This is a genomic window from Marinobacter arenosus (assembly GCF_019264345.1).
Classification (GTDB): Bacteria; Pseudomonadota; Gammaproteobacteria; order Pseudomonadales; family Oleiphilaceae; genus Marinobacter; species Marinobacter arenosus.
In genome coordinates, this window is the sequence record NZ_JAHVAO010000003.1 from 270,287 (window position 1) to 313,345 (window position 43,059).

The window sequence follows — 43,059 nt, forward strand, 5'->3', positions numbered from 1 at the left end:
CGTAGCCCAGGGTGGTCGGACCGCTAATCGAACCGTGCCCCGGCAAGGATCGATAGTCACTGTTGTAGTTGCCACCCCGGCCGCCGTGGCTGCCCCCTGCATAACGTGGCTGACCTTCGGCCAGGCCATAGCCCGCACCCGACGCGCTCAACACCCCGCCTTCGGCCACCACCAATTCGTTGACATCCAATGCCAAACGGCCACCTTGCTCGGTAGTAGCATCGTAGGGCGACACATTGATCTGACCATTCGCGCCAATTTCTACTCGGTCGTATTGGTGCGTACCTGAGGGCAAAGTCAGCGTATAGTCGTTTACGATCAAAGCCGCAGGATCGCCCGGGCGCACCCAGGTACCACTGTAATCAAAGCGACTGTTAGTGAATGTGTAACTGTCACTGATCGTCAGGTCATAACCTGCCTGCTTCCAGGTACTGGCGTTCTCAAGCGTCAACGTACTCAACGTCATGGCTTTCGACTGACTGACAGTACTACTGTCCATCGACAGGTTTGTGACGGCATTAGCACCTAACGTGGCGGTGCTGTTGGTCAGCTTTAGCGTCGTGATCACACCGGTGTTCAGGATCATCGTACTGTTATTGGCTACCAGCTCAGGCACTTCCGGCACTGTCAATTCAACGGTCGAATTATCCACGACCAACGGGGGCACCGCGGCCACGTCCAGCTTCACCCGCGCGTTGCGGATCTGTAGTTCGTCCAGATCCAGCGGTAGCGAAGCGATCTCCGTAACGTTGCCATCGCGGCGACCCTCGTTGTCGATCACCAAGGTCCGGGTACCTGCCGAACGGTCTTCCAGCAAGACGGTGCCCGAACCACCGGTATTTGTGGAGTTGTAGCGACCGGACCCAGGCGCCCGAACCGAGTCCTCCAGAGCTCCGTCCACACTGTCGTATGCCACGTGGACGCGGCCACCACCACCGCCACCGTAATGCTCACTGTATCCACCAGCCGCGTCGATTCGACCCGATGCGCCGATCGTCAGCGTGCCCACGTCCAACCAGATGGAGCCACCGGCACCGCTGCCATGATATTGGCTCTTGCCCGCGCTGGTGATCGTGCCGGACAGGTCGACTGAAGCCGCCTGAATCTTCAACGCACCACCGCCGCGGACAACATTGCTATAACGACCGCCGTAGCCCAGGGTGGTCGGACCGCTAATCGAACCGTGCCCCGGCAAGGATCGATAGTCACTGTTGTAGTTGCCACCCCGGCCGCCGTGGCTGCCCCCTGCATAACGTGGCTGACCTTCGGCCAAGCCATAGCCACGACCCGATACGGTGATTTCTGCCCCTTCTTCAATGGTCAAATTCGTCGCAATGCTAAGTTCAATTCTAGCCAGCTCGCCAACAACACCTTCTGCCAGCTCAATGCGCGCATTGTTCTGTAGTCGGAGACTTTCAAAACGGTGCAGCCCTTGCAGATAAAGCGTTGTGCCATCGACTACGATGTCCTGGTCTATATAGCCAGCATCTCCCTCAGTGATCGTTGTCGGTTCGGTAATAACCTGAGCAGCCGATGCAGTTGCCGGAATGGCAAGCAAAACCAATGTGATCAGAACCCAGATTTTTTGATTTACAACGTTCACTCAATTCATCCCTTTACAAGGTCGTATGTAAAACCCTGCCGATCATCCATGAGATCGACTGCTAAGCAGGCATGCAGCCTGCTCCTGTTGGTTCAATTCATCTCCACCACGACCCTCGGGTCGTAGGAAAAAAAGCGCTGGGAGTTCGTGATGTCACTACTGCCCGTTTTGAGAATGCGAAATGCCACGTACTGGCGTTCGTCTTTGTTAAAGACATCGCCGTGGGGGTCAGAGAGATGCCACCGAGCAGAATTGCCCTCATCAGTGAAGATGGTCCAGTTGTGGTAATCGGCGGCGCTTAAAATGCTGCCCTTGCCATTCACCCGGAATCCGGCAATGCCAAGAGCCGGGAGGCCGCTTGCGCGAAAAAGGCCAAGTGCAGCGTGCATGAACTCGGTACAGTCTCCTTTTCGCTCGCTCAATGCGTAGCTCGCCCCGCGATCGCGGGACACATAGCCCACGTCTCGAAGGTTCTGATGGACCCATTGATGGACGGCCAGGGCACGCTCCAGGCTTTCTTGCCGGGTGCCTGAATCCTCCAACTCACCCAGTATCCGTTCCACGTAATCTGCACCCTGCGCTACCAACGGCTCCGATGCCTCCGATTCGGGCGCCACAAACAGAACACCTGGCCGGCCCAACATACTTAATCTCGCGGTAACGGTGACGACGCGCTGACCGAATGGCGGCAACTCAGGGATTTCAAAATTCAACGTCTGGTTACCCAGTTCGTCCAAACGTTTGGTGAATGGCCGCGAGGCTTCGATGCTCTCAAGTGTCTGAAAGGCGGTTTTCGGCACAGGGGCGAAGGTTGAGAAAGAAACATTCTGGAGGGTTTGGTTCGTCGTGTTTTGCAGAGTAAACCCATACCTCACCAGAACATCACTTGCCTTCGGCGTTGCTGGCGCCAACCCTGGACGATCATTCCAGGCTATCAATGCCCAACCCCCTGCCACACATCCCAGCAAGATAACCACTGCAACACTGAGGCCCCTTTTACTACCGAGGCGACCGGTTTGAGATCGACTCAAAACTACCCCCTGCACCGGTAACGTTCGGGCACTTTCAGCCGTGAACGCGCAAGGGTCTGGGACTTCTGGTAAGCGCGGGCAATTTGATGGGCCGATTGATTGAGAAGGAATACGGATCGGTGCTGACTGGCGACATCGATGGGAGGCGGGTCAAACCCGATAAGTACGACGGGTACAGTGAAACCCTGCTGGTTACTCGAAAGCAGCGATACCAATGCGCGTTCGAGAGACTCCTCCTGGCCGACGCCCTGAACAGCGACGTTCGGAGGCAAAATTTGCTCCAGGCGTTCTTTCTGTGACTGGGGGGCCACGACCGAAACTCTGCTATGGGCAGCTTCGGAAAAAAAGGCATCGGGGCTGATGGAGAAAACCTGATCGCGGTCACCGGGCAAGCCGATCAGCGATTTCCCGGAAGCATACCAACTCGACAAGCCCCCTTTAAGAATACGGAAACTCTGGAATCCAGCATCTCGAGCTGCTGAGCATAGCCTCGCCGATGTCGAGCGGGAAAACCCCTCATCCACCACAATCAGAGGACGATCTTTGAGCGCGGAATTGTTCAGAAGCTTGGAAGGAGGGAGATTAACACTGCCGGGAATACGGACGCGGCTATATTCCACCGCTTGCCTGATATCGACCACGAGAGCGGCTTCCGTATCGGCCCCATCAACATCGACAAAGCAACCGAAATCCTCTCCCGCCCAAACAGATTTCCCATCAACGTTCACCATCTGCATGTAGTCGGCCTCAGCCAAACATTGTGCAGACTCACCCTGAGCACTCAGCAAGGAAGAAAATAACACCAGGGGAAAGGCGAAAATCGGCAAAACTCGGGGATGGCTTTCACGTCCATATGAGTACATCAAGTAACTTCCGTCTCTGGAATACTGCCCTCGTGGAGGACCTCAGAACGCCGAAGTCTAGATTAGGAGAAGATTAAATAAAAGTAACCAGAACTCATGTCACCGAGAAAAGTCGACAGAGTCACATATATTTTGCAACTTTTCACAAACTGAAGGAGCCATACCTAAACATTAAAAATCAGGATCTTACTGCACATTGTAAGGAGAGGCTTTGTTAAACCACCTGATCCTTGCCGAACTGGCGGACACGGATTTCAGAACCGACGCCCTCTCCTTCCGGCGCACAGGCATGATGGCTGAGCCCGCCTGCCTGCCCCAGGTGATGAATCATGTGAGCGGGAAAATCCAGAAGTTCAAGATGCGGGAGATTTCGATTGAGGAGATGGCGCTGAAGAAATAAGCGATGGCCCAACCCTCGTGGAATCCATCAAACCCCGGCACTTTGTCGGGGTTTGTTGTATTCATACTCGACGCATAGCGCGGCTTTTCACGATTCTGATTTGACGACTATTTTATTAGTAAGCGGAACTTAAAAGTGCAATCAGGAAGCGTTCAAAATTGTAGTGCCAACGTGGCGTCTGACTAATCGCGGCAAAGAGTAGCCTGGTCCGTGTTACATGGGCTCTGCTGACAGGACAGGAGGTCTTGTGAAAGCGCTTCTACGGACATGCCAAACAGGCTTGTTGATGATCGGCCTGGGTCTGATCGGGGCGATGACTGCCAGCGGGGAAACGCTGTCTCTTTCTGGCTCGTATTCACCGTCAGAAGTTGTGGGAGGGCGCCTATCCTATCGCCCCGACCCGTTGCCAGTGGTTTTTCCAGCGTGGCTCGGAACGCCTACCCTGTTTCTGGAATTTTCTCTAAACACCTGGGTCGAATACCGGCGGGATGACGAGGCGATCACTTCCCTTGCACTGTCGCCTGTTATGCAGTGGCCGCTCTTTGGCGATCATGACTCCCTCTTTCTGGAAGCCGGAATTGGTCTGGCGCTGATTGATTTTATCCAAATAGCCGGGCATGACCTGTCTTCCCATTTCCAGTTTGAAGACCGGATTGGTTTGAGCTGGGCGTACCGCCGCAATCAGAAGGCGAGCCTGAGCCTGAATATTTTCCATTACTCCAACGCTGGTCTTAAGCAACCGAACCAGGGTCTGAACCTGTTGGTTCTGGGCTGGAGTTATCGGTTATGAGGGAGTATTGGCATTTATTGACCGGGGCGAAGCTGCGCCCGGACACCGATCCGGTCGGTGCCCCGGCACTCCAAAGCGATGGCTCACCTTGCTCATCAGGACAGAATCACCAGGTGATCGGGCAATTCATTGCGCTCGTGGGTGGCGGGCACATGCTCTTTCAACAATTTGCCACAGGCGGCAATGCAGTCAAGAAACCCCTGCCGGGTCTGGCCCTGATGCACCTTTGCGGTGAAGTCCGCGACGATGCTTTCCCATACCGAGTTGTCCAGCACATCGGCAATGCCCTGATCCACCAGAATCTCCACGTAGCGTTCCGCTTCCGAGACGAAGATCAGCATGCCAGTGGAGCCTTCGGTATGGTGCAGGTTCTGCTCCAGGAACTGCCGCCGCGCGAGGTTGGACGCCCGCCAGTAACGCACCTGCCGGGGAATCAGGCGGGTGTTGATGCCGGGCACCCGGAACAGCAGGCTGAGCAGGATGAACGTACCCCACTGCGCCAGCATCAGCATGTCGGCACCGAACCAGTTACCGAAGTAATTGGCAATTCCCGGCACCAGCAACGCCAGGATGCCGGCCCAGAGCAGTGGAATATAGCTGTAGTTATCGGACTGGGCCGTCAGTACGGTGACCAGTTCGGCGTCGGTTTCCCGTTCCACGTCGTTGATGGCGGCGGTAACGGCTTCCTGATCGCTTTTGCTTAATAGGGTCATGATTCTGTGATTCTCATTGTCAGGTGAAGGGATTCAGCGCGCTCGGTTATCGGTGCAGAGCTACCAGCCACCGGAGGCACCGCCGCCGCCGAAGCCGCCTCCACCGCCGCCAAAGCCACCACCGCCGAAGCCGCCGCCCCGGCCGCCCATGGCACCACCCAGCAGAGCCGCGCCTAACAGGGCGGCGCCACCGCGACCACCACGGCCACCGCGACTGCCGATCACGAACACCACGGCCAGCATGATGAAAAAGACCAGCGCCACCATGCTGGGTTTAGGCTTCTCCTGAACGGCACCGGTCTGCTGGCCCTGGGCAACGGCCATGGGCTCGCCACCGAGCACCTGGATCATGGCGGCGGCGCCGTTAACGATACCGGCCTGAAAATCCCCCTGACGGAACGCCGGGGTAATAATGCGATTGATGATCACGGAGGAGTCAGCATCGGTAAGCCGGCCTTCAAGGCCGTAGCCCACCTCAATGCGGATTTTCCGTTCTTCCTTCGCCACGATCAGCAGGGCGCCATTATCCTCGCCTTCCTGACCGATACCCCAGTGCCGGCCCAGCTGGTAGCCAAAATCCTCAATCGGGAAACCCTGAAGGTCCGGCAAGGTCACCACCACCACCTGTTCGGTGCTGGCCTGCTCGTGGGCCTGCAGCATCTGGCTCAGGCGCGTTTCCACCTCAGGAGACAGCATCTCCGCACGGTCCACCACCCGGCCCGTCAGCTCGGGAAATTCGGGGGTGGATTGGGCCCAGGCGGTGGCCGGCAGTAAAACCAGTAACACCAACAGTATGCTTTTGTGGAGCTGAGCAACCATCAGAATTCCACCGCGGGCGCTTCATCCGCATTTTCCGTGGTGGCCTCAAAGTTGGCGCGGGGCTCAAGATCGCTGTAAAGAAGGCTGTGCCAGATCTTGCCCGGGAAGGTGCGGAGTTCGGTGTTGTAGCGCTCCACGGCCTGAATGAAATCCCGGCGCGCGACGGCAATACGGTTTTCCGTGCCTTCAAGCTGAGACTGCAAGGCCAGGAAGTTCTGATTGGACTTCAGATCCGGATACCGTTCCGACACCGCCATCAGACGGCTCAGGGCGCTGCTAAGCTCACCCTGGGCCTGCTGGAACTGCTGTAGCTTCTTGGGGTTGTCGAGAATGCTTTCGTCCACCTGAATGGAGGTGGCCTTGGAGCGCGCCTCAATCACCGCGGTCAGGGTTTCCTGCTCCTGGGCCGCGAAGCCCTTGACGGTTTCCACCAGGTTGGGAATCAGATCGGCCCGGCGCTGGTACTGGTTTTCCACCTGGGACCAGGCAGCGGTGACTTTCTCATCGTAGGTGGGAATGTTGTTAATCCCACAGCCACTCAGTAACAGAACCAGTGCCATCAGCGGTGCGAGCTTCCAGACAGTCCACTGTTGAAAGGGTTTATAAACGATTCCCATAGTGCTTTTCCCGGTGGTGAATGCATGAAAAAGGGTGGATGCCTGACCCGCAGGCCGAGACATCGAACTACACTCTAAGTGGGGACAGGGCCAGTGTTTTCAAGGTGGCCAGGGTATTCGCGCCCCACATCCTTCTGTGGAACAGGGCCGTTCCTGAGCGCTACAAATCCGAAGGCCCGGTGCCGGGCCACACCCGCGCAGCCTGTTGGTACCGCCGGAGTTTTAAGAACGAGTGATATACGAACTCGTTCGCATAAATGGCTGTTAGGCAGTGGATCGGATGCTAGTTTTAATAGTGATCTTTTTGGCTTTTTCGATGATCTCAGATGCGAAAATGTGGTCATCAGTGGAGCCGCTAGATGAGCCTGACAAGTCGCTCAAGTTTATTCCGGCCTTTGGCCTCCACCGGACGGCCTTGTCAGGCCGCCGCTTAGCGTGGCGTTAGACGGCGAGGAGGAATAATCGTATGAACTGGAAATTTTCTTACGCTATCGGCTTTCATCCTTGGGAGGAAACCGACCAAGAGTTCTTTCAATCCCTAGCGTCGCTCCTCGAACGAGATGAGCAGGACCGTGGACCGCCCTACGGGCGTGCCTTGGATATAGGTACGGGTAGTGCCATTTGGGGCATCGAGCTGGCCAAGCGGGGCTGGGAAGTGACCGGCGTAGACTTCGTGGACAAGGCCCTGGAACGGGGACGTGAGCGGGTCAAAGCCGCTGGTGTGGAAATGAAGCTGGTGCAGGCGGACGTTACCCGTCTATCAGAAAGGGACGTAGGTTCCGGCTTCCGGCTTATCCTGGATACTGGCACCTTCCATGACTTCGATGTTGAACAGCAGCAAGGGATGGCCCGCAGCGTGGACGCCCTTGCCACCGAGGACGCCACAGTTATATTGCTGTGTTGGCCTCGGCGCATCCGCCCGTTGATCAGGGGCGTGAGCCGCCAAGAAATCGAGTCCGCCTTTGCGGGTTGGCAGATCACGGACGTGGAGCCGTCCTTCTTTAAACTTCCGTTACCCTTGGAATGGGTGCTGCGCCCAGATGAGCATTGGTATCGCCTGCGCCGTGGAAGAGTTTGACACGCTATCTAACAACCGTCCGCCGCATCCGGGGAATTATGTGTTACTACCAAGGAGTAAGTTCTTTTGCCTGAATTGAAAACCGTTGGCCTTTTCCTCGTTACCGCGTTGGCGGAAATTGTCGGCTGTTATTTGCCTTACCTTTGGCTTCGCGAGGGCAAAACGATCTGGCTTCTGGTGCCAGGTGCGCTGAGTCTCGCGGCGTTTGCGTGGTTGCTGTCACTGCATCCTACCGCTGCCGGCAGGGTCTATGCTGCGTATGGTGGCGTGTATATCTTCATGGCAATACTCTGGCTATGGGCCGTCGACGGTATTCGTCCAACCGCCTGGGACTTGATTGGTTCGGCCGTCGCCTTGGTGGGCATGGCCATCATCATGTTTGCACCACGCACCTCATAACCCGGTTTTTTCTCCGCATGGCTATAAAAATGCTCTACCCGCCTCAGAATCTGGTGATATATTAATCAAATCCAGCCAAATCCCATTCTGGTGGTAGTGAGACCAAGCGTGCCGACAGGATGCGTGTTTCCTGCTGTCAGCCCCGCCTGCCACTTGTGATCTCCTTTGCGTTAGCCCGATGGGCGATGGTTCCCGAACCATGCCGGCCGTCGATGTGTGCGAACGGCAACCGTGATTGAGGAGAGATGCCATGAAACCTGCCCTTATTCCGTTCCGCCCTGCCCGTTCCATCGGCTTGTCGGCACTGCTGGTTCTTTCGGGCTCAGCGATCGCCGCCGAACCCCGGTTTTTTACGGGGGAACCCGTGATGGTCGGAAACGGCTCCGCGCGCGTGGTTTTGGCGCTAAACGCCGAGAACGAGCCGGAATCCGTCTCGGTGCTAATGACCAGGGACGCCCTGGAAGGGCTGCCGGAAGCCAGCGCCGAGCAACAAGTTTGGGAGTTCGCATTACCCATGCCGGCCAGCGCCCCGATGACGGGCTACGACCATGTTGTTCTCGACTGGAGTCCGGCCGGGCACCCTCCCGAAGGCGTTTACGACCTGCCCCATTTTGATGTGCATTTTTACCTGATCGGGACGGACGAGCAGGAGGCGATCACGTTCCACGGCGAGGGCCGTGAACTGGCGATGGCGGCACCGGATCCTCAACTCGTGCCCGAGGGCTATGTGATCCCGCCTGATGCCGCTATTGAGAGAATGGGGATGCACGGCCTGGATCAGGCCGGTGCCGAATTCCAGGGGGAGGTGTTCAGCCACAACTTCATTTACGGTTACTACAAAGGTGAGTTGATGTTTGTGGAACCGATGGTGTCCCTGGCTTACCTCCAGTCACTGCCGGAGATGTCGTCACCGGTTAAAAAGCCACAACGGTACAGTTATCCGGGCTGGTATCCGGGGGCTTACGAGATAGGCTTTGATGCCAGTAAAGACGAGTACCGGATCGCGATCCGGGATCTACAGAGGTATGAGTGAAACAAAGCGCATTAACGACGGTTGAGAGCAAAAACCCCGGTCCAGGCCGGGGTTTTTGTTTTGAGTCGGACGCCAATCAGGCCTTCCGACGCAACCGTCGCCATATGGCCAACGGGGCCAGCAATCCCAGGACAACCCCGAAGGAGCCACCGCCACCGCTGCCACCACCGGAAGAACTTTCCGCTACCGAGAGCCCAAACGTCGTGCTCGCAGAAGCTCCATAGGTGTCCGACGCGGTGATAGTGATCGTGTACTCTCCTGCCAACTGCACGGTACCGGAAATCACACCGCTCGTCGCGTCAACTACGGCTCCGTTCGGCTCACCGTCGATGGCGTAACTCAGCTGATCCCCATCCGGGTCAGTGAAGGCGTCGCTCGCATCCACAGAGAAAGGCACACCCGCGGCTACTTCAACAGCGCCGATAGCGGAGGCGACCGGCGAAAGATTACCCGATTCCACAGCACCGATATCGATTACGCCATTGAGAATACGTGCACTGCCTCGCTGATCCGTTTCTGGCTCACCGATGATATTAGGGTCACCCGCCTCTAGCAGCGGGGAATCGGCCATGGGGAAACGGGTCTTTGTCAGACCACCGTTGTCAGCCAACTCTCCCAGCCCCGGGTCCGCTTCATCCAGGATGTTGGTGGTATCAGCAACCGGAGGGGTGCAGCTGGTGTCGTAATTGGTCGTGTTATCCCAAAAGCTGTACTCCAGAACCGCCTGAACTGCCGTTGAAGATTCCCCGACACATATATTGCCAGTGCCACCTTGGGTATTACCGGCAATGACCGTGTGACTTATTTCAATACTGGCCGCACCGTCCGCGTTCAAAGCACCCGCGCTATAACCGGCTGTTCCCACCGACTGATTGTCTGTAATGGTGCTATGGTTGATGGCAATATCGGGAGAGGAGGTGGACCCAATGACAAAAATGCCGCCGCCAGTGGTCTGAGCCGCATTCCCATGAACTGTAGAGCTTTCAACGACCAAGCCGGGTTGCGGTATACTCGCGTACACCCCGCCGCCGGAGGCACCAGCGCTGTTGTTAGCAAACGTGGTCTTAGTCAGAGACACGGGCGAGCCGAGGCTGCCATTGCTGACGTAGACTGCGCCTCCGTTCACGTCAGCCTGGTTCTGCTCGAACACGCTGTCTTGAATATCCAAATCAACAGAGGAGCTTTGAGAAATGGCTCCGCCTGAGCCGGCGGCCTGGTTACCCCGAAATTCACTTCGCAAGACAGCCAAGGTTCCGGAACTCTCACCCACCTGACTGATCGCTCCGCCTGCGCCCCCCAGTGACTGATTGTCCTCAAAGACAGAATCTTCGATGGTCAAGGTTAGCGTGTTTCCGGCGATCGCCCCACCAGCGGAGTCAGCCGTGTTGTTACGGAACGTGCTGCCGGTAATCGTTACTGCACCCGAAGTGGCGAAGAGAGCGCCACCTGAGCCGGAGGCACCAGAGGCGTAGTTATCCTCGAAAACGCTATCCACAACGCTTACCGTTCCGGTTCCAGAAACGACTGCCCCCGAGGCACTTGCCTTGAAACCTACGAACGCCGTGTCCTCAAGGCTCAGTGAAGCGTCGCTATTCATTAGTTGGATTAACGACGTTTCGCGAACAGTGTCAGAGCCGGGCAGGAAATTCAGGTCCCGAATGGTCAGCGAAGTCCCTGTACTCAAATTCGCTACTACTGTTGGACTAACAGATATCGTCGCGGTGCCGCTGGAGGGGCCCGCTAAGGATGAAACAGTTGATGAGGTCAGGTTATTGGAAGCCCAGTCAAGAGTCTGCCCCGCCAGCGAATCGTCGATACGAATCAATCCACAGAGATCGGTATGTACCAACGCTTCAGCGAATGTGGTCGTTTCATCCGTATCACTCAACGCGTTAGCCGCCGTCACCACCACATCCGCGCACCCAAACGCCATCTGCGCATTCGCCAATGCAATCATTGCGACCAGCGGCTTCAGTACCTGCTTGGCCTTGCTGAGGTCAGTCATTGCTTGTCCCTACGGCTATTGGTTTATCGTCCTGATTCCCGACCGGCCTCTTCGGTAGATGGCCTGTTCCACTGGCAATCGTCAGAAAGGTAGGCTTAGAATCCTTTATTCGCTGGGCAAATATTACCCCGCTTCTTTATTCCTATCTTGTAAATTAATGTGAAATAGTCATGAAAGCTGAGAACCGTCACCATTTCGGCGTCCCCATTCTTGAAGTCCAGCTTCCCGAAGTTCGGGCCCGGCACGAAGAAATTCGAAACTACCTGGAACGATTGAGAAAAGAAGATACCGGTGGCATTCAGCGGTCAAACCAGCGCGGATGGCATTCCGGCGACTCGCTGCATCAATCGAAAGAGCCGGTTATGCAATGGCTGACGGAGCAGATCTTTCAGGTGGGCAGCCGGCTGGCACTGCACGCCGAGCGCAAGCCGCCAGAAACGGAGATCTTCCTGTCGTCACTCTGGGCGAACATCAACGATTTCGGTGCCTGGAACGCGCCCCACGCGCACCTGCCCTGCGAGTGGAGCGGCTGCCTGTACATCGATGTCGATGAGAACCCGACCGAAGAGAATGCGGGCATATGCCCGGGCGATATCATGTTCTTTGACCCGATCCCGGTGGGTGCGCCCTATCGGCCGGCACCCACGGTAAGCTATACCCCGAAGATCGGCACCATGTATGTGTTTCCGGGTTACCTGCTGCACATGGTCGCGCCCCACTACAACGAACGCCCCCGCGTCAGCCTGGCGTTCAACTTTCGGTTTGGAGAGAACCTGACCCAAATTGCCCGCTGACCCGGCGCCAAAGAACAGCCACCAGTGCCCCCATAACGAAGCCAAGATGGTGGGCCTGGTGGACCACCCGGAAGTCATGCATCGGATCGCTGCCCACAACGGGCCACCCCGCCGCATCGCCCTCCAGTTTGATCACCACGAGCGCCAGCCCGGCCAGAGCGAGCCATCGGTGAGTGCTGACCATAAACACCGAGCCCGCCGCAAACAGGCCGTACAAAACGCCGGAAAAGCCTTTGTACCAGAGGATATCGGGGTAAAGGAGAAACAGCCCGCCGGTCACGGCCAGGCCACAGGCCAGCGTCACCACCAGCCACTTGAGTTGAGATAGGGCACTGCCGAACCACCAAGCCATCAGCCACAGCCCGGCCAGATTAAATAGCAGGTGGGAGCCGTCAATGTGAGTCAGGTTGGCAGTCAACAGCCGCCACAATTGCCCCTGCCCGAGAAGCGCTCGGTGGTATTGAAGCCACTGATCAACAGGCAACAGCCAGACCAGCACCATCAAGGCACTGATTGCGATGGGAACGAGAGGCCGGTTTCGAAACATGGACAGCAAGAACAGCACCCGTAAAGTCATTCAGGTGCCATCATATATCGATCACCCGCCGCCGGTCAGGCTTACCGTGAATGCAATTTACGAAGTGTGTACCAGCGCCGCATCAAAACCGTTTTGAGCAAGCCGCTGAGCCTGATCGTCCGTCATGCCCAAATCCTTCCGCAATGCCTCGAAGTTCTCCGTCATGTAGCCCCCGAAGTAGGCAGGGTCGTCGGAATTGACGGTTACCTTCAGGCCACCCTCCAACAGGTCCAGGATCGGGTGCTGCTTGAGACTGTCGTATACCTTCAGGCGTATGTTGGACAACGGACAAACCGTGAGCGGGATCTGGTCCTTGCGCAGGCGTTCGATCAGGGCCGGGTCTTCGGTGGCGCGAACGCCGTGGTCGACCCGCACGACACCGAGTTCGTCCAGCGCCTGCCAGATGTACTCGGGCGGGCCTTCCTCACCGGCGTGGGCCACGGGAAGCAGGCCCAGTCCTCGGGCCCGGGCGAAGACGTGTTTGAACTTGGAAGGCGGATGACCCATTTCACTGCTGTCGAGCCCCACCCCGATAAAGTGATCCCGAAATGGCAGCGCCGCATCCAGGGTTCGCTCGGCCTCATCCTCGCTGAGGTGCCGTAGAAAGCACAGGATCAGTCCGTAACTCAGCCCCCACTCCGCGTTCGCCTCTTTGAGGGCCCGGGTGATTCCGTTGACCACCGTCGCCAACTCAACGCCCCTATCCGTGTGGGTCTGGGGATCGAAGAATGGCTCAACATGGGTCACGTTCTGTGCGCGGCACGTCTCAAGGTAGGCACGGGTCAGGTCGTAGAAGTCCTCTTCCCGCAGTAGCACCTGCGCGCCACGGTAATACAGGTCCAGGAAGTCCTGCAGGTTGCCAAAATCATAAGCCTTACGCAGAGACTCAACGCTGTCGTATGGCAACGCAATGCCATTGCGTTGGGCCAGCTGGAACATCAGCTCCGGTTCCAGGCTGCCTTCGAGATGCATATGCAGTTCGGCTTTTTCCAGGGCGTTCAGATCCAGGGGCATATGAAACCTCGTCGTGAAAAGGTTGGCCGTGGGAACACAGACACCAGGCGCCCATTGAGACCTCCGTCACAAAACGCCGAAGCACATAGGAAGGTGGTTCGCAATATCCGAGGGTTTGCCTATATCTACTAGCAAGAAGCTTCAAGCGGTCCAAGCGCCAATCACTTCGCGGCCGGTTCCCGTAACCGGGTTACCTGCTTTACGGCTATTCTAGCGCAAGATTTTTGACGTCGTGAAGGAATAACCTGGGTCGCACACCCCCCCTTACGCTCTATGTATGGGTATGTATGGGAAAGCAGACAAAGGAAGTCATGATGTCGAAGTTACCCCACCCGCTTTTCTGGACGGGTATTTTTTCAGACCTGATCAATCCCGCGCAGTTAAACCTTCGCCCATTCAAGTCGCGCCATTCCCTGCTGGGAGACCCCGCGCTCGAACTGGAAACACTGACGGAAACGTTGCTCAGACTTCCCCAGAACCAGGTCCGTTATACAACCCGCCGGTTAGACGCTGGCGATAACTTTGAAGACACCTTCAGAAAGAACAACGGGAATAAATCGCTCGAGTCCACGCTGCGAAACATGCTGAGCACAGATGCTCTGATCATGGTGAACTCACCCGAGATTGATCCAATTTTTCAGCCAATCTATGAACAGATCATGGACAGCGTTTCTGAATTGGTGGCCTACCGGGACGCCAAACGAAGAATTCTCATGCCCACGCTGTATCTATTCCTCGCATCTCCGAACAGCGTCACGCCGTTCCACATTGATCGATACTCCACGTTCCTTTTCCAGTTCCGCGGGACGAAAGACGTCTACGTAGGTCATCCATGGGATTCGCGGGTGGTGTCGAACGCAGATTGTGAAGCCTATGTGTCCTACGCCAATACCCAACTACCTTGGTGCGATGAAAGACAACAACAGCTGGAGCATTTTCACTTTCAACCGGGAGAGGCCCTGCACATTCCTTTTGTCTCGGGCCACCTGGTCAAGAACGGTCCGGATGACATTTCCATCTCCCTCTCTGTGATTTTCAACACTGAGCAAACCATGATGTGGCGCCGGGCCCTAAACTTTAACCATCGAGCCCGGCGAGCACTAAAGCCCTTGAGAGTGGCGCCGGCACCTGTCGGACGAAATGCTCTTCGAGATGCCAGCAAAGCCAAGCTCTGGCGTACCTTTCAGTCTGCCCGGGGCATGGAAGGCGCTTAACAGGCTCCCTGCCCCGCTTTGCCCATTCCTATAACGGCGGCCGACTATTCAGAACAACATTTTCTGCCGGATGGCTACGTCCCCTATTGCCCTTGTCGATTTCCGGTAAGGCTGCGCGACTTATCAGTGAAAACACCCAACAATCACTGGAGGACGACGATATGAAATTCATGATGATGCGAAAGGCCGATGCTGACACCGAGAACGGCGTCATGCCCTCCGAGGCGATCCTGCAGGCGATGGCAGACTACAATGAGCGGATGACACAGGCCGGTGTTTTCGTGGGTGGTCAGGGATTGCGACCAACTCGCGAGGGTTGTCGTATCCGCTTCCGGAACGGCGAGCCAACGGTCATACGCGGCCCTTTCGAGCAAACCGAGGAACTGCTGGCCGGCTATAGTGTACTTGAGGTGGATTCCCTGGAAGACGCCATCGCCTGGGCAAAACAGTGGCCGGTGGAAGACGCCGAGGGCAATTCCACCCTGGAGTTACGCCGCTATTTCGAGCTTGAGGATTTTGAGCCCGGCCAGGCCATCGAGAAACATCGCGCCCTGGGCCAACTGCCGAAAGAAATGAACATTCACCTGACCTTTCCCGGAAACTGTCGGGAAGCCATGGAATTCTACGCGGAGGTGACCGCCGGTACCCTGGAGGCGGTAATCACTTACGGTGAAACGCCGGCGGCTGCAGATGTGCCCGCCGACATGCAGGATCGCATCGTCCACGCCTCGCTCAACCTCAAGGGGCGCCGTCTGATGGGCGCGGATATGAATGGCGAGTGTTATCAGCAGCCCCAGGGTGCCCAGGTTCATCTTGAATACGAAGAGACCGAGCAGGCCGAGCGAGTGTTTAACGCGCTGTCCGAGGGTGGCACGGAGATCATGCCGTTTGCCCAAACTTTCTGGGCACACCGGTTTGGAATGATAAGAGACCGCTTCGGCGTCCAGTGGATGATCAGCAGCCAACTTGAACAGTGCCAGTAAACCACCGACCCGGGGAGGAGGCTTTCTGCTGCAATGATCGATGACCAATGGATTGGACGGCTCTATCAGCAGCACTCCCGACGGGTGCTGTCGACGCTGATTCGCCTGCTGGGGGATTTTGCCCTCGGCGAAGACGCCATGCAGGAAGCCTTTGCCAGCGCCGTCCGGCAATGGCCAGTTGATGGCGTACCGGACAACCCGACGGCCTGGCTCATCCGTGCCGGGCATCGCAAGGGCATTGATCAGATTCGCCGCAAGCAGACCGCGCACAAGTATTCCCACTTGGTGGCCCCGCCGGAAGAAACGTTCGAAGAGGCGGACGAGCAGGCCATCGAAGACGATCAGCTCCGCCTGCTGTTCACCTGCTGCCACCCCGCCCTGCCACTGGATGCCCGGGTCGCCCTCACCCTTCGCGAAATGTGCGGGCTGACCACCGAGCAGGTGGCCAGTGGCCTGCTGCAGAAGCCAGCGACCCTGGCGCAGCGCATTGTCCGCGCCAAAAAGAAGATACGCGACGCCGGTATTCCCTACGAGGTACCGGAAGCAAGGGATTTGGCTGAACGGCTGCCCGGCGTCCTGCGGGTGATCTACCTCGTCTTCAACGAAGGCTACTCCCGCAGCGATGGCGATACGGTGGTGGATATCAGCCTGTCGACAGAGGCCATTCGCCTGGCAGAGGTATTGGCCAGGTTAATGCCCGAGGGCGAGGTGTTCGGGCTGCTGGCGCTGATGCTTCTGCACCACTCCCGACGTCATGCCCGCCAGGACGCGTCTGGCGAGCTGATCACCCTGGAGGATCAGGATCGCTGCCAATGGGACGACGCCATGATCCAGGCCGGCCTTAGCTGGCTCGAGGCCGCCCTTTCCCGCACTCCGACCGGGCCTTACACCCTTCAGGCCTCCATTGCCGCAGTTCACGCCCAGGCTTCGGACGCCCGAGAAACGGATTGGGGCCGCATTGTGCGGCTCTACGAGGCACTGTACTGCCAGCAGCCTTCACCGGTGATTGCCCTGAACCGCGCGGTCGCCGTCGCCATGCGGGACGGCCCGACAGAAGGGCTGAGATTGCTGGAGACGCTGCTGAACCAGAGGGAGTTCGTGAATTATTACCTGTTTCATGCCGCCCGGGCCGATCTCCACCGCCGCGCCGGCAACCGGGAGGAAGCCCAACAGTCTTACCGGCGGGCGCTGGCCCTGGTGACCCAGGGGCCGGAACGGCGCTTTCTCGAACGCAGACTGAATTCACTGAACGAATCTGCCTGAATCATTTTCTGGTCTTTTGTCGATTCCTTGCGGGGTTGGCCGACTGACTACTGAAGAAACAAAAAACAACGGAGGAAAACCGATGAAGTATGTCGCCCTGGTCTACTACCAGGAGAGCATCATCAACGCCATGACGGAGCAGGAATGGCATGACCTGAACCAGGAATGCGTCGCAGGTGTCGAGCGTTTGACGGAGCGGGGCAACTTTGTGACTGGCCAACCGCTTCAGTCTGTGGAAACAGCCACCACCGTGAGGGTTCGGGATGATGAGGTGTTGATCACCGACGGACCGTTCGCAGAAACCAAGGAACAGCTGGCCGGGTTCTACCTGCTGGAAGCGCGGGATCTGAACGAGGCCCTGCAACTGGCCAGCCGAATTCCCCCCGCCCGCTTTGGCAGTATCGAAGTTCGCCCGGCGCGGGAACTGCCGCCTAAAGATTAACAGGAGCATTGTCATGAGCTATGTCGATGGATTTGTTGCCGCTGTGCCAACCGCAAACAAGGAAAAGTACATCAAGCACGCGAGTGATGCGGCCGCGGTATTCAAGGAGCACGGTGTACTCAAAATGGTCGAGTGCTGGGGCGATGACGTGCCCGAGGGCAACCTGACGTCATTTCCCATGGCCGTTAAATGCAAGCCGGACGAAACCGTTGTATTCTCCTGGCTGATCTGGCCCTCCCGCGAGGTTCGGAACGAAGCCATGCCCAAAATCATGGAGGACCCCCGCCTTCAGCCTGACGTAAACCCCATGCCGTTTGACGGCAAGCGGCTGATATATGGCGGATTCTCTGTGATCGTTGACGAATAGACCCCAATAACCAGAACGCTGTCGGGGCGCGGCTGTCAACCATGAAGCTGTCCCCGACCGCGGCCCTGCCTGCCCACCCCGTCTCAAACCTGCTGCCTCCGGAACACCGAAAATTGAGTTGACAGACCTTGCCTACCTGATATGTTATCGGTGTTAACAATGTTATCGGCAGTAACTCAATGAGCGCAAAAGCACGGATGACCTATCACCATGGGGACCTGCCCCAGCAAGTTCACCAGCTCGCCCTGGAGACACTTCGTCAACACGGCGACGCGGCCATCAGTTTGCGGGCGCTGGCCAAAGACATCGGGGTCAGCGCCCCGGCGCTGTACCGGCATTTCATTGATCGCGAAAGTCTGCTCGCCGAGCTCGCGGTCACCGGTTTTGAGGCGCTGCGCGAGCGACTGCAGGCGATAGACACATCCAACCCGCGCCAGGCATTGATTGATATTGGCCTGGTGTACGTATCTTTTGCCCAGGACGAACCCAACCTGTATCGGTTGATGTTTGGTGGGCGGGTGTTGCCCCGGGGCATTCATCCGCGCCTGGACGCAGCCGGAAAGGGCGCGTTCCAGGTACTGGAAGACACCATCGCCCGGGCTCAGCAGGTCGGTTACCTGAAGCCTATGCCGCTGGCCCTGATGACGGCTGCGGCCTGGTCGCTGGTGCACGGTCTGTCCCAACTCACGATCGATGGCCATTTACCGGTGGCCGAGGCGGAACCGCAATTGGCTGAGGGGGTCCTCACCCTCCTGCTGGACGGTTCCAGAAACAGCGCCCAACAATAAACACGCAAGGACCCGCACTATGAGCAGCCCCAAACCCAGCACCATCCGAGTCGGTCGCCGTTATCGCGCCAATCGCCTGGATGGCCCCTACGACGCCATTGTCATCGGCTCCGGCATTGGCGGCCTCACCGCCGCAGCCTGCATGAGCAAGCTCGGCAAGAAAGTGGTGGTGTTCGAGCAGCACTACACGGCCGGCGGATTCACCCACAGTTACGATCGCAATGGCTACGAATGGGATGTGGGCGTGCACTACATCGGTGACATGGGCGCGGACCACACCCTGAGCAAGCGGCTGTTCGACCACATCACCGATGGCCAGCTCAAATGGGCGCCGATGGACGATCATTACGACCGGATCTTTCTCGGCGACCGGCACGTCGACCTGGTGGCCGGACCGGACGCCTTCAAGGCGGAACTGAAACAGGCGTTCCCCGGCGAGGAACAGGCCATCGACACCTACCTGGATTACCTGCGCCAGGTTGCCAAGGCCATGCCGGGCCTGGTGGTGGGCAAGGTGTTACCGGACCTGGCCGCCGGCCCCTTGCGAAAACTGGTCGGCAAGACCGCACCGGACTTCCTCAACAAGCCGACCCGGGACGTGCTGGAAAGCCTGACCAGCAACCAGGAACTGATTGCCGTGCTGGCCGGCCAGTGGGGCGACAACGGCCTGCCACCAGCGGAATCCAGCTTTATCATCCACGCCCTGATCGCCCGGCACTACCTGTACGGCGGTTACTACCCCATTGGCGGGGCGTCGGAGATGGCGAAGACCATCATTCCGGTCATCCAGCACGGTGGCGGGGAAGTGTTCACCTACGCGGATGTCACGGAAATCCTGATCGACAAGGGCAAGGCCGTGGGCGTTCGCATGGCGGATGGCGAAGAGGTGCGGGCGCCACTGGTGATCAGCAACGCCGGCGTGTTCAACACCTTCGGCACGCTGCTGCCCGACTCGGCGCCGGAGAAAGCCTACTACCAGCAGAAGCTGCAAACGGTCGAGCGCTCCATGGCCAGCAACTGCCTGTACATCGGCCTGAAGGATACGGCGGAGAACCTGAAACTGCCCAGGACCAACTACTGGATTTACCCCGGCCCAGACTACGAGAAAAACCTCAGCGATTTCATGGCCTCACCCGAGACCGCCGACATTCCGCTGACCTACATCTCCTTCCCCTCGGCCAAGGACCCGAGCTTTGAAGAGCGCTATCCCGGACGCGCGACCATCGAAATCGTCGCTCCCGGACCCTACGCGTGGTACGCGCAGTGGGCCGACAAACCCTGGGGCAAGCGGGGTGAGGATTACGAGGCCGAGAAAGAGGCCTATGCCCAGCGTCTGCTGAAGAAACTGTACGAGAAATTCCCGCACCTGGAAGGCAAGGTGGATTACTACGAGCTGTCGACGCCCCTGTCCACCGACTACTTCTGCCGCTACAGCGCGGGCGAGATCTATGGTCTCAACCACACTCCGGACCGCTTCGAGCAGGACTGGCTGAAGCCGAAGACCCGCATTCCCGGCCTCTATCTGACTGGCCAGGATGTGATGACCTGCGGCGTGGTAGGCGCCATGATCGGCGGCCTGCTGACCACCATTGCGGTCAGTGGCCTGAAAGGGCTGCCACTGGCCAAGAGGATGTTTGTCGGCTAGGCGGCTCGTGACCGCCGGTCCCGCAGCGACTGGATCCATTTGTAGAAAATCGGGACCAGGAGCGTGCCCAGGATGGTCGCCATCACCATGCCGCTCAGCACGGTAATACCGAGGCTGATGCGGCTGGCCGCTCCCGCTCCGCTGGCCAGCACCAGCGGCAGTACGCCCAGCACGAAGGACAACGCCGTCATCAGCACCGCCCGGAATCGCAGGACGGCGGCCTTGTTGGCGGCGTCTTCGGCACTCAGCCCCGACTGCCGGAGCTGCATGGCGAATTCCACGATCAGGATGGCGGTCTTGGTCGACAGCCCCACCAGCAGGACCAGCCCGACCTGGGCGTAGATGTTGTTAGCCAGCCCCACCAGCCAGAGCCCCGCCAAAGCGCCAAAGATGGCCATGGGCACGGCGCCGATGACCGCAAACGGCAGGCTCCAGCTTTCGTACTGGGCCACCAGGAACAGGTACACGAAGACGATGGCCAGCAGGAATATAACGATGGCCAGGTTCCCGGCCTGGATTTCCTGCAGGCTCTGCCCGGCCCAGCTGAACTCGTAGCCCTGTGGCAGGCTCGATGCGAGCGCTTCCATGGTGCTGATGGCGTCGCCACTGGCAAAGCCGGCCGCGGCCTCACCGGATATCGTCACCGAGCGTTTGAGATTGAAATGCTGGATACTGGACGCTCCAAGTACCGGCCGCAACGAGGCCAGGGTGGTCAGGGGCACCATGCTGCCCTCGCTGTTGCGGACATAATAGTAAGACAGATCCTCGGGCCGCTGACGGAACTCCCCTTCCGCCTGCAGCAACACCCGGTAGTTCTTGCCGAAGCGGGTAAAGTCGTTCACGTAGAGCGAACCCAGCTGGGTCTGCAGCGTGGAGAAAATATCGGACAACTGGATGCCCAGCGCCTTGGCCTTGTTGCGGTCCACTTCCAGCAGGTACTGGGGAATATTGGCGCGATAGGTGCTGTACACCCGCGAGAGCGCTTCCTCCTGGTTTGCCTCGAAGATAAGGCCATTCATGACCTGGGCCAGTTCGGAGACGTCCCGTCCGAGGTTGTCCTGCAGCCGGAAATCGAAACCTGATGACGTACCCAGCCCGGGAATCGGGGGCGGATTGAATACCATGATCTGCGCTTCGGAAACGGCCCATAGCCCGGAGTACAATCGTGGCACTATGGCTCGAAGCCCCAGCTCCGGCTCTTCCCGCTCTTCCCAGTCCTTAAGCATGGCAATGCCGAGACCATTGTTGGAACCGCTGCCCCCCAGAAGCGAGAATCCGGAGACCGAGATAAAATCGGTGACGGCGGGATCCTCCAACACCATGTCGGTGACCTTGGCCAACACCGCATCCGTCCGTTCCAGCGATGAGGCATCCGGCAACTGCACATCCACAAACAGGAAGCCCTGATCCTCCGGCGGCACAAACGCCGTTGGAACGGACTTGAACAGGCCCACCATGCCCGCCAGCACCGCAACCAGGGCCACTGCCACCAGGGCACTCTTGCGGAGCAGCCGGCCGACCACCGCCGAATAGCCCCGCGTGCCCACGGTGATGGCCTGCTCGAACGGTTTGAGCCAGCCGATGGACTGGTTACCCTTGCCCAACAGGGAGACACAGAGGGCGGGGCTCAATGTCAGCGCGTTGATGGACGAGATGATCACGGCCACGGAAATGGTCACTGAGAACTGCTGGTACAACGTGCCGGTAATGCCGGGCATGAAGCCGACCGGCACAAACACTGCCAGCAGCACCAACGTGGTCGCAATCACCGGCCCGGTCACTTCTTGCATGGCCTTGGTGACCGCTTCGCGGATCGGCAGTTTTTCTTCCTGAAGAATACGCTCGACGTTCTCGATGACCACGATGGCGTCATCCACCACAATCCCGATCGCCAGCACCAGTCCAAACAGGGTGATGGTGTTGATGGAATACCCGAGCAGGGCCATCACGGCGAAGGTGCCGATCAAGGAAACCGGAATCGCAATGGACGGAATCAGCGTGGCCCGCCAGTTCTGCAGGAACAGGAACACCACCAGGATGACCAGGCCGACCGCCTGGAAAAGCGTGACGATGACCTCGTCGATGGAGCGGGTAATGAACTCGGTGGTGTCGTACAGAATGGCGTGAGAGACGCCGTCCGGGAAGGTGGTGGCCGCCTCGTTCACTACCCGCTTGACCTGCTCGGCGACATCGAGGGCATTGGCGTCCGGCAACTGGTAGATGACCACGAAGGCGGTGTCCTGGTTGTTCAGTTTCGCGGTGGAGGTGTAGGAACGGGACCCCAGCTCTATTCGCCCGACATCCTGCAGCCTCAGGAAACCGCCACCCGGCCTCGCCCGGATAATCATCTGGCCGAATTCCTCGGGGTCCGACAGCCGCTCCTTGCTCTGGATGGTGTAGACGAACTGCTGCCCTTCCGGCACCGGTGCCTGCCCCAGCTTGCCCGCCGCGACGATCTGGTTCTGCTCCTGTATGGCCGCCGCGACCTCGGTCACGGTGACGTCCAGGGACGCCATACGCCGCGGGTCGAGCCAGATGCGCATGCTGTAGTCCTTGGCACCCATAACCTCAGCAGACGCCACGCCCGGGACCCGGCCGAGGGTTTCCACCAGATTGTTCGAGGCGTAGTTGCTGAGGAAGATGCCGTCCAGGTCCGGCCGCTCGGACGTCAGGTTGATCCCCAGCAGCATGTTGCCGGACTGCTTGCTGACCACGACGCCCTGTCGCCGGACCTCATCGGGCAGAAAGGGTTCCGCCAGCGCGACCCGGTTCTGCACGTTTACCTGGGCAATATCCGTGTCGGTGCCGCTCTCGAAGGTCAGCGTGATGGTCACCGTGCCTTCGCTGGAGGCGGTGGACTCGATGTAGATCATGTCCTCCACGCCATTGAGCTGCTGCTCGATGGGGCGGGTCACGGCTTCTTCCACCACCTGGGCGCTCGCCCCCGGTAGCGTCGCCGTCACCTGGACCTGAGGCGGTGCCATGTCCGGGTACATGTTGACGGGTAGGAGCCGTACGGCCAGCAGGCCGGCCATGGTAATCAGAATGGAGATGACAAAGGCGAATTTCGGGCGCTGGATAAAGACGCTGCTGATCATTGTTCAGCCTCTTCCGTCTCCCTGAGCGCGCCGGTTTGCGGATCAATCCATTTCCGGACCGGACTGACGGTGATGCCAGACCGGACTTTTTGCAGGCCCTCAACAATGACCCGGTCGCCGGCTTCCAGGCCACTTTCCAGCACCATCATTGCGCCACGGCGCGGCCCGGTGGTCACGAAGCGCTGTATCACCTCCTGCTGATCGTTGACCAACAGCACGAATTTGCCTTCGATGGTTTCCTGGATCGCCACTTGCGGCACCAGAACCTGCATCTCGCCGGATTGACCTTCGATCAGCAAGGTGACATAGAGCCCGGGCAACAGAATCGAGTTGGGGTTTGGGAACACGGCGCGCATCGGAACGGTACCGGTGCTGCTTTCGGTTCGGACATCGGCAAAATCGAGAACCCCGTTCTGGTCATAGCTCTCCCCATCGGGCAGGGTGAGCGACAGCGACAACTGAGTGGCAATGTCCCGGGTTGAGCCGGTGTTTGCGCGGCGGAACGAGATGTAGTCCCCTTCATTGACTTCAAACTGAACGTAGATGGGATCGGTGACCAGCACTTCGGTGATCGGCCCGCTCGACGGGCTCACCACGGACCCGACATCAAAGTTAAGGCGGCCAACCCAGCCGTCAAAGGGGGCCCGGATCTCCGCGTAGTCGAGGTTGGTTCTGGCCTTGTCTACCGCAGCCTCCGCCGATTGCAGTCGGCTTTCGGCGGCGCTGAACCGATCCTTCAGCTGATCCAGATCCGCATCTGAGAGGAATCCCTTGCCCGCCACTTCCTCGCCACGACGGAGATTCTTGGAGGCGGAGTCAACTTCCGCCCTGGCCGCCGCCAACTCTGCCTCCGCCTGTTTGAGACTGGCACTGGCCGTGGTGTCCTCCAGACGGAACAGCACCTGCCCCTGACTGACCCGGGCACCCTCCTCGAACAGAGCCTCGCGGATTTCGGCTTCAATGCGAGCGGTGATGTCGGCTTTTGCAGAGGCGGCGGTTCTCGCCACGAACTCACGGGAGGGCCTGACCTCCGAGTTCTCAACCACCACCACGGATACCGACGGCGGCGCGGCCTTCGGCGGCTCCGGAGCCTCGGAGCATCCCACGACGAGGCTCAAGGCCAGGGCAACCATCACCGGATGCCGGACGCGTTCCTTTCGTACAACAAAGCTGGACATCGATTCCCTTCCCTCTTTGGCGCCATCACGTGCCGTAATACTTCATGGATTTGCTTTTTAGAGTAGTCCATCGCCCGGGAGACGCGGGGAGATCCCGCCTACAAGACACATGTCGCCATACCCGAAACAGGCTCTCAGTCAGTAACCTGTTGGTACCAACGACCATTTTCATCCCGGCAAATCGTTAGGTCCTGCTGCTTCAACAGGTTTCCCTTCCTGAAGCTTTTAAGCACGACGGTCCGGCACAGTTCGCCTTTTTCGAAGGAATCCGAAATCACTTCAAACCGCATCGTGATCGCGCCATCCGAGGTCACGAATTCCTCGGAATCCCGGATCTCCGCCGTTGCCAGAAAGGTCTGTAACCTGCTCTCGAGACTGGCACGATCCTCGTCCGAAAGCTTGACGTCCGCAGGCAAAAACCACTGGGCGGCATTTCCCAGCAAATTGATTGGTGCTTTGAGGATTCCGGTAATCACGCCGGTAAAGGCGCTTTCACCAGCCTCGGAGGCAATTTCGTTGGCATCCAGAACGATTTTCTCTACGCGATCAAGCGTTGGCGGGATGATCAGCCGGATGTTCTGACTTTCCGCAAGAACGGATGGAACAAGGGCCCGGTAGGCATCAAGCTCAGCAATAACCTGGGGCACCATCGCCCGCACCAGGGCCATTTCGGTGCGCACTTTTTCCGATTCGAGTCGCCATGCGTCGGCTTGCTGCAAAACCGGAGGCAGCGTTTTTCGGATGGCTTCCGATTCATCCAGCACCGACGGGATCAATAATCGAACCGCCTCCGTCTCGGCCAGGGCATCTCGGGCAAGCGCCCTCAACTGCTCTGACTCCTTGAGAAAATCCGGTGCCAACTCAACCGCCGGTTGGATCGACGCGGAAATCTCCGAGACCTTTTCAAGGCTCACGGATAGCTTCTCAACGCTCTGGAGTATGGCGTAACCGAAAAAGAAAATAGAGGCCGCGAGCACCAGTATGCTCAGGGATCGGAAGGTTTCGGAAAATGTCCTCACGGGGCTGCCTCACCTAACCCCGAACCCGGCCTGGGATGGCCTTTGGCCCGGATCTCGTTGCCGAGAATGACAAGAAAAGAGTAGACCAGCTCCTATCGGGCGTCCACGGTGCGAAAACGACCGGAAACTTCGCCTGCCGGATCAGCAAAGGTGGCTATACTCATTGGAATCGGCAGGGAGCGGACAAAAATGAGCTACCAGGTATGGTTGGACTCACTTTCTATCGGGCAGATTTTTATCGTCTTCGTGCTGGGTGGCGCCGTGATTGGAGAGTGCGGCTACCGGGTGGGTCGCTGGTGGCAGTTTCGTACGCCCGGTAACAAAGAGGGCCCCACCCAGATGCTCGTGGGTTCGCTCCTGGGCCTGCTTGCCTTCCTGCTTGCAGTCACCATGGGCATGGCCTCGGACCGTTTTGACACCCGGCGGGGCATGATTGTCACCGAAGCGAACATGATCGGAACCGTCTATCTGCGGGCCGGCTTCCTGCCTGATGCCGAAGCTGCGAAAAGCCGGAGCCTGCTTCGAGAATACGCCCCACTCCGGGTCCTCTCGGACCAGCCGCGGGATGTTCCACAAAGGATTGCGCGGTCACTGGAACTGCATCAGGAACTCTGGACCATTGCCGAAACACTGGCCCATTCAATGCCCGAATCCGTGGTTCTGTCACTCTACATTGATGCCCTGAACGAGATGATAGACATACATGAATCACGGGTGACGGCCGGTATCTACGGGCGACTGCCCGCGACCATCTTCATACTTCTGCTGATCAGTTCGGTACTGACCCTCAGCATGGTCGGTTACAGTGCCGGCCTGACCGGCCGCCGCAGCCCACCCACCGCCATCGTGATGATTGTTGTACTGGGCGCCGTTATTACCCTGCTGGTTGATCTCGATCGCGGTCACGGAGGTTTAATCACCATCAATCAGCAACCACTGATTGATCTGCAGCAGAGCATGGGTGTCGATATCGGGAGCACTCCACGCCAGGGCGACTGACAGGCACCGGAACTCCCATAAAAAAAGCCGCTACGCATAGCGGCTTTCTCGCTGCTCGGAGCCCAGCTCCTAGCCCAGGTTCTTCTTCACAAACTTCTGGATCTCGCCAACGATGCCGCTGCGGAATGCCAACACCGTGAGAATGAAGATTCCGCCGAGGATCGGATCAACCCAATCCCTCAACGCGCCCTGGGACAACTGGTACTCGACGTTCACCACGAAGGTGGCGCCAACCACCGGTCCGAGCAATGTGCCCATACCACCGACCAGGGTCATCAGGATCACTTCACCCGACATATGCCAGTGGGCATCGTTCAGGGAAGCCAACTGGAACACCACCGACTTCATTGACCCGGCCAGGCCCGCCAGGGCGGCAGAGATCACAAAGGCCAGCACCTTGTAACGGTTCACGTTGTAGCCCAGAGAGATGGCACGGGGCTCGTTCTGCTTGATCGACTTGAGTACCTGACCATAAGGACTGCTGACAATGCGTTGAACCAGCAGGTAACACCCGAGGAAAACCGCCAGCACGAAGTAGTACATGTTCAGGTTGTTCTCGAGGTTGATCAGGCCGAACAGGTGGCCACGGGGGATGCCGTGCATGCCATCCTCGCCGCCGGTGAATTCCGACTGCACGAAGAAGAAGAACACCAGTTGGGCCAGCGCCAGGGTGACCATGGCGAAATAGATACCCTGACGACGGATCGACAGCAGGGCAAACGCCAGGCCCAGCAGGGTGGCCAGGGCCGTACCCGCGAGAATCCCCATTTCTGTGGTCAGGCCGGAAAAGTTACTCAGCAGGTACCCGGTGGTGTACCCCCCGGTTGCCAGGAACGCGGCGTGGCCGAAGGACAGCAGGCCGGTGAAGCCGAATAGAAGGTTAAAGGCGACCGCGAACAGCGCGAAGCACAAAATCTTCATCAGGAAGACCGGGTACATGACGAATGGCGCCGCCACCAGAAGCAGGACCAGTACGCCATTGAGCATCATTTTCTTGCGATCTTCGATCTTCTGCTGTTCCAGGATGGCTTTTTGGATGTCGGCCGGATTGAATGACTGGCTCATGGTTACGCCTCCTTACCAAACAGGCCTGCGGGCCGGAACATCAGAACCACCACCATGACCAGGAAGATCACCGCGGACGAAGCAGGCGGATAGAAGGTTTTCGTGAGCCCTTCGATCACCCCCATCAGGATACCGGTAATGATCGCGCCCCCGATGGAGCCCATGCCGCCGATGACAACCACCGCAAACACGGTAATCAGGATGTGGGAGCCCATCACCGGCGTGACCGAGTAGATCGGTGCCGCCAGAACCCCGGCGAACGCCGCCAACATGACACCAAAGCCGTAGGTGAGGCTCACCAGCAGCGGCACGTTGATCCCAAAGCCCTGCATGAGCTGGGCGTCTTCAGTGCCCGCACGCAGGTAGGCACCAAGCTTGGTCTTTTCGATCATGAACCAGGTGCCAAAGCAGACCACCAGGGCGATCACGATGACCCAGGCCCGATAATACGGCAGGAACATGAAGCCGAGGTTCATCCCGCCCTGGAACAGGTCCGGCATGGAGTAGCGCATGCCGGACACACCATAGATGTTGGTCAGCACGCCCTGCATGAGCAAGGCAATACCGAAGGTCAGCAACAGACTGTAGATATGATCCTGGCCCGCGATGCGGCGGAGCAGGAAATACTCGATGATCACCCCGACCACACCAACCAGCAGTGGCGCCAGGAACAGCGCGACCCAGTAGTTGACACCCAGTACGTCGAACAGGATGACGGTGGCCATTGCACCGAGCATGTACATCGCCCCGTGGGCAAAGTTAATAATCTTGAGCAGGCCGAAAATAACCGCCAACCCGAGACTCAACAGCGCGTAGAAAGCGCCGTTAATGACCCCGATCAGAAGCTGACCAGACAGCACCGCAAGGGGGACACCAAAAATCATGGACATGTTGCTAACTCCAAAAGCAGCGCGACGATTTAGCTGACACCGTCGTTGCAGATTCGGGGGGCTAGCCCGGCCAAGACGGCCGGGTAGCTCCCTGGGGTCACGCTCTTACTTGCTGGTTACCAGCGGGCACTTGCTCTCGGAGAGCGGACGGTAGGCTTCATCTGCGGGAATGGTGCGCAGAATCTTGTACAGGTCCCACTCGTTCTCGGACTCGTCCGGAGTTTTCACCTCGGCCAGGTACATGTCGTGCACCATCCGACCGTCTTCGCGGATCTTGCCGTTGGTCGCGAACATGTCGTTGATCGGCGTATCCATCATCTGCTTGCGCACGGTCTGGGCATCGTCAGAGCCGGTTGCTTCAACCGCTTTCAGGTACTGCATGGTGCTGGAGTAGACGCCGGCATGAACCATGGTCGGACGCACGCCGGTCTCTTCCATGAAGCGGTCGGACCACGCACGGGTCTCGTCGTTCATGTCCCAGTACCAGCCCGTGGTGAGCTGGATACCCTGTGCGGCCTCAACACCCAACGCGTTTACGTCGGTCAGGAACAGCAGCAGTGCGGCAAGGGTCTGGCCGGACTGGGTCACACCAAACTCACTGGCGGTGTTGATCGCGTTGGTGGTGTCGGCACCGGCGTTTGCCAGGGCGACCACGTCAGCACCAGACGCCTGGGCCTGCAGGATGAATGAAGAGAAATCCGGTGTCGGGAACGGATGGCGCAGGGTGCCGATCACTTCCCCGCCGTTTTCCTTGACCACGCGGGACACATCGCCCTCCAGGGCATGGCCGAAGGCGTAGTCGGCCGTCAGGATGTACCAGGTCTTGCCACCCTCTTTCACAACTGCGCTGGCCGTACCGTTGGCCAGTGGATAGGTGTCATACACGTAGTGGATGTGGTTCGGGGTGCAGTGTTCGTTGGTGATGCTGGAGGCGGCGGAACCGGAAATAATACCCAGCTTGTCGTTCTCTTCGAGAATGTCGCTCACCGCGATTGAGACTGACGAGGCCACGAGACCGGCCACCAGGTCGACGTCTTCGTTTTCAACCCAGCGACGCACAGTGGAAGAGGCAACGTCGGCACTGTTGCGGTCGTCGGCGCTGACGACCTCGATCTTGGCGCCATTCACCTTGCCGCCGAAGTCGGCGATCGCCATTTCCATCGCTTTCAGGCCGTTTGGACCTGCCAGATCCCGGTAAGTACCAGACATATCCGCCAGATAGCCGATCTTGACGGTATCGTTCGAAATGGCGGCCTGGGCACCGCTGGCCATCATGGCTGAGGCAACGGCTGTGGTCAGAAGCTTTTTCATCATTGTCATTGTTGTATCTCCGCTACTGTGTTGCGTTGGTTCGGGTTTATTGTTGCTTTTGTTGCTTTCGCTCTTACCTATCCGGGATCACACACCCAAATAGCGATCCAGCACCGACTGTTTGGCACTCAACTCATCGGCACCGATTTCTTCCACAATCTGCCCATGCTCAACCACGTAATGGCGATCGGCCAGGGGCGCTGCGAAGTGGAAATTCTGTTCGACCAGTACAATGGTCAACCCCTTTTCCTTGAGCTTCACCAGCACTTCGCCCAACTTCTCGACGATGACCGGCGCAAGACCTTCGGTAATCTCGTCCAGCAGCAGCATGTTGGCGCCGGTGCGCAGGATGCGGGCCATGGCCAGCATCTGCTGCTCGCCACCGGAGAGCTTGGTGCCCTGGCTGAAGCGACGTTCGTAGAGGTTGGGGAACATGGTGTAAATCTCTTCCAGGCCCATGCCGCCGCTGCGCACCACCGGTGGCAGGGTGAGGTTTTCCTGGACGCTGAGCGCGGAAAAAATGCCCCGATGCTCGGGGCAATACCCGACACCCAACCTGGCAATATGGTGCGGGGCGCAGGACATCGTCTCTTCCCCGTTGATCATGATCGAGCCCGTGCGGCGACCGACCATGTTCATGATCGCCTTCAGGGTGGTGCTGCGGCCGGCACCATTGCGGCCCAGCAACGTCACCAGCTCACCGCGGTTAACCACCAGATCAATGCCGTGCAGAATGTGGGACTCGCCGTAAAAGGCGTGCAGCCCCGAAACGCGCAACTGTTCGTATTCCCGGTCCAGACGCTGACTCATTGGGCCGCCTCCGCCTGGTCTTCCGAGTTCGGGGTACCGCGTTCACCGCTATCGCTGCTGCCCATGTACACCTCGCGGACGCGGGGGTCTGCTGACACGGTCTCGTAATCCCCTTCGGTGAGTACCGCGCCCTGGGCCAGTACCGTGATCCGGTCACACAGTTTGCTGACAACACTGAGGTTGTGCTCAACCATCAGTACCGTGCGGCCCTGGGCGGCCTTGCGCACCAGCTCCACCACCCGGTCAACGTCTTCCGCGCCCATGCCCTGGGTGGGTTCGTCCAGCAGCAACAGCTGCGGCTCCATCGCCAGGGTTGTCGCCAGTTCCAGGGCCCGCTTGCGCCCGTAGGCCAGCTCAACGGTGGTGGTGTTGGCGTATTCCGCCAGCCCGACCGAGTCCAGCAGCTCCATGCAACGCTCGTTGAGTTTGTTCAGTGAGGTTCCGGATTTCCAGAAACTGAACGAGGTACCCTCGAAGCTTTGCAGGGCCACCCGGATATTCTCCAGAGCCGTCATGTGGGGGAACACGGCCGAAATCTGGAAAGATCGCACCACCCCTTTGCGGGCGATGGCAGCAGACTTCATCGCGGTAATGTCCTGGCCGTTGAACAGAATCTGGCCACGGGTCGGAATCAGGAACTTGGTCAGCAGGTTGAAGACCGTGGTCTTGCCTGCACCGTTGGGACCGATCAGGGCGTGTATGTGGCCTTTCTGAATCTTCAGATTCACGTCGTCGACCGCGACAAAGCCCTTGAACTCTTTGACAAGGTTGCGGGTCTCCAGAACGTACTGTTCACTCATGAGCCAGTCTACCTTTGTTATTGTTGTACATTTGAACTACTCTACAGAGTAGATTGACGTATACGTAAACGTCAACAGCTATTTTCGGTTTTTCAAGCCGTTTCTCTTAGCAAAAAGTCGCAGATCAGTTCCAGAACCTGGTCCGGCTTTTCAAGGTGGGGCGAATGCCCGACCTCCGGCAAGAACACAGCCTGGGCCGTTGGCCCAATGCCCGCGACGATATCGGTCACCTGCTCCGGCACACCGTATTCATCGTCTTCCCCCTGAATGATCATAGACGGGCATTGGATAGCCGCCAGCCAGCGCTCGAAATTCATGTAGGCCTGAAAGCCTTCATCCAGCCAGACGGATTGCCAGGCGTTAAACAGATCATCGGTCCGATCGCCGTGGTAACGCTGCAGCTTGTCGCGCAGGTCCGTTTCCCGGTATCGCACCGCCATCTCCCGGATGCCGGCAATGGTGAGGTGGTCAGCGTAGATGTGCGCCGCCATGGTGGCCAGCGCCCTCACCCTCGCACCCAGGGCACCGGCCGCAATCAGGGCAATCGAACCGCCATCGCTGTGGCCAATGAGCACCACGTCGTCGATGCCAAGTTCGTCCAGCAGGGCGGGCAACAGAACCTCGCCTTCCTTTTCCTGGTAACCGTAGGGGCGCGGCAGGGGTTCATCGGAAGACTGGCCATACCCGAGACGGTTGTAGATCAGCGCATCGAAGCCGGTCGCCTTGGCGAGACGCTCGGGAAACCGTCGCCACAGCGCAATGCTGCCGAGCGACTCGTGCAGGAAGACCAGGGTAGGCCTCTGCTCGCCATCCCGGCGGCCGTCGATATGGCGGATGCGGCGAACTTCCACGGCCACCCCACCCTCCAATGCCACCATCGTGTCGCGGATCTGCATGGTGCTATCGTTCAGGAGGAATGGAGTAAGTCATGGTGGAATGGGCCACCGGTTCCTCGGCGCCTTCCGAGTAAACAAACACCTCCCCGACCCCCATGGTGCGACCAACCTTCAGCATGGTGGCCTTCGCCCAGATGGGCTTGTGGGCCACCGGCTTGCGCAGAAAGTTGATGTTGAGGTTGGTGGTCACCGCCAGCGGCACCAGCCCGATCTTGCTGAGCAGCGCGGCGTACAGCGTAACGTCTGCCAACCCCATCATGGCGGGCCCGGAGACCGTTCCTCCCGGCCTCAGATGCTCTTCGTCCACGTCCAATTTCATTTCCGCCCAGCCGTCTCCGAGCTTCTGCAGGGAGCCGTATGCGGCCCCCTGCGGAAACTGCTCGTCGAGAAACGCCTGCAGCTCTTCAAACGTGATGATCATGCGCCCTTTTCTTCCTGAGCCCGGTTGCGAAGAACGAAGCGCTGGATCTTGCCGCTCGGCGTTTTCGGCAGCTCATCCACAAACTCGATCTCGCGCGGGAAGGCGTGGGTAGACAGGCGACGGCGCACCAGGTCTTGCAACTCGTCCTTCAGGGCCTGCTCATCCCCGGCGGCCTGATCGCCCTTGATCACCACGTAGGCCTTGATGATGGAACCGCGCTTTTCATCGGGCTTGCCCACCACGCCGGACTCGGCCACGGCGGCATGCTCCAGCAGCGTGCTTTCCACATCGGCCGGGCCGACCCGATAACCCGCGGTGGTGATGATGTCGTCATCCCGGCCGCTGAAGGAGAAGCAGCCGTCACCGTGGCAGATCACCATGTCACCGGTGAGGTAATAGCCCTTCACAAACGGGTCTTTCTCGCCCCAGGTGTAGCCATCGAAATGGAACAGTGGCGAGGCGGCAACGTCCACGGCGAGCTGCCCGACTTCCCCGGCGCCCACCTCTTCGTTCTTCTCGTTCAGGGCGACCACCTTGTGGCCCGGCGACGCGTAGCCCATGGAGCCTTCACGCACCGGGTGTTCCAAGCCGTGGAAGTTGCAGCAGGTCATACCGGTTTCCGTCTGGCCGTAGTGATCCTTGACCGGGCAGAAATGCCGGTTCTTGATCCAGTTCACCACTTCCGGGTTCAGTGGCTCGCCGGCACTGCTGGCCACCCGCAGGCCCAGGTTCTCACCCTCGGGCAGCACATGATCGTTGGCCTTGAGCAGACGGTACGCCGTCGGCGCCGCCGCCAGGTTGGTGATCTTGTACTTGCGGATCATGTCGTAGGTGGATTCCGGCGTGAAACCGCCCGGATTGAAATGAGTGGCGTGGCCCATCAGCAGCGGCCCGACCACGGCGTAGTACAGCCCATAAGCCCAGCCCGGATCGGCCACGTTCCAGAACTTGTCGTCTTCACGCAGATCGATGGCGTACTTCATGTACACATAGAACGCCAGCAGGGCCCGGGCCGGAACGGCGACGCCCTTGGATTTGCCGACGGTACCGGAGGTGAACATCTGCAGGAACGGATCGTCCCCGGTCACCATCACGGGCTCGAAATCGCTGGACTGGCTGGCCAGGGTGGCTTCGAAATCGGGAATCTCGGCGTCAATGGCGCTGGCGTCAACGCCCACGACCGGTGGGCAGTCTTTCACATCGGTCAGCTTGGGGTAGTTCTCCGGGTTGGTGACCACCAGCTTGGTGCTGGCACGCTCAAACCGATACTCGATGGCCCCGGAACCAAACGCGGTAAACAGCGGCTGATAAACGGCGCCGGCACGCAGGGTACCCGCGATCACGATCAGCAGTTCCGGCGTCCGCGGCAGCAGCGCGGCAACCCGGTCACCTTTACCGATGCCGCGGGATGTCAGGTAATTGGCAAAACGGGCCGAGGCTTCCTTCAGTTCGGCAAAGGTCAGCGTGCCCTCACCGCCACCGTCTTTCTCGTAATAGAGCGCGACTTTCTGCGGATCATTCGCCCACTTGTCACAGATCTCGTGGCATACGTTCAGACCGCTGTCCAGGCGGCCATCCAGGACCTCGGCCTCCAGTGCGATCGGATCGAAATTGTTGTACACGGCGGTATATTCCGGAAGGCTCATTTTCGACTCCTGTTGTTGTTGTCGTTGAATCCACGTGACCAAGGTTTATCACAGGGTTCACCTTACGTAAAGGTAAACTTTAGACCAAAAAGGCAGGACATCCAGCTCTTTTATTCGGGGCAAGAGAGGGCGCGACGGCCGGGCCGCCTACCCGGTTGGCGGGGCGTGGCGGCTGGACAGGATGTGGCGAAGGCTATCGCATTCCACCATGGGGTCGTCGCAGTTCACCACGATATCGGAGCGGGCAATGACATAGCCCCTGCCAGTGATGTGGTTCTTCACCACCTGGTATTCCCCTTCCTGCTCAACCGCACTGAACTGGCCAATGAAACCGGTTTCTCGGAGGGAGACGGTTTCCAGCCGGTCGCCGGGCTTGATGGTGCCCTGGTAATGCATCAGGGCCAGCCGCGCCGAGGTACCGGTACCGGTGGTGCTTCGGCAGATCACGCCTGGATGCACGTAGGTGGCTGAACGGGAACGGTAGTACCCCTCCGCCACCTGCTCCACCGGCCCCATGAAATGCAGGAACGGCAGCGGCCCCACGTCGCCCAGCGTGTAATGCGAAAACCCACGCTCGGCCTGGATGGCCTCGACAATGGTGTGGGCGGTTTCGGCCAGCTTGCGCTCTTCGTCCAGGGTCAGGTCAAAACCCAGTTCCGTGGCATCCACCAGGGCGTAGAAACCGCCACTGTAAGCCACGCTGTAGTTCACGGTGCCGAGGGACGGCACGTCAATGTTGGCCTGGTAGGTGTGAATGTAGCTGGGCAGGCCCTCGCAGGTAATGGCTTCGACTACTCCGTCACGCACCAACGCCTCAATCTGGACCAGCCCGGCCGGGGACTCCAGCATAAAGTGCTGCCGGCCTTCCCGCTTGGGCACGATGCCTGCCTCAAGCACAGCGGTAGCCGTGCAGATGGTGTTGGAGCCGGAATAGATGGGGTACCCCATCACCTCCATGATGATGTACCCGGCCGCCGCCCGGGGATCTGTCGGCGGCACCAACAGGTCCACCGACATCTCGGGTATGCCATAGGGCTCTTCCAGCAACAGCCTGCGCAGGCCGTCGGCATCGTCCCGCAGGTATTCCATCTGGGCCCGCACGGTGTCGCCGGGGAGCGGATCAATGCCGCCGGTCACAATGCGGCTGACGTCACCGCCGGCGTGGGTGTCCATCAACTGAAGGGTCAGTTCCGGTTTCATCAGGCGTTCTCCAGCGACCAGGATTTGCCGTGATCGTCCCACTGGGCGTCGGGAACAATCACGATCTTGCCGAGATAATTGCTACCCCGGTTCACAAAATACTCCTCGGCATGGTGCAGATCTGACAGCCGGAAGGCGCCGTGCAGAACCGGCTTCAGCTGGCCGTCCCGAATCCAGGCCATGAGCTGGTCGGCTTCCTCGCGGGTGCCGTGGGACACGCCAAAAATCTGCACCTGGTAGAGGTAGATCCGGGTCCACAGGATTTCACTGATGTTGCCGCCGCTGGCCCCGGCAATACTCAGGCGCGGGTAGGTGCTGCGGGCGTTCATATCGAAGATCATGGTGTCGATGAAGATGTCGGTCATCTCGCCGCCGACCAGGTCCATCACCACATCAATGGGCCTGCCCCCGGTCTCGGCCTTTACCCGGTCAACAAAGCTGTCCATGTCCGAGCGATCCAGAACCGCCTCGGCGCCCAGCTTGATCAGGGCCTCCGCCTTGTCCTGTTTGCTCAGGGCATAGGGCACGGCGCCGATAATGCGGCACAGCTGAATCAGTGCGGTACCCACACCGCCGCTGGCGCCCGTGACCAGCACCCGTTCGCCGGCCTGGATGTTGGCGGAGGTCACCATGTGGTAGGCGGTCTGGTAGGAACACATGCCCATGGACGCCACCTCGGCGTCGGACAGCTCCGGGTTCGGGATGTGATGAAACTGGTCGGAAGGCAAGGCCACGTACTCGGCATACCCGCCATCGGCTCCATGACCGAAGTAGTCCGGCGTCAGATTGATGTCGCGGCGATCGTTGGCGTAGATGTTGAAATCCAGCAACCCCCGCTCACCCACGCGGCCCGGGTCAACGCCCTCCCCGACGGCCACAACCCGGCCGGCGATGTCCGCGCCCTGAATACGGGGAAAGAGCAACGTCGGCTTGCCGCCCATCTGGAACGAGGTCATTTCACCCTTTTTGGTGGGGTACAGACCCTCCCGGGCCTTGCGGTCGGTGTTGTTCTTGGCCGTCGCCGTCACCTGAACCAGCACCTGTCCCGCTCCCGGCTTTGGTGTCGGTACGTCCTGGTACTCAAGTTTGTCGACGCCGCCGTGTCCGGTCAGCACCATGGCTTTCATGGTCGTGGGTATCATGGGCGGGCGATCCTCCCGGTCTGCTGCATATAGGGTATCGAATCAGCATAGGTTAGATCGGTAGAGGTGTCAGTCGGTGTAGCGGGTATCCGTTATGCGCCTAACGCGCAATCACCCGGTACACCGGCCGGAGCTTCGGAATCTGTTTGAGCACCACCTGGATCACCGTCATCAGGGGCACCGCGAGCAGTACCCCCACCGGCCCTCAGAGCCAGCCCCAAAAGAAGATCGACACAAAGATGACCACCGGGTTGATGGCCATGCGAAAACCGTGGACCCAGGGCTCGATGAAAAAGCCCACCAGTGTGGTGAGCGTCAGGAAGCCCAGTGGCGCAACCGCCATCATCCAGACGATATCCAGACTGATCGCCGACACCACCGCCAGCAGGGAGATGGTCAGAATCACGCCAAGATAGGGAATGAACCGGGCCAGGCCGGCAATCAGCCCCCACACCGCAGGGTCCGGCAGGCCCACCGCCCAGCACATTATCCCGGTCGCCACGCCCACCGCTGTGTTGCTCAGGGCCAGGACCCCAAGGTATTGCGCGATCTCGTGCTGGGAATCGTGGGTGATGCGAAGCACGGTTTTTCGCTGGTCTTTGGGCAGTTGCCGCACAAAATTCCTGATGATCCGATCACCGCCCACCAGCAGGAAATAGGTCAGCGCCATGGCCAGCAACAAGCCGGCGATGCCATTTCGGGCCTTGCTCAGCAACTGGCTTCGCCAGGACTCCGTCTGCAGGACCACGGTGGCGGGCTTCGCCTTGTTACTCTCCGACAGCTCCTCCATGGATTTTTCGACCTGCTCGGCCGATTCCGTCACCTTGCTGATCTGCCGCTTGATCTCACTCTGCCCTACCAGCAACCGGGAAATGCCCTGGGGCGCTTGTTCCGCCCACTTCACCACCGGCGTTGCGACCGCATAGGTGATCCCGGCGATCCCCGCCAGCACCAGCAGCACCAGGAACAGGGCGCTGACCATCCGGGGAATGCGCAGGGTCACGTAAAGCTTTTTCACGATGGGTGACAGCAACAGGCTGGTCAGAATGGCCAGGATGATGGGCAGGACAATCTGGTGCGCAACGTACAGCGTGTACAGGATGCCAAGGGTAAACAGCCCGTAGATCGGCGTGGAAAGATCGGAGGAGATGAGCGGCCGCTTGCTGCCATCCGCTGGCGGGTTGTTCGTTTGCTGGTCGTCCACGATGTGCGTGCTGTCCCTGTTCTGAACCTGTTCTGCTGGACAGCCGACGTTGTGCCATCGGCAGCCCGGCACCTGAATAGCGCTACTCTAACCCGTTCAGGCACCGGACCGCATCCGCGAGACGTTACTGTCGGGTCACGTGTCGATACCCCGGGGCCTTTCCGGCGGCTGCGCAGACTGTCCGGTGCCTCGGCCCGGCCCGCCGCCTGAATTCACCCGGACAAGCGGACCGGACACGGTTACACCACTGGGGTCCACCTTCACGAAACTGCCGCCCGCCACGAGGGTGACTTCAGCGCCGGCCTCGATCACAACCTTCACACCGGCCTTGTGATGGATCTCGCTGCCTGCCTCCACAAGCTGCGCAGCCCCCTGAGCGCTGGAACAATTGCCACTCACCGTCAGGCTGTAATCGCCGCCGATTTTTTCCCGCCGGTCGCCACTCACGGTTCCGTGGGCATCGCCCTTCACCTGGGTGAACCGGTTGCGCTCAACCGTGAGATGCCGGTCATTTTTGATCACCTCGGTGCGGTTGCGGCCGACAAGCAGATCCAGGTTCTTCTGGGCGTGAAGGTAGACCTGTTCCCGGCCGGCCTCATCCTCAAACCGCAGCTCGTTACTGCCCTCCCCTTTGTGGGTTCGGGTTTTCAGGGTGGTGCGGGTCTTGTGTTCAGGCAAGGCGTACGGTGGCCGGTTGGCCCCGTGGTAGGTTCGCCCGGTAATGATCGGCTGGTCGGGATCGCCATCGAGGAACGAGACGATCACTTCGTGGCCGATTCTTGGCAGCGCCATGAAACCATACCCGCCGCCGGCCCAGCCCTGACTCACCCGCAACCAGGTACTGCTGTGTTCGTTGTTTCGACCGTAGCGATCCCAGGGAAAACGCACCTTGACCCGGCCGTGTTCGTCACAATGAATCTCCTCGCCTTCCGGGCCGGTCACCATGGCGATCTGGGGACCGTCCATCAACGGACGACTCGGTAGGCGAGGACGCCAGCGGGTATCCGCAGGCACCGCATTGAAAAAGTTATGGTAAGACGTCGGTTCACTCCCCGCCTCTTCCTCCAACGCCTGGGACTGCTTGCCGACGTGGGTGACCGCCGTAAGCAGCCAATCCCGATTCAGATCGGACCGGGTGTGACCGGTGAGTTTTGTCCACGCACCCGCGACGAAGTCTGGCCGATTGCTCTCACCGGTCGCAGTGCTGGCATCGTTTCGGAGGGCATCACGGCGGGAATCGGTAAACGGGCGTCCACTTGCATCGGTTTTGAAGCGGCCCGGATAGTCGAAGTGCTGGTAGTCGTGCCGGTGGCTGGGACTGCTGGCGCTGCTCTCATGCATCAACTCGTAAGCGGGATTCCGGAACGTGTAGTCCTTCATGACCACCGACGCCGCACGGACCCGCTCCTGGTTGGCGAAGCGGAAAACGCCGCGCTGGCGCACGCTGCCACCGCCCATGGCCGTGTACGGGGACGGCGGCAATGTCGGGGCATCGCCGTGGTGGTCCGCGAAGATCAGCGCCGGCTGCTCGCTCCCATCCACGCTGCCGTGCTGATACCGGTAGTGCCAGCCCTCCTCGGCGGCAAGACGCTCAACAAACGCCAGGTCGCTTTCCCGGTGCTGAACGCAATATTCCCGCTCCTCCACCGAACGCTTCAGATCAAACACGGCATTCGCGATCCCACGCTCTTCCAGCAAGGTTCGCACGATGGCGTCGGTGGTTCGGGACTGGAAGATTCGGCTGTTCTGCATGAGACCCAGACGCCAAAGCGGCGGCTGGAACACCACCTCATACCGGGTGCGGCGATGGCCGGAATCGCCCCGCACACATTCACTGACCACACCGGTAAACCGGCGAACGGGCTCGCCATCCTGCCAGATCAGCAGGTCCACGGGCTGCTCCAGCAGATCCTCTGCACGAACGCCTGGATCGGTACTGGCCAGTTGCAACCGGCCATGGGAAAGCTGAGAAAGGCCTTCGGTCAGCGCAAAGCTGACAACGGCGAATACATCCGGGGCATGTTCACCAATACGGGCGGTGAACTGCAATCCACTTGCCTGGGGCATGTCTTCAGTCCTTTGAAGGTATGGCAATGTGATGACAGGACTCCCAGCGCAATCCGTGGCCGGAAACTCCATAAACCGAGCGAAAAGTACCAGCACCGCACGGGATAATCAACGAACCAGCCACCCGGCTGACCTGCCCTACCCCACATAACCGGAATTATACGAACGCGTTCGCAAAAGTCCGTGAGTAAAGGCGGGAATCTGCTGTAAGTATCTGATAGGTTTATAACTACGCAGAGACTCCCTTGGAATTATACGCCCTGAGCGACACGGCAACCTTGCGGCGAGATGGGCGAATAACTCCGGTGAGTGCCAAGCGGAAATTTGCTAAGGCATTGATAAGTTGGAAGCTTCAGGTCATTTCAAAGCTTTCCAGAACTGGAATTATACGAATGGGCGTTATACGAACGCGTTCGTTGAATACGCTGTTAGATAGGTACATAAAGTGTCGAACTATAGGTACTTCATAATTCAAACTTATGACAACCCTGGAGAGCCTTCGAAAAAGAGGGTTCGGGCCAAAGCTGTGCCTGGGCAGGGAGTTGCTACAGAGCGGAAAGTAGAGTGCTCTGAAGATATGCGGCTTTCCCATCCGATCGGCACTTACTTCAAAGTGGAATGCAAAGTAACTGATCGAGAGGGCGGAACGCCGTTTTTGTATCGACACCACTCCTGGCCTTATGAAGTAGTAACCGAGAAAGAGGCAAAAGAATTCATTAAGAAAAATTTCGGTGGTTAATCATCGATCTAACAATACCATTAAGGTTGTTACGGGCCTTTGGCCCTCCACCGGACGCCCTTTTCAGGGCGCCGCTTATGGCTGGCGTTAGAGAGCATTATGAAGTACGCAGAAGATTACTCAGGCTGGGGAAACGAAGTGCTCTATCGGATGTGCTCTGAAAGACCCCTTCATGATGATGTTGACACCGTCGTCGGAAAGCTTTGGATTATTGGGCGCGCCTACTCCGCAAGCATTGAGCGTAAGGCTGGTGGGGATTTCAATATTGAAGACGCGGCACAGCTGTTAATTGAATCTGGCATTGATGTTCTGATCAATTCTTTGAATAAGATTGATAGGGTTACAGCTGACAATATCCACGAAGTATTAAAGGCACATAAGGTTCTTACTGATACCTTTGCAAATGCTACGGGGATCGAAAAGCGCTCTCTAGCCTCTAAATACCTTCACTTTCATGCTCCAAGGTCGGTTTTCATCTATGACTCTATTGCAAATAGAGAGATTAGAGCCCGACTAGAGAGAAAAAGATTTGATATTCCTCGTGAGTTCGATGATGCGTATTCTGCATTCTGCTACCGTTGCCTGCACTATCGGGACTTCGAGTTTGAGCCAAGGTTAGGTGAGCTGGCGACCCCTAGGAAACTGGATATGGAGCTTTTAGGTTATCGAGCTCTCTAACAATCGCAGGCACAGCGACGGCTTTTCCATTGCGGCTGCGCCTTCATTACAAAACCGCGCGTGCTGCGGGCGTTAAAGCCCTATGAGAATCGAACCATTTTCCAAGCTGGATGATGTTTCCCTGAGTGCGAACCGGGATGAGTTGAGCCGACTGCTTGGCGCTCCAGTGAACAACAACGTTAATCGGTTGGGCCTGGACGAGTTTGATTATGGGGGCCGAGTTTTTCGATTTGAGCCAAGTGGATGTTTGAGTGAGGTAACCATCGAGGCTGAGCGAGTAGAGTTTGGCCAAGTCAGTGTTCCGTTTACTGCGCTGTCTGATTTTATCTCATCCAGCGATCCTGACTCTTTTGAAAGGTATGGGTTCATAGTTAGCCCAGCTTACGGAATAGCTTTCGATCCAGAGCATCACCCTTGGGTTACAGTTCTAACCAGAGCAGGGCTAGACGGATGGAAAAAGCTTTAACAAGCCGCGTAAGTCGGACGTCCCTGACGGGCCGCCGCTTCGCTCCGCGTTAGGCATTTTATGGAAGTATCGAAGCTCAGCATCTGGGCTCTTTTAACGCTCCCGTTTTATCGTTCAGTTACTTGGCAAGAGTCACTTTCTGAGCTTGGTAGTCGTGGCCTCCCAAACCTTCTTGTCCGGCTTGTCTGGATACTTTTGTTTCCTTTCGTGGCGTTTTCCCGGACCGATGATGACTACGCAATTATGGATGTGGCCCCGGATTTAGGTGACTGCATTTGGTCGCTTGGCACTTTTTCGTTGCTTGCGGGATTTGTGACATTGCCAATATTTGCAGTAATCGACGGTCTTCCTACCTGGCTTTCTGGCCTACTTATCGCAGGCTGGCCAGTGTGCAAGTTTCTTTCGATACCGTTTACCAAGAGGAACCTTTGATGCCTAACAAGTCGGTCAACCGGACGCCAAAAGCGTACCGCTTTTGGTTCCCTCCGCTGCGCTACGGCGCCGGTTACCATCAGCGTTATGTGTTCATAGGAATCAAACATGGGTGAAAAGGAATCGGAAAAGCTGCTTGTTGAGATCCGAGATGAGATCAAGGAAATGAATGCCCATTTCAGGTGGTTCCGTACGCAAGCCGAGAAAGAATTCGAAAGTGGCGCAGTGCCAGATGAATCTAATCAGGGAAGGTTTGGAATCGACACCAAAAAGCTCAAAACTGAATTTGTGCTAATTGGTGTGTTTGCTGGTCTATTTGCCATTGGCTACGCCCTGAACAAGCTTGGCTACTTGTGACGCACATAACCAGTCATTCCAGTTCGTTACGGCCCTGAAGGGCCTCCACCGGACGCCCTTGTCAGGGCGCCGCTGAATATTGGCGTTAGTTGCTAAAGGAGAGCGAGTGAGAGTCCTGCTGATCCTGAGTGCTTTTTTAGTAGGCTGCTCAAGTGAAGAAATACTTTATGTGCCGGGTCCTGATTTTTACCAGCGCGTGGATT

Annotated in this window: 41 protein-coding genes; 16 read left to right on the forward strand and 25 right to left on the reverse strand. The window is 58.5% G+C overall.

What is annotated here, in order from left to right:
* The 3 genes from KXD86_RS17110 to KXD86_RS17120 all read right to left on the reverse strand — a co-directional run.
* A partial coding sequence (locus KXD86_RS17110) for a hypothetical protein (RefSeq protein ID WP_218637368.1) occupies positions 1-1,603 on the reverse strand: 1,603 nt, incomplete at its 3' end.
* A gap of 92 nt (positions 1,604-1,695) precedes the next feature.
* On the reverse strand, positions 1,696-2,541 hold the full coding sequence (locus tag KXD86_RS17115; RefSeq protein WP_218637369.1) for a transglutaminase-like domain-containing protein: 846 nt from the start codon (positions 2,539-2,541) through the stop codon (positions 1,696-1,698).
* A gap of 95 nt (positions 2,542-2,636) precedes the next feature.
* On the reverse strand, positions 2,637-3,497 hold the full coding sequence (locus KXD86_RS17120; RefSeq protein WP_218637370.1) for a rhodanese-like domain-containing protein: 861 nt from the start codon (positions 3,495-3,497) through the stop codon (positions 2,637-2,639).
* Between the two features lie 211 nt (positions 3,498-3,708).
* On the opposite strand from KXD86_RS17120, the gene KXD86_RS17125 reads away from it, so the two are divergent.
* The gene (locus KXD86_RS17125; protein WP_218637371.1) at positions 3,709-3,897 is read left to right on the forward strand and encodes a hypothetical protein; all 189 of its coding nucleotides are present in this window, start codon (positions 3,709-3,711) and stop codon (positions 3,895-3,897) included.
* Between the two features lie 247 nt (positions 3,898-4,144).
* Positions 4,145-4,687 carry an acyloxyacyl hydrolase gene (locus KXD86_RS17130; protein ID WP_218637372.1) on the forward strand — a complete coding sequence of 181 codons (543 nt, stop codon included), beginning with the start codon at positions 4,145-4,147 and terminating at the stop codon, positions 4,685-4,687.
* A gap of 95 nt (positions 4,688-4,782) precedes the next feature.
* Here the strand turns inward: KXD86_RS17130 and KXD86_RS17135 are convergent, their stop codons facing one another.
* The 3 genes from KXD86_RS17135 to KXD86_RS17145 are packed head-to-tail and all read right to left on the reverse strand — an operon-like array spanning position 4,783 to position 6,779.
* Positions 4,783-5,400: a TPM domain-containing protein gene (locus KXD86_RS17135; protein ID WP_218637373.1), complete on the reverse strand. Its 618-nt coding sequence runs from the start codon at positions 5,398-5,400 to the stop codon at positions 4,783-4,785.
* Positions 5,401-5,460: 60 nt separating this feature from the next.
* Entirely contained in the window at positions 5,461-6,219 is a 759-nt protein-coding gene (locus KXD86_RS17140; protein WP_218637374.1) for a TPM domain-containing protein, read from the reverse strand.
* The gene (locus KXD86_RS17145; RefSeq protein WP_228739671.1) at positions 6,219-6,779 is read right to left on the reverse strand and encodes a LemA family protein; all 561 of its coding nucleotides are present in this window, start codon (positions 6,777-6,779) and stop codon (positions 6,219-6,221) included. The genes KXD86_RS17140 and KXD86_RS17145 overlap by 1 nt, the downstream gene beginning before the upstream one ends.
* Positions 6,780-7,302: 523 nt before the next feature.
* On the opposite strand from KXD86_RS17145, the gene KXD86_RS17150 reads away from it, so the two are divergent.
* The 3 genes from KXD86_RS17150 to KXD86_RS17160 all read left to right on the forward strand — a co-directional run bounded on the left by KXD86_RS17150 (position 7,303) and on the right by KXD86_RS17160 (position 9,346).
* Positions 7,303-7,914 carry a class I SAM-dependent methyltransferase gene (locus tag KXD86_RS17150; RefSeq protein WP_218637376.1) on the forward strand — a complete coding sequence of 204 codons (612 nt, stop codon included), beginning with the start codon at positions 7,303-7,305 and terminating at the stop codon, positions 7,912-7,914.
* Positions 7,915-7,980: 66 nt separating this feature from the next.
* A complete protein-coding gene (locus KXD86_RS17155) occupies positions 7,981-8,313 on the forward strand; it encodes a YnfA family protein (RefSeq protein WP_218637377.1) in 333 nt (110 codons plus the stop codon).
* A 250-nt stretch (positions 8,314-8,563) separates the two neighbouring features.
* Positions 8,564-9,346, forward strand: a complete 783-nt coding sequence (locus KXD86_RS17160) for a DUF5602 domain-containing protein (protein ID WP_218637378.1) — start codon at positions 8,564-8,566, stop codon at positions 9,344-9,346.
* Between the two features lie 76 nt (positions 9,347-9,422).
* Here the strand turns inward: KXD86_RS17160 and KXD86_RS17165 are convergent, their stop codons facing one another.
* A complete protein-coding gene (locus KXD86_RS17165) occupies positions 9,423-11,351 on the reverse strand; it encodes a choice-of-anchor Q domain-containing protein (protein ID WP_218637379.1) in 1,929 nt (642 codons plus the stop codon).
* Positions 11,352-11,521: 170 nt separating this feature from the next.
* Between KXD86_RS17165 and KXD86_RS17170 the strand changes: the two genes are divergently transcribed.
* Complete coding sequence (locus KXD86_RS17170; protein ID WP_218637380.1) at positions 11,522-12,145, forward strand: TIGR02466 family protein; 624 nt, start codon at positions 11,522-11,524, stop codon at positions 12,143-12,145.
* Here KXD86_RS17170 and rrtA read toward each other — a convergent pair.
* Both rrtA and KXD86_RS17180 read right to left on the reverse strand, forming a co-directional pair.
* Entirely contained in the window at positions 12,102-12,722 is a 621-nt protein-coding gene (gene rrtA, locus KXD86_RS17175) for a rhombosortase (protein ID WP_218637381.1), read from the reverse strand. The two genes, KXD86_RS17170 and rrtA, sit on opposite strands and share 44 nt — an antisense overlap.
* 57 nt (positions 12,723-12,779) lie before the next feature.
* On the reverse strand, positions 12,780-13,736 hold the full coding sequence (locus tag KXD86_RS17180; protein WP_218637382.1) for an adenosine deaminase: 957 nt from the start codon (positions 13,734-13,736) through the stop codon (positions 12,780-12,782).
* Positions 13,737-14,050: 314 nt separating this feature from the next.
* Between KXD86_RS17180 and KXD86_RS17185 the strand changes: the two genes are divergently transcribed.
* The 7 genes from KXD86_RS17185 (at position 14,051) to KXD86_RS17215 (ending at position 20,438) form a co-directional block, all read left to right on the forward strand.
* Complete coding sequence (locus tag KXD86_RS17185) at positions 14,051-14,950, forward strand: cupin-like domain-containing protein (RefSeq protein ID WP_218637383.1); 900 nt, start codon at positions 14,051-14,053, stop codon at positions 14,948-14,950.
* Between the two features lie 161 nt (positions 14,951-15,111).
* The gene (locus KXD86_RS17190; RefSeq protein WP_218637384.1) at positions 15,112-15,933 is read left to right on the forward strand and encodes a YciI family protein; all 822 of its coding nucleotides are present in this window, start codon (positions 15,112-15,114) and stop codon (positions 15,931-15,933) included.
* A 33-nt stretch (positions 15,934-15,966) separates the two neighbouring features.
* Positions 15,967-17,196 (forward strand): RNA polymerase sigma factor, encoded by a 1,230-nt coding sequence (locus KXD86_RS17195; RefSeq protein WP_218637385.1) that lies wholly within the window; start codon positions 15,967-15,969, stop codon positions 17,194-17,196.
* Between the two features lie 82 nt (positions 17,197-17,278).
* A complete protein-coding gene (locus KXD86_RS17200) occupies positions 17,279-17,638 on the forward strand; it encodes a YciI family protein (protein ID WP_218637386.1) in 360 nt (119 codons plus the stop codon).
* A gap of 13 nt (positions 17,639-17,651) precedes the next feature.
* Complete coding sequence (locus KXD86_RS17205; protein ID WP_218637387.1) at positions 17,652-18,005, forward strand: DUF1428 domain-containing protein; 354 nt, start codon at positions 17,652-17,654, stop codon at positions 18,003-18,005.
* 179 nt (positions 18,006-18,184) lie between these two features.
* Positions 18,185-18,793 (forward strand): TetR/AcrR family transcriptional regulator, encoded by a 609-nt coding sequence (locus KXD86_RS17210; protein ID WP_218637388.1) that lies wholly within the window; start codon positions 18,185-18,187, stop codon positions 18,791-18,793.
* A gap of 19 nt (positions 18,794-18,812) precedes the next feature.
* A complete protein-coding gene (locus tag KXD86_RS17215) occupies positions 18,813-20,438 on the forward strand; it encodes a phytoene desaturase family protein (protein ID WP_218637389.1) in 1,626 nt (541 codons plus the stop codon).
* Here KXD86_RS17215 and KXD86_RS17220 read toward each other — a convergent pair.
* The 3 genes from KXD86_RS17220 to KXD86_RS17230 all read right to left on the reverse strand — a co-directional run bounded on the left by KXD86_RS17220 (position 20,435) and on the right by KXD86_RS17230 (position 25,733).
* The gene (locus KXD86_RS17220) at positions 20,435-23,536 is read right to left on the reverse strand and encodes an efflux RND transporter permease subunit (protein WP_218637390.1); all 3,102 of its coding nucleotides are present in this window, start codon (positions 23,534-23,536) and stop codon (positions 20,435-20,437) included. The two genes, KXD86_RS17215 and KXD86_RS17220, sit on opposite strands and share 4 nt — an antisense overlap.
* Entirely contained in the window at positions 23,533-24,714 is a 1,182-nt protein-coding gene (locus tag KXD86_RS17225; RefSeq protein WP_218637391.1) for an efflux RND transporter periplasmic adaptor subunit, read from the reverse strand. The genes KXD86_RS17220 and KXD86_RS17225 overlap by 4 nt, the downstream gene beginning before the upstream one ends.
* 134 nt (positions 24,715-24,848) lie before the next feature.
* On the reverse strand, positions 24,849-25,733 hold the full coding sequence (locus KXD86_RS17230) for a hypothetical protein (protein WP_218637392.1): 885 nt from the start codon (positions 25,731-25,733) through the stop codon (positions 24,849-24,851).
* 189 nt (positions 25,734-25,922) lie between these two features.
* On the opposite strand from KXD86_RS17230, the gene KXD86_RS17235 reads away from it, so the two are divergent.
* Positions 25,923-26,732, forward strand: a complete 810-nt coding sequence (locus KXD86_RS17235) for a bestrophin-like domain (RefSeq protein ID WP_218637393.1) — start codon at positions 25,923-25,925, stop codon at positions 26,730-26,732.
* Positions 26,733-26,801: 69 nt separating this feature from the next.
* Here the strand turns inward: KXD86_RS17235 and KXD86_RS17240 are convergent, their stop codons facing one another.
* From KXD86_RS17240 to KXD86_RS17295, 12 genes are all read right to left on the reverse strand, one after another.
* Positions 26,802-27,797 carry a branched-chain amino acid ABC transporter permease gene (locus KXD86_RS17240; RefSeq protein WP_218637394.1) on the reverse strand — a complete coding sequence of 332 codons (996 nt, stop codon included), beginning with the start codon at positions 27,795-27,797 and terminating at the stop codon, positions 26,802-26,804.
* Between the two features lie 2 nt (positions 27,798-27,799).
* On the reverse strand, positions 27,800-28,687 hold the full coding sequence (locus KXD86_RS17245) for a branched-chain amino acid ABC transporter permease (RefSeq protein ID WP_218637395.1): 888 nt from the start codon (positions 28,685-28,687) through the stop codon (positions 27,800-27,802).
* Positions 28,688-28,792: 105 nt separating this feature from the next.
* On the reverse strand, positions 28,793-30,007 hold the full coding sequence (locus KXD86_RS17250) for an ABC transporter substrate-binding protein (protein WP_218637396.1): 1,215 nt from the start codon (positions 30,005-30,007) through the stop codon (positions 28,793-28,795).
* 78 nt (positions 30,008-30,085) lie between these two features.
* Positions 30,086-30,808, reverse strand: a complete 723-nt coding sequence (locus tag KXD86_RS17255) for an ABC transporter ATP-binding protein (RefSeq protein WP_218637397.1) — start codon at positions 30,806-30,808, stop codon at positions 30,086-30,088.
* Positions 30,805-31,608, reverse strand: a complete 804-nt coding sequence (locus KXD86_RS17260) for an ABC transporter ATP-binding protein (protein WP_218637398.1) — start codon at positions 31,606-31,608, stop codon at positions 30,805-30,807. Before KXD86_RS17260 ends, KXD86_RS17255 begins: the two co-directional genes overlap by 4 nt.
* 92 nt (positions 31,609-31,700) lie before the next feature.
* Complete coding sequence (locus KXD86_RS17265; RefSeq protein ID WP_218637399.1) at positions 31,701-32,504, reverse strand: alpha/beta fold hydrolase; 804 nt, start codon at positions 32,502-32,504, stop codon at positions 31,701-31,703.
* 4 nt (positions 32,505-32,508) lie between these two features.
* Positions 32,509-32,925, reverse strand: coding sequence for a PaaI family thioesterase (locus KXD86_RS17270; protein ID WP_218637400.1), 417 nt, complete (start codon positions 32,923-32,925; stop codon positions 32,509-32,511).
* Positions 32,922-34,571 (reverse strand): AMP-binding protein, encoded by a 1,650-nt coding sequence (locus tag KXD86_RS17275; protein ID WP_218637401.1) that lies wholly within the window; start codon positions 34,569-34,571, stop codon positions 32,922-32,924. Before KXD86_RS17275 ends, KXD86_RS17270 begins: the two co-directional genes overlap by 4 nt.
* Positions 34,572-34,718: 147 nt before the next feature.
* The gene (locus KXD86_RS17280) at positions 34,719-35,771 is read right to left on the reverse strand and encodes a proline racemase family protein (RefSeq protein WP_218637402.1); all 1,053 of its coding nucleotides are present in this window, start codon (positions 35,769-35,771) and stop codon (positions 34,719-34,721) included.
* Positions 35,771-36,913, reverse strand: a complete 1,143-nt coding sequence (locus KXD86_RS17285; protein ID WP_218637403.1) for a zinc-binding dehydrogenase — start codon at positions 36,911-36,913, stop codon at positions 35,771-35,773. Before KXD86_RS17285 ends, KXD86_RS17280 begins: the two co-directional genes overlap by 1 nt.
* A gap of 205 nt (positions 36,914-37,118) precedes the next feature.
* Positions 37,119-38,117: an AI-2E family transporter gene (locus tag KXD86_RS17290; protein WP_312846320.1), complete on the reverse strand. Its 999-nt coding sequence runs from the start codon at positions 38,115-38,117 to the stop codon at positions 37,119-37,121.
* A gap of 135 nt (positions 38,118-38,252) precedes the next feature.
* Positions 38,253-40,184 carry a type VI secretion system Vgr family protein gene (locus tag KXD86_RS17295; RefSeq protein ID WP_218637404.1) on the reverse strand — a complete coding sequence of 644 codons (1,932 nt, stop codon included), beginning with the start codon at positions 40,182-40,184 and terminating at the stop codon, positions 38,253-38,255.
* 838 nt (positions 40,185-41,022) lie between these two features.
* Between KXD86_RS17295 and KXD86_RS17300 the strand changes: the two genes are divergently transcribed.
* Positions 41,023-41,601 carry a hypothetical protein gene (locus KXD86_RS17300; protein WP_218637405.1) on the forward strand — a complete coding sequence of 193 codons (579 nt, stop codon included), beginning with the start codon at positions 41,023-41,025 and terminating at the stop codon, positions 41,599-41,601.
* Between the two features lie 46 nt (positions 41,602-41,647).
* Here the strand turns inward: KXD86_RS17300 and KXD86_RS17305 are convergent, their stop codons facing one another.
* Positions 41,648-41,893: a hypothetical protein gene (locus KXD86_RS17305; protein WP_218637406.1), complete on the reverse strand. Its 246-nt coding sequence runs from the start codon at positions 41,891-41,893 to the stop codon at positions 41,648-41,650.
* Positions 41,894-42,607: 714 nt separating this feature from the next.
* Between KXD86_RS17305 and KXD86_RS17310 the strand changes: the two genes are divergently transcribed.
* The gene (locus KXD86_RS17310) at positions 42,608-42,856 is read left to right on the forward strand and encodes a hypothetical protein (protein WP_218637407.1); all 249 of its coding nucleotides are present in this window, start codon (positions 42,608-42,610) and stop codon (positions 42,854-42,856) included.
* The last annotated feature ends 203 nt before the right edge of the window (positions 42,857-43,059 follow it).

Excerpts from the sequence above, each read along its gene's own strand:
- KXD86_RS17275 (WP_218637401.1), bottom strand. The coding sequence starts at position 34,571 with ATGAGCCTTCCGGAATATACCGCCGTGTACAACAATTTCGATCCGATC.
- KXD86_RS17120 (WP_218637370.1), bottom strand. The coding sequence starts at position 3,497 with ATGTACTCATATGGACGTGAAAGCCATCCCCGAGTTTTGCCGATTTTC.
- KXD86_RS17225 (WP_218637391.1), bottom strand. The coding sequence starts at position 24,714 with ATGTCCAGCTTTGTTGTACGAAAGGAACGCGTCCGGCATCCGGTGATG.
- KXD86_RS17165 (WP_218637379.1), bottom strand. The coding sequence starts at position 11,351 with ATGACTGACCTCAGCAAGGCCAAGCAGGTACTGAAGCCGCTGGTCGCA.
- KXD86_RS17200 (WP_218637386.1), top strand. The coding sequence starts at position 17,279 with ATGAAGTATGTCGCCCTGGTCTACTACCAGGAGAGCATCATCAACGCC.
- KXD86_RS17235 (WP_218637393.1), top strand. The coding sequence starts at position 25,923 with ATGAGCTACCAGGTATGGTTGGACTCACTTTCTATCGGGCAGATTTTT.
- KXD86_RS17210 (WP_218637388.1), top strand. The coding sequence starts at position 18,185 with ATGAGCGCAAAAGCACGGATGACCTATCACCATGGGGACCTGCCCCAG.
- KXD86_RS17250 (WP_218637396.1), bottom strand. The coding sequence starts at position 30,007 with ATGACAATGATGAAAAAGCTTCTGACCACAGCCGTTGCCTCAGCCATG.
- KXD86_RS17190 (WP_218637384.1), top strand. The coding sequence starts at position 15,112 with ATGAAATTCATGATGATGCGAAAGGCCGATGCTGACACCGAGAACGGC.
- KXD86_RS17260 (WP_218637398.1), bottom strand. The coding sequence starts at position 31,608 with ATGAGTGAACAGTACGTTCTGGAGACCCGCAACCTTGTCAAAGAGTTC.
- KXD86_RS17170 (WP_218637380.1), top strand. The coding sequence starts at position 11,522 with ATGAAAGCTGAGAACCGTCACCATTTCGGCGTCCCCATTCTTGAAGTC.
- KXD86_RS17245 (WP_218637395.1), bottom strand. The coding sequence starts at position 28,687 with ATGTCCATGATTTTTGGTGTCCCCCTTGCGGTGCTGTCTGGTCAGCTT.
- KXD86_RS17220 (WP_218637390.1), bottom strand. The coding sequence starts at position 23,536 with ATGATCAGCAGCGTCTTTATCCAGCGCCCGAAATTCGCCTTTGTCATC.
- KXD86_RS17265 (WP_218637399.1), bottom strand. The coding sequence starts at position 32,504 with ATGCAGATCCGCGACACGATGGTGGCATTGGAGGGTGGGGTGGCCGTG.
- KXD86_RS17300 (WP_218637405.1), top strand. The coding sequence starts at position 41,023 with ATGAAGTACGCAGAAGATTACTCAGGCTGGGGAAACGAAGTGCTCTAT.
- KXD86_RS17215 (WP_218637389.1), top strand. The coding sequence starts at position 18,813 with ATGAGCAGCCCCAAACCCAGCACCATCCGAGTCGGTCGCCGTTATCGC.
- KXD86_RS17145 (WP_228739671.1), bottom strand. The coding sequence starts at position 6,779 with ATGGCACTGGTTCTGTTACTGAGTGGCTGTGGGATTAACAACATTCCC.
- KXD86_RS17255 (WP_218637397.1), bottom strand. The coding sequence starts at position 30,808 with ATGAGTCAGCGTCTGGACCGGGAATACGAACAGTTGCGCGTTTCGGGG.
- KXD86_RS17195 (WP_218637385.1), top strand. The coding sequence starts at position 15,967 with ATGATCGATGACCAATGGATTGGACGGCTCTATCAGCAGCACTCCCGA.
- KXD86_RS17150 (WP_218637376.1), top strand. The coding sequence starts at position 7,303 with ATGAACTGGAAATTTTCTTACGCTATCGGCTTTCATCCTTGGGAGGAA.
- KXD86_RS17240 (WP_218637394.1), bottom strand. The coding sequence starts at position 27,797 with ATGAGCCAGTCATTCAATCCGGCCGACATCCAAAAAGCCATCCTGGAA.
- rrtA (WP_218637381.1), bottom strand. The coding sequence starts at position 12,722 with ATGACTTTACGGGTGCTGTTCTTGCTGTCCATGTTTCGAAACCGGCCT.
- KXD86_RS17295 (WP_218637404.1), bottom strand. The coding sequence starts at position 40,184 with ATGCCCCAGGCAAGTGGATTGCAGTTCACCGCCCGTATTGGTGAACAT.
- KXD86_RS17185 (WP_218637383.1), top strand. The coding sequence starts at position 14,051 with ATGTCGAAGTTACCCCACCCGCTTTTCTGGACGGGTATTTTTTCAGAC.
- KXD86_RS17180 (WP_218637382.1), bottom strand. The coding sequence starts at position 13,736 with ATGCCCCTGGATCTGAACGCCCTGGAAAAAGCCGAACTGCATATGCAT.
- KXD86_RS17140 (WP_218637374.1), bottom strand. The coding sequence starts at position 6,219 with ATGGTTGCTCAGCTCCACAAAAGCATACTGTTGGTGTTACTGGTTTTA.
- KXD86_RS17205 (WP_218637387.1), top strand. The coding sequence starts at position 17,652 with ATGAGCTATGTCGATGGATTTGTTGCCGCTGTGCCAACCGCAAACAAG.
- KXD86_RS17270 (WP_218637400.1), bottom strand. The coding sequence starts at position 32,925 with ATGATCATCACGTTTGAAGAGCTGCAGGCGTTTCTCGACGAGCAGTTT.
- KXD86_RS17310 (WP_218637407.1), top strand. The coding sequence starts at position 42,608 with ATGGGTGAAAAGGAATCGGAAAAGCTGCTTGTTGAGATCCGAGATGAG.
- KXD86_RS17280 (WP_218637402.1), bottom strand. The coding sequence starts at position 35,771 with ATGAAACCGGAACTGACCCTTCAGTTGATGGACACCCACGCCGGCGGT.
- KXD86_RS17135 (WP_218637373.1), bottom strand. The coding sequence starts at position 5,400 with ATGACCCTATTAAGCAAAAGCGATCAGGAAGCCGTTACCGCCGCCATC.
- KXD86_RS17160 (WP_218637378.1), top strand. The coding sequence starts at position 8,564 with ATGAAACCTGCCCTTATTCCGTTCCGCCCTGCCCGTTCCATCGGCTTG.
- KXD86_RS17285 (WP_218637403.1), bottom strand. The coding sequence starts at position 36,913 with ATGATACCCACGACCATGAAAGCCATGGTGCTGACCGGACACGGCGGC.